At 54.4% G+C, this 57,671-nt stretch carries 46 protein-coding genes and 1 pseudogene (1 of these 47 running past the window's edge); 27 read left to right on the top strand and 20 right to left on the bottom strand.

The features are described from left to right. Positions 1-118: 118 nt before the first annotated feature. Positions 119-379, bottom strand: coding sequence for a type II toxin-antitoxin system RelE/ParE family toxin (locus tag ABJM11_RS00115; RefSeq protein ID WP_348296544.1), 261 nt, complete (start codon positions 377-379; stop codon positions 119-121). Between the two features lie 382 nt (positions 380-761). Between ABJM11_RS00115 and ABJM11_RS00120 the strand changes: the two genes are divergently transcribed. Then, complete coding sequence (locus ABJM11_RS00120) at positions 762-998, top strand: hypothetical protein (protein WP_348296545.1); 237 nt, start codon at positions 762-764, stop codon at positions 996-998. 115 nt (positions 999-1,113) lie between these two features. Here the strand turns inward: ABJM11_RS00120 and ABJM11_RS00125 are convergent, their stop codons facing one another. Beyond that, positions 1,114-1,731 carry a hypothetical protein gene (locus tag ABJM11_RS00125; RefSeq protein WP_348296546.1) on the bottom strand — a complete coding sequence of 206 codons (618 nt, stop codon included), beginning with the start codon at positions 1,729-1,731 and terminating at the stop codon, positions 1,114-1,116. A 17-nt stretch (positions 1,732-1,748) separates the two neighbouring features. Then, entirely contained in the window at positions 1,749-1,892 is a 144-nt protein-coding gene (locus tag ABJM11_RS00130) for a hypothetical protein (protein WP_348296547.1), read from the bottom strand. Positions 1,893-2,571: 679 nt separating this feature from the next. On the opposite strand from ABJM11_RS00130, the gene ABJM11_RS00135 reads away from it, so the two are divergent. The 11 genes from ABJM11_RS00135 (at position 2,572) to ABJM11_RS00185 (ending at position 17,199) form a co-directional block, all read left to right on the top strand. Continuing rightward, positions 2,572-2,970 (top strand): HNH endonuclease family protein, encoded by a 399-nt coding sequence (locus tag ABJM11_RS00135; protein WP_348296548.1) that lies wholly within the window; start codon positions 2,572-2,574, stop codon positions 2,968-2,970. Between the two features lie 46 nt (positions 2,971-3,016). After that, positions 3,017-4,210 (top strand): tyrosine-type recombinase/integrase, encoded by a 1,194-nt coding sequence (locus ABJM11_RS00140; RefSeq protein WP_348296549.1) that lies wholly within the window; start codon positions 3,017-3,019, stop codon positions 4,208-4,210. Next, a complete protein-coding gene (locus ABJM11_RS00145; protein WP_348296550.1) occupies positions 4,207-6,300 on the top strand; it encodes a hypothetical protein in 2,094 nt (697 codons plus the stop codon). The genes ABJM11_RS00140 and ABJM11_RS00145 overlap by 4 nt, the downstream gene beginning before the upstream one ends. After that, positions 6,297-8,984, top strand: coding sequence for a hypothetical protein (locus ABJM11_RS00150; RefSeq protein ID WP_348296551.1), 2,688 nt, complete (start codon positions 6,297-6,299; stop codon positions 8,982-8,984). Before ABJM11_RS00145 ends, ABJM11_RS00150 begins: the two co-directional genes overlap by 4 nt. Next, positions 8,984-9,496 (top strand): hypothetical protein, encoded by a 513-nt coding sequence (locus ABJM11_RS00155; protein ID WP_348296552.1) that lies wholly within the window; start codon positions 8,984-8,986, stop codon positions 9,494-9,496. The genes ABJM11_RS00150 and ABJM11_RS00155 overlap by 1 nt, the downstream gene beginning before the upstream one ends. A 251-nt stretch (positions 9,497-9,747) precedes the next feature. Then, on the top strand, positions 9,748-11,325 hold the full coding sequence (locus ABJM11_RS00160; RefSeq protein ID WP_348296553.1) for a methyl-accepting chemotaxis protein: 1,578 nt from the start codon (positions 9,748-9,750) through the stop codon (positions 11,323-11,325). Between the two features lie 189 nt (positions 11,326-11,514). Then, entirely contained in the window at positions 11,515-11,841 is a 327-nt protein-coding gene (locus ABJM11_RS00165; protein WP_348296611.1) for a DUF3135 domain-containing protein, read from the top strand. Between the two features lie 54 nt (positions 11,842-11,895). Continuing rightward, on the top strand, positions 11,896-13,695 hold the full coding sequence (locus ABJM11_RS00170; protein ID WP_348296554.1) for a sensor domain-containing phosphodiesterase: 1,800 nt from the start codon (positions 11,896-11,898) through the stop codon (positions 13,693-13,695). A gap of 29 nt (positions 13,696-13,724) precedes the next feature. Beyond that, positions 13,725-14,717 (top strand): chemotaxis protein, encoded by a 993-nt coding sequence (locus ABJM11_RS00175; RefSeq protein ID WP_348296555.1) that lies wholly within the window; start codon positions 13,725-13,727, stop codon positions 14,715-14,717. 437 nt (positions 14,718-15,154) lie between these two features. After that, a complete protein-coding gene (locus ABJM11_RS00180; RefSeq protein WP_348296556.1) occupies positions 15,155-16,585 on the top strand; it encodes a diguanylate cyclase domain-containing protein in 1,431 nt (476 codons plus the stop codon). A 392-nt stretch (positions 16,586-16,977) separates the two neighbouring features. Then, complete coding sequence (locus ABJM11_RS00185; RefSeq protein ID WP_348296557.1) at positions 16,978-17,199, top strand: hypothetical protein; 222 nt, start codon at positions 16,978-16,980, stop codon at positions 17,197-17,199. A 362-nt stretch (positions 17,200-17,561) separates the two neighbouring features. Here the strand turns inward: ABJM11_RS00185 and ABJM11_RS00190 are convergent, their stop codons facing one another. From ABJM11_RS00190 to ABJM11_RS00205, 4 genes are all read right to left on the bottom strand, one after another. After that, positions 17,562-17,780, bottom strand: a complete 219-nt coding sequence (locus tag ABJM11_RS00190; protein ID WP_348300449.1) for a hypothetical protein — start codon at positions 17,778-17,780, stop codon at positions 17,562-17,564. 293 nt (positions 17,781-18,073) lie between these two features. Then, positions 18,074-18,292: an MbcA/ParS/Xre antitoxin family protein gene (locus tag ABJM11_RS00195; protein ID WP_348296559.1), complete on the bottom strand. Its 219-nt coding sequence runs from the start codon at positions 18,290-18,292 to the stop codon at positions 18,074-18,076. A 51-nt stretch (positions 18,293-18,343) separates the two neighbouring features. After that, positions 18,344-19,741: a DEAD/DEAH box helicase family protein gene (locus tag ABJM11_RS00200; RefSeq protein ID WP_348296560.1), complete on the bottom strand. Its 1,398-nt coding sequence runs from the start codon at positions 19,739-19,741 to the stop codon at positions 18,344-18,346. Then, complete coding sequence (locus ABJM11_RS00205) at positions 19,738-20,289, bottom strand: hypothetical protein (RefSeq protein WP_348296561.1); 552 nt, start codon at positions 20,287-20,289, stop codon at positions 19,738-19,740. The genes ABJM11_RS00200 and ABJM11_RS00205 overlap by 4 nt, the downstream gene beginning before the upstream one ends. 117 nt (positions 20,290-20,406) lie before the next feature. Here ABJM11_RS00205 and ABJM11_RS00210 point away from each other — a divergent pair, with 117 nt between their 5' ends. Continuing rightward, positions 20,407-20,637 (top strand): helix-turn-helix transcriptional regulator, encoded by a 231-nt coding sequence (locus ABJM11_RS00210; RefSeq protein ID WP_348296562.1) that lies wholly within the window; start codon positions 20,407-20,409, stop codon positions 20,635-20,637. 36 nt (positions 20,638-20,673) lie between these two features. Here ABJM11_RS00210 and ABJM11_RS00215 read toward each other — a convergent pair whose 3' ends face one another. Next, complete coding sequence (locus ABJM11_RS00215) at positions 20,674-21,231, bottom strand: tyrosine-type recombinase/integrase (RefSeq protein ID WP_348296563.1); 558 nt, start codon at positions 21,229-21,231, stop codon at positions 20,674-20,676. Between the two features lie 266 nt (positions 21,232-21,497). Between ABJM11_RS00215 and ABJM11_RS00220 the strand changes: the two genes are divergently transcribed. Then, positions 21,498-22,660, top strand: a protein-coding gene (locus ABJM11_RS00220) for an IS3 family transposase (RefSeq protein WP_348296564.1) whose coding sequence is annotated in 2 segments (ribosomal slippage) — positions 21,498-21,753 and positions 21,753-22,660 — 1,164 coding nt in all. Because the reading frame shifts where the segments join, the coding sequence is not laid out codon by codon here. Between the two features lie 77 nt (positions 22,661-22,737). On the opposite strand, the gene ABJM11_RS00225 is transcribed toward ABJM11_RS00220, so the two are convergent. The 4 genes from ABJM11_RS00225 to ABJM11_RS00240 are packed head-to-tail and all read right to left on the bottom strand — an operon-like array spanning position 22,738 to position 29,159. Further along, positions 22,738-24,171 (bottom strand): tyrosine-type recombinase/integrase, encoded by a 1,434-nt coding sequence (locus ABJM11_RS00225; protein WP_348296565.1) that lies wholly within the window; start codon positions 24,169-24,171, stop codon positions 22,738-22,740. Further along, positions 24,168-24,770: a hypothetical protein gene (locus ABJM11_RS00230; RefSeq protein WP_348296566.1), complete on the bottom strand. Its 603-nt coding sequence runs from the start codon at positions 24,768-24,770 to the stop codon at positions 24,168-24,170. The genes ABJM11_RS00225 and ABJM11_RS00230 overlap by 4 nt, the downstream gene beginning before the upstream one ends. Positions 24,771-24,772: 2 nt before the next feature. Next, complete coding sequence (locus tag ABJM11_RS00235; RefSeq protein WP_348296567.1) at positions 24,773-26,857, bottom strand: integrase; 2,085 nt, start codon at positions 26,855-26,857, stop codon at positions 24,773-24,775. Next, positions 26,841-29,159 carry a hypothetical protein gene (locus ABJM11_RS00240; RefSeq protein WP_348296568.1) on the bottom strand — a complete coding sequence of 773 codons (2,319 nt, stop codon included), beginning with the start codon at positions 29,157-29,159 and terminating at the stop codon, positions 26,841-26,843. Before ABJM11_RS00240 ends, ABJM11_RS00235 begins: the two co-directional genes overlap by 17 nt. A gap of 88 nt (positions 29,160-29,247) precedes the next feature. On the opposite strand from ABJM11_RS00240, the pseudogene hrpB reads away from it, so the two are divergent. Then, positions 29,248-31,353: pseudogene (hrpB, locus tag ABJM11_RS00245) on the top strand (ATP-dependent helicase HrpB); the annotation flags it as partial. Here hrpB and ABJM11_RS00250 read toward each other — a convergent pair. Further along, a complete protein-coding gene (locus ABJM11_RS00250; protein WP_348296569.1) occupies positions 31,307-32,158 on the bottom strand; it encodes a translation initiation factor eIF-2B in 852 nt (283 codons plus the stop codon). The pseudogene hrpB and the gene ABJM11_RS00250 overlap by 47 nt on opposite strands. 63 nt (positions 32,159-32,221) lie before the next feature. Next, entirely contained in the window at positions 32,222-32,590 is a 369-nt protein-coding gene (locus tag ABJM11_RS00255; protein WP_348296570.1) for a DUF6746 family protein, read from the bottom strand. Between the two features lie 308 nt (positions 32,591-32,898). Here ABJM11_RS00255 and ABJM11_RS00260 point away from each other — a divergent pair, with 308 nt between their 5' ends. Together ABJM11_RS00260 and ABJM11_RS00265 are read left to right on the top strand one after the other, a co-directional pair. Continuing rightward, a complete protein-coding gene (locus ABJM11_RS00260; RefSeq protein ID WP_348296571.1) occupies positions 32,899-33,717 on the top strand; it encodes a hypothetical protein in 819 nt (272 codons plus the stop codon). A 163-nt stretch (positions 33,718-33,880) separates the two neighbouring features. Further along, positions 33,881-35,056, top strand: coding sequence for a type III PLP-dependent enzyme (locus ABJM11_RS00265; protein ID WP_348296572.1), 1,176 nt, complete (start codon positions 33,881-33,883; stop codon positions 35,054-35,056). A gap of 135 nt (positions 35,057-35,191) precedes the next feature. On the opposite strand, the gene ABJM11_RS00270 is transcribed toward ABJM11_RS00265, so the two are convergent. From ABJM11_RS00270 to ABJM11_RS00285, 4 genes are read right to left on the bottom strand one after another with little or no spacing between them, the layout of a single operon-like run. Beyond that, entirely contained in the window at positions 35,192-36,394 is a 1,203-nt protein-coding gene (locus tag ABJM11_RS00270; RefSeq protein WP_348296573.1) for an MFS transporter, read from the bottom strand. A gap of 11 nt (positions 36,395-36,405) precedes the next feature. Beyond that, entirely contained in the window at positions 36,406-36,801 is a 396-nt protein-coding gene (locus ABJM11_RS00275) for an ectoine synthase (RefSeq protein WP_150991352.1), read from the bottom strand. Between the two features lie 50 nt (positions 36,802-36,851). Beyond that, positions 36,852-38,282, bottom strand: a complete 1,431-nt coding sequence (locus tag ABJM11_RS00280; protein ID WP_348296612.1) for a GTPase/DUF3482 domain-containing protein — start codon at positions 38,280-38,282, stop codon at positions 36,852-36,854. Continuing rightward, positions 38,279-39,688, bottom strand: coding sequence for a DUF2868 domain-containing protein (locus tag ABJM11_RS00285; RefSeq protein WP_348296574.1), 1,410 nt, complete (start codon positions 39,686-39,688; stop codon positions 38,279-38,281). The genes ABJM11_RS00280 and ABJM11_RS00285 overlap by 4 nt, the downstream gene beginning before the upstream one ends. Positions 39,689-39,771: 83 nt before the next feature. Here ABJM11_RS00285 and ABJM11_RS00290 point away from each other — a divergent pair, with 83 nt between their 5' ends. Next, positions 39,772-40,131 carry a DUF6164 family protein gene (locus tag ABJM11_RS00290; protein ID WP_348296575.1) on the top strand — a complete coding sequence of 120 codons (360 nt, stop codon included), beginning with the start codon at positions 39,772-39,774 and terminating at the stop codon, positions 40,129-40,131. Positions 40,132-40,137: 6 nt separating this feature from the next. Here ABJM11_RS00290 and ABJM11_RS00295 read toward each other — a convergent pair whose 3' ends face one another. Further along, entirely contained in the window at positions 40,138-41,049 is a 912-nt protein-coding gene (locus ABJM11_RS00295; protein ID WP_348296576.1) for an alpha/beta hydrolase, read from the bottom strand. Positions 41,050-41,407: 358 nt separating this feature from the next. Between ABJM11_RS00295 and ABJM11_RS00300 the strand changes: the two genes are divergently transcribed. From ABJM11_RS00300 to ABJM11_RS00335, 8 genes are all read left to right on the top strand, one after another. Then, on the top strand, positions 41,408-43,516 hold the full coding sequence (locus tag ABJM11_RS00300) for a 3-hydroxybutyrate oligomer hydrolase family protein (RefSeq protein WP_348296577.1): 2,109 nt from the start codon (positions 41,408-41,410) through the stop codon (positions 43,514-43,516). A 147-nt stretch (positions 43,517-43,663) separates the two neighbouring features. Continuing rightward, positions 43,664-45,076, top strand: coding sequence for a sigma 54-interacting transcriptional regulator (locus ABJM11_RS00305; RefSeq protein ID WP_348296578.1), 1,413 nt, complete (start codon positions 43,664-43,666; stop codon positions 45,074-45,076). 328 nt (positions 45,077-45,404) lie between these two features. Further along, positions 45,405-46,457, top strand: coding sequence for a TRAP transporter substrate-binding protein (locus ABJM11_RS00310; protein ID WP_348296579.1), 1,053 nt, complete (start codon positions 45,405-45,407; stop codon positions 46,455-46,457). Positions 46,458-46,574: 117 nt separating this feature from the next. After that, positions 46,575-47,213 carry a TRAP transporter small permease subunit gene (locus ABJM11_RS00315; protein WP_348296580.1) on the top strand — a complete coding sequence of 213 codons (639 nt, stop codon included), beginning with the start codon at positions 46,575-46,577 and terminating at the stop codon, positions 47,211-47,213. Beyond that, entirely contained in the window at positions 47,213-48,577 is a 1,365-nt protein-coding gene (locus tag ABJM11_RS00320; RefSeq protein ID WP_348296581.1) for a TRAP transporter large permease subunit, read from the top strand. Before ABJM11_RS00315 ends, ABJM11_RS00320 begins: the two co-directional genes overlap by 1 nt. A gap of 13 nt (positions 48,578-48,590) precedes the next feature. Beyond that, entirely contained in the window at positions 48,591-49,370 is a 780-nt protein-coding gene (locus tag ABJM11_RS00325) for a 3-hydroxybutyrate dehydrogenase (RefSeq protein WP_348296582.1), read from the top strand. A gap of 16 nt (positions 49,371-49,386) precedes the next feature. Further along, positions 49,387-51,378: an acetoacetate--CoA ligase gene (locus tag ABJM11_RS00330; RefSeq protein ID WP_348296583.1), complete on the top strand. Its 1,992-nt coding sequence runs from the start codon at positions 49,387-49,389 to the stop codon at positions 51,376-51,378. A gap of 363 nt (positions 51,379-51,741) precedes the next feature. Further along, complete coding sequence (locus ABJM11_RS00335; RefSeq protein ID WP_348296584.1) at positions 51,742-53,985, top strand: NADP-dependent isocitrate dehydrogenase; 2,244 nt, start codon at positions 51,742-51,744, stop codon at positions 53,983-53,985. Positions 53,986-53,997: 12 nt separating this feature from the next. On the opposite strand, the gene ABJM11_RS00340 is transcribed toward ABJM11_RS00335, so the two are convergent. Continuing rightward, positions 53,998-56,154, bottom strand: a complete 2,157-nt coding sequence (locus tag ABJM11_RS00340) for an EAL domain-containing protein (RefSeq protein ID WP_348296585.1) — start codon at positions 56,152-56,154, stop codon at positions 53,998-54,000. Positions 56,155-56,398: 244 nt separating this feature from the next. Between ABJM11_RS00340 and ABJM11_RS00345 the strand changes: the two genes are divergently transcribed. After that, positions 56,399-57,671, top strand: partial view of a diguanylate cyclase gene (locus tag ABJM11_RS00345; RefSeq protein WP_348296586.1) — the 5' portion only. The gene runs 302 nt beyond the window's last position; the window shows 1,273 of its 1,575 coding nt (coding positions 1-1,273); the start codon lies at positions 56,399-56,401; its stop codon lies beyond the right edge, outside the window.

Here is a 57,671-nt window from a genome sequence, read left to right on the forward strand (position 1 = left end):
TCACAACCCACTCCTTCACTGACATGCCCCCGGCCATCGATAAAAGCCGGGGACAGTAGCTGGTTCTGTGGCCTGACGGCCACTCGGAGGTGGGTCAAAATTAATGGCCAGTAGTGGGTCATTTTAATTGGCCATTAACAGGTGTTTTCTTGTCTTTCTTCACAAAGACGTGAAGCACCATAATGGCTCCACCGTCTTGGTAGCAGAAAAACCCTCTCCCGATGCCTTCCTTTGCCTTTGCCCGGATCTCAAAAAGCCCGTTACCCATAGGCTTCGTGTGTGGCTCGCCCAGGTTGGCGCCATGCTTTTCAATCATTTCCAGGATTCGGATCATCCGGGCCTGGATCTTTTCCGGCATTTCTAGAATGTCGGCTTCCACATCTCCGTAAAAATTTATGTCCCATGCCATCGCTCAACTTCCCATCTCTTGAAGGTATCATATATGATAACAGAGGATTCTATAAATACCAAAAAAGCATAAGGACAGCCTTTTTTATGCGCATAAAAATTATGAATAACAACCCAGCTGCTGCCGGCAAGAACCTAAGCGGGCTTGCAATTTCCCTGCATTGTAGCGGTGATATCATCGCCGAAGTTGGTGACTGGTTTCATTGAACCACAACAGATAACTCGGGTGGCCACGAGCACCTGAGTAGCGGTTTTGATAGGTTGTCCAAAGCGGGCCCGCAGTTGGTTGTCTACACTGAAAACATAAAATTAATGCCAAGCTACGCAACGTCATATTACAAGGAAGCCCGCTCATGGATCACGAACCAGAGATTAGAAAACGGCAGTTTGGACGTCTAGATCCCGAAGTCGGCGGAGTTTTTTTCTGGCTTTTGTTCCCAGGCTTTTGGTTCGGATACGCTTATTCGATCAAGCTCGGTTTGATCATGTTCTTTGCCTCAATCTGCATGCTATGGATTCATTATCTGGTATCAGGCATTACCCAACGTCTTGATAGAATCATTGAGCACCTCCCTGATAAACGCCGCTAAGGCAACGAGTTGAGCATAGTTTGTCTAAGAGGATTTCCGGAACTTCTTGGAGTTTAGGCTGACTCTTCTCTCCAAGTATGTGCGATGCGCATAATCTGAGGTTATGGTGAACGCCTCAGTCCTCCATTATTGCTTTGACAGCATCCAGTACAGGCTCCGGATCCAGGCCACGAACCAGCCAGGCGCGAGGACTCAAACGTCCGGTATCGATGTCTAGATCAACGTGTGGTGTGACCATAAATCGCGCCAGGACAAAGGCGTTTACCTGCGGGGGAGCCGCGGCCAAGAGATCGGACATATGAGGAATGAGCCCGGACTCGCTGAATTGCCACTGCGGAAATTTCAACGTCCCCGGATGGACCTCGAACACAGCTAATGATGGTGGGACTTCGCGTGCTTTGTTCGCCACCTCTTCTGACGAAAGGCCGAGCCATGAGGCCACGGCAGCGGTATCGTAAGCCTCAGTAACGAACGCGCGACATTCTTTGATGAGCGCTTCCAAACTCTCGCGGAGACATTGCCGATCCTCGGGTGAATCATCCAGCCCACGAGCTCCGCCACGCCGGAGAATGGCAATCTCAGTGTCCGACAGGCCATGGCCGGTTGAGCGCGAAGCCCCAATCAAATGGTCAACCTGGCTTTCCAGGTGCTCTGGTAGGGCTTTCCGAATATACGCTTTGGAGATGCCCACCTGGACCAGAAGCTGGATATCCTCTGCGGTAATATCGACCATACGGTTTCCAGTTCGCATCATTCGCCCCGAAGCCGTTCATTGCCCAGTTTTCGTTTTGCCCAGCGCTCCAGGTCATCGGCAAAATAATATCCCACTCCCCCGATCACCAACATCGACACGAAGAACGCCGAATAACCGATGAAGCCTGCAAAAAGATTCATAACCGCCCTTCCTTTTTCAGCCGGTAGCCTCGCCGTCCACTTCATGATCCTACGCAGCTTTAAGATATTTCTCACATTGATTCTTCATCGACAATGATAACCTTTTCCCCGAGTCATTTGGTCAGGATGACCGGGACTCAACGCCGGCACGGATGCCAGGCAAACGCGACACCTGCCCAGTGGTGTGACGCGCCGGGGAGAGGCCTGGCACCAATCCTATCTCAGCCTGCCTTCTTTTCAGATGACTTTCCCCAGTTCGTCGAAGAATGTTTGGGTTGCGCCTACAAGTATCGATGAATAGACTTCACGGCCTTTCATCATAATCAAACAGAGTCAGAGCGCGGACCGGATAGTCATCTCTGTAATTTCCATGGATTGGCTTATCTTCTGTGGGGGTATATGGGTGCGAAGCTGATTGCAGATACGTTGGCGCTCTGTGGCATGTTTACACCTAAGGGGACATTTCTTCATTTTTGTTAGTGCTTTCAAATCCCTACCGATTTGCGTTTATGGATTGGCGGCTCTGTTCAGTATTTCGGCCAATGCTGTTGTCGTAAAGAAGTCCAACAGCGGCTTGTGCCACCCGCCCCGAAGCGGCTGGTACGAGCGGACCAAGAACTATACGGCTTTCGATACTCTTGAAGCTTGCCTGGAGTCAGGTGGGGAGTTGCCAAAGGGTGTGACCCAGACTTCACCGAATGGCTCTCAGGATCCGTCAGGAGGGTACAAACGTTCAGCGTTTGGGCATGGCTGGGATGACGCTGATGGTGATTGCCAGGACAGCCGTGCAGAGGCGTTGATTGCTCAATCTACCACCAAGGTTAGGTTTGCAGGCGAGAGTCGCTGCAGGGCCCTCACAGGCCGCTGGATCAGCCCCTTCACAGGAAAGGTTATCCAGAACAGCAGCGACATCGACATCGACCATGTCGTGCCACTGAAATGGGCTTGGGATCAGGGAGCCAGTGACTGGGCCAGGGAGAAGCGCGAGCAGTTCGCCAATGACCCGGTGAATCTGTGGCCAGTCGAGGCGGGCTTTTCGAAAGACCAACATCGAATAGGAAAAGCATTGCTTTTGTAGTCGGATCGGCAAAGTATGCAAAGACCATTCAAGTGCCGGTGGCAATGTGACAGTTTGCGTAGAGAAGCAAGTCGATTATCAGTTTAACGGTCACCGTTTTGAGCCCTTCTGGCTTATCCTCAATGAGCGGCGCAAACCACCGCTTCTCCCGCTTATGTTCACTACGTTTCTAGCTCGATTCAGCGCTGTTTTTGAAATCCGAGAATTATCCGACGGAACGTTGCATGGGCGCACTAGCAAGCTATATGAGTTGGTTGAACGAGAAGTGTCCGATGCGACGATACGAGCCTATGTCTACGTTTTGGCTCAGTTTCTGGGCTACCTGGAAGAATGTCGGCTGAATCATCAAACGGCGGGACTGCATGCCTCTTCGTCCTGTAGTGAGCGATTCGTGAATCATTACCTCAATGAGGTGCTTTCAAACCGTCTTAAATCGGCGCAATCCCTCCAGACCCATCTATCAGCACTCACCGCTTATTATAACTTTCTGCATTACATGGAATTTTCTCCACGCCTGGCGCTGCGCGTTTATCGACGGACCCGGCAAGCCATGGCGGAACGGAACACCAAACAACATTACATCCACTACGTTCCGAGACACGCGCGTCTCACATTGCTGAATCATTGTGAAACGCTGGCTGAAAAACTCATGATGAGAATGGGGTTCGAGGTGGGCCTCAGGACGGCGGAGTTACAGGGTCTGCGCACACCCGCCTTGAGTCCTCTATTCAAACAGTTGGACGACCGAGCATACGACCACGTCGAGCAGTTTGGCTACTGGCTGGAGGGTCGCTATGCCAAAAACAGCAAGAGTGGTTGGGTGTATTTTGACAGAGAGTTGCTTTCCGATATGAGGCGGTACTTTAGTACCGAACGCCAGTGGCTGATTGACGAAAGCGGAGGTGCGGATGAAAGCTTTTTTCTCAGAACGGATCCGCGATTTCTCGGTACGGGCATCAGCGAGTGGCACGCCTCCCGACGGTTTCGACAGAGGGCTGGTGAGGCTGGTTTGCACCCCAATCTGAGTTTTCACGATCTGCGCCATACCTTCGCAACTGAACTGTTTCATGAAGAACTCACGGGGCCTGACGGCCGGGAAACACGCTCGGAATCGGCAGCGCTTATTGTTGTTGCCCAGCGACTCCGGCACACCATCGGGCGAAACGGTCATGCCTCATCGGTCACAACTCGGTACATCCGCATGAGACTCCAAATGTTAGAACTGGAGGGTGGGAGGTGAGTGAAAAGTTGGACGGAGTGGCTGAGCTGGCGCATGCAGCGGACGATATGGCTAAAGCATTCGATCAAACGCTGCCGGAACAACCCACATATACATCGATTAAGCCCACTCGAATCACATACAACACCCAGGCTGGTACCACTCAGATCATAGCATTGGCCCGGGAAAACAAATTTCACGAAGCCATTTTCCAGGGGGCCTCCGCCACATTTCAATCAGACTGGTTTCATGGCCTTACAGAGACATCGCGACGAGCTTATTCGGACGCCATACGACGATTCATAGATTGGGTGAATGAAACGGGTTACGAAAGCAGGGATATCAATCGTTACGATTGCCTGAAGGCCTACGAAGCGTATTGCATGAATCAGCAGGGCCAGAAGCGCAGCCCGTTAGAATTCTTAACCGCAGTTATGAACAGGGCCCTGGCTAGCCCCGGCCTGACTGACGAGGATTTCGGCTATCTAAAGACACTACTGAAGGTGTCAAAGCCTTCAAAAGGAGGGGATGCTAAGCCATATACCCTTACGGACTGGTTCAATCTGCCCTGGCTGCGATCTGTTCTCGGTGAGCAAAAACACCTTCAACTGGAAAGCCCAAGCAGATTGTTTTTGAGCTTTCGGGTGACGATTGCCGAGACTCTACTTCATCTGCTGGACGTCCGGGCGGAATGGCAGCAACACCCCATCACAACGTTTGAAGAACCTGCTTGCGGGAAGAACTGGTTTCGTAAATGGAACTACAAGGTATTAAGGCGTTTTGGTTCGTTTGATTCCGCAGGGCAGCCGCGAGACGTATGGACAGAACTGCTGTGGCTGGATTTGGTCCGCCCCTCTGACCGAGGGTCTATCAAAACGCTGTTATCTCAGAGCGGCATTGAAAGCTTGGCCTCTATGCCTCGGGTCTGCGGCCAACGTATTCGGTCCTGGGCTCGGTCTCCCACCATTTATCATCCGGATTATCAACACGCTTACTCCCCTCTTGAGGAGCGCCTGATGGCTTGGCTGGTTGCCTGTGAAGCGGTGCAGCCAACCGATATTCCCAAACTGAAAACAACGGACTACGCACTCGAATTCAATCAATCCGGTCGCCTGATTGCGATGGAGTGTTGTTACTACAAGGGCCGCGCCAGCTCGACTCGGCAACCAGCGATTCTGATGGCGTCCGATTGCTGGACAAAAGCCCAATATCGCTACTTAACAGGTTTGCCGGTCTCTAGCCCTGTTTTCCAATTCAACGTTATGTCAGAAAAAGCGATGCCGGACATTAGAGAAGGTTTCGCGCAGAAAGGAGATATCTCTTTCTTGTGGCGAATCTGGCAATTGCCTCGCGTCCAGCGGCGGATTGACGCAGCTTTAAGGCGTGCCGGTGCCAGTTCGATTTTTCTGGACGCCGTGTTGGCGCTGAATCAGGGCAGCGAGCCCGTGGGCATTTTCGCAAAGATACCCGGAAATAATATAGGGACGTACCGTGAGTCGGTCGCGCGCCCGCTTCCTCAGCACATATTTTCTCTCACGCATGTGAAGACCACTGCCGTCCATGCGGGGTCGGATCGTTACCGTGACGGTGACCTGATCAACCACCACTCGCACACTTCGGCAACCGAAAAGCATGCTTATCTGACCGACGCCAATAAGGATTTCGTCAACCGTGCAGGTCGGGTCACCCGCCTGGTTCTGAACGATCTTCAGAATGTTGTCTACCAACCATCCGTCTCCGCGATGGCGGCAGCGGTGAACGATCTGGAGTTGAGCACTCGCGTGGTGGAGGCCACCGGTTCAGAGGACGTTCGAGTTCATTCGATAGATCAGTCGATCGAACGGGTCCAAAACGACGATGTCATCCTCGTTCCTGACACAGTGGAGCAGGCGCTGCTATTTATTCATACGATCGCCGAAGCCGAGGCTCGGCTACCGCAAATGCTCGCAGTCCGGCCCGATTGGGTCGAGCGCACGCTGTTGATCCGCGTTGAATGGATGACGCGCAATCTGGCCCGTATGCGTTCTGCTGCTGAGGCCCAGAAACAATATGCCAACCTCAAGCCCCATCTACCCAATTTGTTTGATTACCTCCTGGAGACTGTGGAATGACCGCAACGTTAGCACGTCGGCATCGGAACCCAGGGGATCTCAATGAATTGCAGGCACGTCTCAACGCTTTGCCTGGTAACCGGAGTAATCAATTCACTGAGAACGTATGGCAATTCATCAACCTGAGGGGAAAATGTTACACAGTCGACTTTGACACTGTTTTGGCACTGTCTGAGGTCTATCCAGACTGGGTGCGGGAACAGGGCATTGATCCCGTCTCGCTCTCCAAAGGGATCTGGCTGTCCCTCGCCGAATCGACGACCGTCAACAGCTACACAAGAAGACTGAAAGGACTGAGGCTATGGATGGTCGCCTTGGCGCGAAGAAACCTGGCCCGCCTCACCCGCGAAAACAGCCGAGAGGTGTTGGCCTTCATGCTAACGAACAATTGGAGAGGGGGACGCCCCTCGCCGCTGAAAGCCGTGCGCAGTCAAATGGACATGACGTTTCTCATGCCCCTTCAAGCGCTGAAAGACGCCACTTCGGAGTTGGGCCTCGACTGGATTTCTCGGGATGTGACGGAAACTCATGTCAGGAAGCAGTTCAAGGAGCTGATCCCTGAACTGACGGATAATGACCTGACCTACCAGGATTGGAAAAAAGGCCAATCCTTTAACCTGCTTACATTGGATCATGGAAGATACTATGTGGAGCACTGTCTCAATTTTTTTGAGGAGCACGCCGCGCTTGCCTGCGCCCTCAGTCAAACACTGCAAGACTTTGCGACGATTGCCACGGATCTGGGCGTGAGCCAGACATCTGTCAGGGCTCATATCTCCCGGGTCCTTGAGGGGCGACCGGTCACCGAGATATGGCCAAGTTCGCCAGCATTGGGGCAGCGGATGCAGACAGCTGTTGTGGATTACTTCTTGGAAGCTCACCGCCAGGCGCGTTTCGAACATCACGTCCTGAAAGAAAACGTGCTAGAGCAGGTTGCCGAGGCTTTCGGGCTTATGCCCTCACCGGAGACCGTAGACCGCCTGCGGGTTATCATCTGGGATTGGCTGCGCCGGGAGGATATCGAGGAAACGCAGTACCTTCTGGGGGAATGTCCGAGGCCGGTGCCTTGGCACTTGTTCCTGCAAAATCTCGATGCCATGAAACAACGCTGTGACCAAAGTGGCTCTTTTGTGCCCACGGTGGCATTTTTTAAATCCTTTGGCCTCGAAGGAACAGTATACGAGGGCGGAAAAAAGACGAAAGGCGGCTACAGTCTGCCTCGCCAATTCATTGAACTGGTCGCGTCGGCTGGCTTAGTCGGTGTGGTGGCGTTGACCGGATGGCGAGCAAGCGAGTTCGGGTTTTCCTATTCTGACATCCAGCGCAACCGAAACGTGGACAAGCTGGATCAGTATGCCTTCCCGCATCGCTATCAGGTAGATTGGTACGTTTATAAGACATCCGGACGAGTTCGACAGTTACGGGAAGTTACTTTCAGTGCAGTTGCTATCGCTGAGCGCCTGGGGCGTATGCATGGCTCTGACAATGACCGGCCATGTTTGTATGGAACATTCAATAAAAAAATCGCCTCTCAGTCTGAAGAGTCAGTGCTCAGAGCCGTCAGTGGCCTGTGGCCGCACTACGTCCAGCACTATACTGGTTTTGAACTGGTCGATAACTGGGAGTCGTGGCAAGATTTGGCGCAAGTTGAAGCATCCGGCGATTCGCTGACGATGGGTCAGTACCGGGAAAGGGAACGGCTTTTGGTATTGCGCTCCGCCGACGAATGGAACGAACTCACAATAGACGGGAATTTACGAGAGGCGCATCGCCGAACCCGTGAAGAATGGCCTCGGCTGGCTTTCTTTTTCCAGAAATCTGTCGGCGACAAGAAAGACTGGGTGAACCAATACCGTAACGGTACCCTGCGGCCAGACTGGCGGGCTTTGCTTGACACTCACCTGTCGGATGAAACACGGAATTGGCTTGCCTCGCTCAGTGACGTCGAGTGCCGATCGGGGGAAACATCCAAAAGGATCCACAGCGAAGCGCTGGGCGAAGCACTGTATCCAAGCCCCCACGCGTTCCGCCACATGTGGGCAGAGGCGATTTACCGACGGTTTGATGGTGATGCAGGCTGGATGATCCGCAGCCAGTTTAAACACATCAGTCGAACCATGTGGCTGGCTTACATCCGCGATAAAGACAACCGCGCAGGCCACCAACTGGTTAAGATCCGCGTCATTAACTCGTTTGTCCACAACTACATTAAAAATCACGGCAAAGGCTACGCCGGTGAAATGAACAAGTTACTGCGCCGCCTCCTCCGACAGACCCGCGTCCAGAGCCCGGAGCAACAGCTGGAATTGGCCGATCAACTGGCAACCATAGAGGTTGAAAACATCAAAGCGAATCCCTGGGGGTATTGTTTGCTGATGCGGCGGACCCGGTATAGGGCCAGATGTGCCGAACAGGGTGAACCGATGCGTCACAATGCGTCCCCGGAGTTGTGCCTGGGGTGCGTCCATAATCTGATGCAGACGACCAATGTTGAGTGGACGCTTTTTCAAATTGCGTCACATGTTGAGGTTCTGAACAACCCGGTCGTCCCGGACATTTTCAAACAGCCTTCGTTCGAGCTGGTGCGCAATGTCACACGTCACGTCCGGACGCTCAACGCCCGCCACGAGGCACTACCTGAGCTTGAATACGTGTTAACCAGTTACAAGTCGAGGGCTGTGTAATGGTGATGGAGTATCTAAGAAAGCGTGCGGAGGCAGGGGCCAACAAAGGGCTCGAAGATCGTCCAGACTGGGTGTCCGACAGAAACGCCAGTGCTGCCGCCTGGCAGTGTGTTGAGGATATGAAACGAGAGAAGGCCCTCTACATTCGGCGTCACCGCACGCCTACGGATTTTCTCGTGAAGAAAACTTATCAAATCAAGGGCTCAGAAGTCGCCGCGGCACTCGGCATGAATCGCGCAACGCTCATGAATACGTCGAGTTATTCACCCCATTTCAGGCAGTACCTCGATGCAATAAACGCAAATCTGGAGGACGCCAAAAGCGCGAAATTGAAGCAGGCTGAACATCCCACAGCCGCCGGAGTCAGAAAAAGCCGGAAGGATGACCTCCTTAACCTGGTCAGAGAGTTGCGCGCTGAAAACGAAACATTGAAGTCTTTGGCAGCAGAGCCGTTGGATGAAATCTACGCGGGATTGCCTCTGCCCATAAAAAAGAAGTTGGGGATCTCATGATCATTTATGGACCTCAGAAGTCGAAACTGAGGCCTTTTGTGGTAGTGGCTGACATGGGGTCGGCACGAGGGAAGTCCAAGACAAGCCCATTCGGTCATCACATCCAGCCATCAAACCCTCACATTGTCCATTTTATGGATTTCATTGACTACCAAGACAAATCCAGTTCAGGACAAAGTTCGTAAGTGCAAATAACTTTACGGTATACATCTAGTTTTTTTATTGCTACATAATTTAAGGACGCATGCCTCATGCCGCTAAAACACGTTTTCGGGAACCTTGCCGTTGGTAAAAAACTGGCAGGCAGCTTTGCTGTTCTCCTCATCCTGCTGGCCATCGTCTCTGCCGTCGGGATTCTGTCACTCAATGACTATAATCGCGGCGTTTTGATACTAAAGTACGCCAACGCCTCAGAAATTGCGTTGCTGGAGGCAGAGCGGGCCGAGAAGAACTTCACAATCACACAGGACACGAAATACATCCAGCGCGCGATCAAGTACCTCGATGAGGCTAAAGCGGCTGTGACACCCCTGATTGATATGCAAGACACTGGCAGCGAAGACAGGCAGCAGGCAGAACAGATCCTGGACGGTGTTCGGTCTTATGAGGAATTGCTCAAACAGTATGAAACCAGCATCTCCGGTCCGGCAGACATTGCCCGATCTCTGGAAAAGCAGACGTACTCTGTTGCAGGCAGTACCATCGACTCGATGGAGGATCTGAAACAGGGCGAGGAGACAGAATTACAGGACATATACGACCTTGCTGTTGCTGAAGTCATTATCGTGACAGTGATTGCCCTCCTCTTAGCGATCGTTCTTGCGTGGACCCTGACCCGATCCATTACCCGACCAATCAATGAGGCAGTCAGCATCGCCAACAAGGTAGCTTCGGGCGACCTGACGGTGAACGTTCAAAGTGAGCGAGGCGATGAATTCGGTCAGTTGCTCGCAGCCTTTGGCACGATGATCACCAACCTCAGAGAACTGATTCGTGAAATCGAAAGCGGTGCATCCGGCATAGCTTCATCCTCCGAAGAGCTTTCCACGGTAACCAACCAGACCAGCCAGGGTGTGGCAGAACAACAAGCCCAGACCGACCAGGTGGCCACTGCGATGAATGAGATGGTTGCGACGGTCAATGATGTGGCAAAAAGTGCGGAAGCGGCCTTTGAGGCCGCCAATCACGCCAGCGAGAAGTCCGGCAATGGTGAAAAGGCCGTCCGGGAAACCCTGGAACTGGTCGCAAACCTGAATACACAAAGCGCCAACGTGATGGAACAGCTCAACGGTCTGCAAACTGAAACCAACAACATTGCAACTGTGCTGGACGTGATCAAGTCGGTTGCCGACCAGACCAACCTGCTGGCACTGAACGCCGCTATAGAGGCCGCCCGTGCTGGCGAGCACGGGCGAGGTTTCTCGGTGGTGGCCGACGAGGTGCGGTCACTGGCTCAACGCACCCAAAGCTCCGCCGCCGAGATTGAAACCCTGATCAGCAACCTGGTTAGCAGTGCCGAAACGTCGGTTTCCAGTATGGAGACTGGCAATAAACTCGCGGAACAGACACTTGAGCGAGCGCAACTGGCCGGTACGGTCATTCAGGAAATGGCGCAAGCGGTTGAAGAGATCCGACAGTACAACAGTCAGATTGCAACGGCGGCTGAAGAGCAAAGCTCCGTGGCCGAAGAGATCAATCAGAATGTCGTCTCGATCCGCGATGTGGGTGATCAGTCTGCCGCTTCTACCGAGCAGGTTTCAGCTGCCAGTGAAGAGCTGGCGCGGCTTGCTGAGGGGCTGAATAGCCAGGTTGCCCGGTTTAAGGTGTGATCCAGAGGGAAAGTAACGCGGAGGTCCCGCTCTGCATCGGGCCGGGTCTTCGTGAGATGCACTTGAGTATTACTGCAAGGAAACTGGCTGTCACGGGTGTGCCCTTTTTGAGGTGACTTTCCAGAAAGTTTGGGGGCGGTTGGTGGCATCGATGCTGTTCAAACGCAAAGAGTGAGAAACGTTGTGGATATGCCCAACTTCGATGAACTCAAGGATCTGGCCCAGCGGGATCCGGAAGCCTTTGAGAAATTGCGTGAGGAGTTGATTGATGACTCGATTTGCAGCAGTTCGAAACGCCTCCAGCGCCGGCTGCGTGGGCTTCAGTTTACGATTGAGGCCCGTCGGCGGGTAGCGCGAAGCCCCATGAAGGCACTGCTGGACCTTCAGGGCATGATGTACGACTCGGTGCTCAGTCTCCAACAGGTGGTACGTCGCAAGAAAGAGCCCTCTGAGTCAACAGTTCGGAAAAACAACGGTGTTCTGCCTTTTCGGACCTCTAATTCCTCAAAGGATTAGAGGTTGGTGATTTTCGTGTGACATTAACAGCCCTGAAGCCTTAGGTCCGGAATTATGAAACCACTTGATGAAACCGCCCGTCTCAATGAGTTGTCGTCTCTCAACATTCTGGACACGCCCCCGGAAGAGCGGTTTGATCGCCATACACGCCTGGCCTCAGTCGTGTTCGATGTTCCCACCGCCTTCATTACGTTCATTGACCATGAGCGGGTATGGTTTAAATCCAAAATCGGAACCGACGTTCCTGAAGTAAAACGGACAGACAGCATATGTCAGTACACTCTTGGGCGGGGTTTTCTTGAGATTGAGGATACCTTTGAGGATGAGTTTTTCAGAAGTCATCCAGCGGCCAAGGGCTCACCGCCAATACGCTTTTACGCGGCCTCGGTTCTGCACGGCCCGAATGGTCAGCCCGTAGGAACCCTGTGCCTGGTGGACTACATACCCCGGTCTCTCAGTAAAAATCAACGAGACCAGCTTGAAGCGCTTGCTCGACTTGTGGAGTTGGAAATCGATCGCGACAGGGCGCTGAAGACCGACTGGCAGATTCTTCGGGATTCCACTTTGCGGGATTCGTTTACCGGCCTGCCTGGCGAAAGGCTACTGGAGGAAAATCTGGAAGGCTTCATAACAGCGGCGGAGGCTGAGCAGAGCCAGTTGGCCATCCTGCACTTGCATATAGAGAACTTTGAAGCAATCGCAAGCCTGAGCGGAGGTGATGGTTGGAATTACGTGGTGCAAGTGTTTGTCGATCGACTTGTAACGCACAAAGAAAGCATATTGGGGTCAGGAAGGGTGGCTCCTGACCGCCTTGCTCTGGTCGTGCCTTTCGACTCAAGACAATCGACGTCGACAATGGCACAGCGGATTATGGGCATAATGACCGAACCCGTTGAATTTGCCGGTCGCGATTTGCGCCCTGAAATCAGTATTGGTATCAGTGTTTATCCAGTTGACGGTAGGGAGGCTCGACTTCTGATAGATCGTGCGCAGCGAGCCTGTAAGTTATCCACCGCCCAGATTGATTTCTATGACCCCAGCGGGGAGGCCAGTGCAAGGCGCAGCCATCTGATCCGGAACCGCCTCGGTACAGCTTTGACAAATGGCCAGGTCACCCTGAACTACCAACCAATCTGGTCCGCGGATGGCACCCGTGTAATAAAGTTTGAAGCATTGGCTCGCTGGCAGGATGAGGAGTTGGGTGTCGTTAGCCCAGGCGAGTTTGTACCCATAGCCGAAAAGCATGTCAGGCTTTCCCACCAGTTAACTTACTACGTATTGCGGCTGGCCTGTCTGGAGGCACGGACGTGGAAAACAGATCCCCGGCACGAACCGATTCGCGTCGCGGTCAATATTCCTGCTGCGGGATTTTATCATCCAGAGTTCGCACAATCAGTCTTGAGTCTGCTCCGTGAGGTTGACCTGGCTCCCTCCCGCTTGACGTTGGAGTTGACCGAGGAAAGCTTGATCCAGAATATCGACCAAACCCTTCTTACGATGCGGGAATTATCGAGCCAAGGCGTAAGACTGGCGCTTGACGACTTCGGGACCGGGTATTCATCCATGAATCATCTTAGCCAATTGCCCGTGGATACCCTCAAAATCGATAAGAGCATCGTTGATGGACTGCCCGATAACAGGAAAAGCCTGGAAATTTTGTCCGGCTTCATTCGCATTGCTCATGCCATGGAACTAACGGTCGTTGCGGAAGGTGTGGAGCACGAAGTGCAGCGCCAGCTATTGGCCAAACTTGATTGCGATATGATTCAAGGCTATTTGCTAGGCCGGCCGATTACGGCATGCAAAGTGCCTGAATTACTGACCAGTACAATCACAGACCGGGGCCAAGCCTAGAAAATGAATTTAAAAAGGGGTGGAAATAAGTGAGCAATACAATGAGCAGTGTTGATCAACGGACCCAGTTGGCGGGCGAAAACCGCTTGGAACTCCTGATTTTCAAGCTTGGATTCAATGATCAGTTTTTTGGAATCAATGTATTCAAAGTTCGAGAGGTTATTCCCTGCCCGAAACTCACTGATGTCCCTCATGTAGGATCGCATGTCATTGGCATCATGAATGTACGTGGTGAAACCATCCCCGTCATCGACATGGAGACTGCCACTGGAGTAGCTGGTGGTTTGCGTCAGGCTGCCCTGGATATCCAGAACGATGCGGTCTCCGAGGATGCGACCAGACCGTTGCTCATTGTGAGCGAATACAATCAGAAAATTCAGGCCTTCCTGGTGAAGAGCGTCGATCGCATCGTGAATCGTAGCTGGACGGAGATAATCCCACCTCCTAACGGTCTTCCCGGTGGGCACTATCTGACCGCGACCACCCAGTTGGATGACACCATTGTGGGCATTCTTGATGTCGAAAGGGTATTGGCTGAGCTTGCGCCCGATATGGGCGGCAATCTATCTGAAACGGTATCCGAGAAAAGCCGACAGTGGACAAGCGAGGGTAAGGAGTTTTATCCGATACTGGTTGTTGATGACTCTTCAGTAGCACGCCGACAACTGACTCGTGTTCTTACCGACATGGGACTAAAAGTAGAAACCTTTAATGACGGTGAGCAGGCCTACCTTCATCTGGAGCAAATCATCGCTGAAGGGAAGTCGCTTGCGGATGTTTATCAGGCCATTATTTCAGACATTGAAATGCCAAGGATGGATGGTTACACGTTTGTCTCGAATGTGAAGGCTAATCCAGCCATGTCTGGTATCCCCGTTGTTTTGCACAGCTCGCTTACTGGTGTTTTCAACAAATCCCTGGTGGAAAAAGTCGGAGCCGATGGCTTCCTTGAGAAGTTTGATCCCGATAAGCTTGCGAACTTTGTGATGGAGACTGTTGGATCGACCAAAGCCATTGGGTGACGGTGTTCTGGTTCAGGGCGTGGACTACCATTGTTTTAAGACGCCCATAGGCGTGTCTGATGCTGCCGAGAGATCATCTTCTTTACAGAGCTGTACCTACACTGGTTATTAGGCTTGGTTGCGGTAATGGGCACTGAGCCTTTGGACGGGCAGTGCGTCTCCACTACAATTATCGGTTCGGTTTCGGGGATCAGTCTTTCCCGGTGGTATGGTTACCTGGCACGGGCATTTCTTGTTATCGACACTGTTTGCGCCAACTATGCACTGTCAATCGTATCTGCCTTCCTCCGCCGATGACAACACGACACGTTGGTTTTGCTGCGGCAACCGCTTCTTGGACACTTGCATTTCAGCCCTGTGGGGAAGAGCCGGAGATAGCTCCTTTGGCCTTTCTTCGTGACGTAGGGATGTACATACTGGAACAATTAGGATGATCATTGGAGCAAGCGATTTGCTCCAATGTGCGGGTATCAATCTTGCCAAACTACAATGAAAAATCCCTCAGCGATGATTATAGCCCTGTCTCTAACGTCACCGGCAGGACGTCAGAGTATGTGGGGCGGTTGCTCGTAGGTGACGATGAACCGTGGTTACTCAGCAGTTTGTGCTCGATATTGCGTGACAAGGGGTTTGAGGTCGACGGTGCCAAGGATGGCGACGCCGTCTGTCAGCAATTTCGAGAGAATGCCTACGATCTGATATTGCTGGATATCCGCATGCCTGGAAAGAGCGGTTTAGAGATCATGGCTTGGTTGAGAGAAACCGGCATTGACGCTCAGGTCATCATTATCAGCGGGCATTCCGACTACCGCATCGTCAGGCAAGCATTCAAGCTGGGTGCCTGCGATTATCTAAGAAAACCCTACGATGTGGATAAATTAATCCGGGTTGTCGTTGGCACGGTTTTGGAGCGACGGCAGGGACATTCACAGGCGGCTGGGGGGTGGACTAACCCGTTAACAGGCGAGTTTTTTAAGCACACACTTGATCATCTTCCGGAACTGGTTTTTTTACTGGATGAGCGCAAGCGCATCAACTACCTGAATCATTATGCCGAGAACCTCTTAGGATTGCCGGCGGAGGATCTGATTGGCCAATCGTTCTCTCAGCTCGTCCATGAGGGTGACATCTCAAAACTTACACAGTTATTTGGTAAGAACGAGGCAAGAGAGCCAATAACCCAAGAGATCCAGTTGAAAACAAATAATGGTGTTATTGGTTACCTTGACTGCGACGTTACTGTGGTACCTTCGCCTGAGGCGAGCATCGCGCTCACTTATTGGCAGCACCCCCCAGTGAGACCTCTTTTCTTAGGTATTGCGCGAGACATCACGGAACGCAAACGGACGCTGGCATTGATGGAGTTTCGTGCTTCTCACGATATTCTGACCGGGCTACCGAATCGGAGCCTATTTATGGACCGACTTACATTGGGTGTCAGTCAGGCAAAGCGGAATAGGCAGAAGCTTGCAGTGCTTTTTATTGACCTGAATGATTTCAAAGCGGTAAATGATACATACGGGCATGGGGTTGGCGATCAGCTGTTGCAAAAAGTCGCCGTCAGTCTGACACATTGTCTGCGAGAGGGGGATACTCTGGCCCGTTATGCCGGTGATGAGTTTACGGTTCTGTTACCCTCGCTCGCCGAAAAAAAGGACGCCGCAACGGTCGCACGCAAACTCCTGGACTCGCTCGAAGCCCCTTTTCAATTTGACGGGGCCGACCTGCGTGTATCCATGGGAACCAGCATCGGGATTGCAATCTTCCCCGATGACGGGACTGAGGCGGAAACGCTGGTAGAACGGGCGGACATGGCCATGTATTCCGTGAAACAGAGGAAAAAGAACGACTTTAATTTTTTCGGCTAGCGTACCTCCAAGTCCTCAATCAAGTCCGGAATAAGAGGGAATTTCTTGGGCTGCACACGCAGAAAACGTTGCCCGAAAAATATTGCTTGTAAGAAATTAAATTCTCAGATATTCAGACGTTTCCAGAAAGGATCGCAACAAATTTCAGTTATTCCTGCTTCGTATAACTAAGTTTGAATCGCAGCAAAGGCGCCAAGGGCCCGAAAGAATGGTTGCCACCGTCAGCCCAGTGCGGTTATGTGGCGAGATTTCTCCGCGTTGTGCAGCAGTACGGTCTCAAACCCTCGCCGCCGGAAGCCAGTTGGATTAAGTCTTTCCTGGATAGCTGCCGCAGCTGACCGCCTGCTAAAATGATACATGTGGTGTTGGCTACTGCGAGCTAAGAGGGTCTTATGAAAAAGAAAACGTTCACTGAGCAAGAACTGTTGGCAGGCCTTGATGCTGAGTCGGCCCATGCCGACGAACTAGCCACGATGCTACCGCAGGAACTGACCCCATTGGAGCGGCTGAAAGGCTCCGTCATACGCTATGAGCGGCCACTCGACCCCGTCTGGGATGAATATTTTGACTCAGACGAGGGTGTTTCCGAAGATTTCATGGAAGATCGAGAGTAGGCTCCGAAGGGGCGTGAGTAATAATGCCGGCAGCTATCAGATCTCGCTTCACGCATGGCTCTGGCTGCTCCGCAAGGTGTCTATTATCAGCCCGCTCGTGACGACGCATTTGCAGAAATCGTCACACGCTTTTCCGGTGATGAACATTGTAAAGATCACGATGAATTAAAAGGTTGGGCGCAAGCAGGTCAATCAACCTGACCCTCCTCCACGTAATGCTCTAAACCTATCGGTTCTGCTTGCTCCCATTCCAGCAACTCCGGGGGCATGGGCGAATCGGGGTGCATTGAGCAATTAATATTCTTGGAACCATAAGTTGGCCGCTTTCATTGGGAAAGCGGACCTTTTTACCGAGCGTTTACCTAATCCTGATTATCGTCCGCTGTGTCATCGGTTAGCACGGGATCGAGAATAATTTTGTTGTCTTCGAGTGATACATGTAGCTTTTGCCCAATTCCAATGCCCAGCGCCAGCAGTATGTCCTCTGGCACCTCAACCACTAGGTCCTCACCGTCTCTTAGAATTTTTGTTGTTGCCATCTTATCGATCTCATTTTTATCGACCCCTGTTAATTCAACCATAGTTTGGCAGAAGATGGTCTGAAAGGCTGCTTGGTTTCAGGAAACTGTTCGATACATTGGGGAGGCACCTTGACGACAGAGGAACAGTCCATTCATGAAGACATTCAGCCTCATTGGGAAAGCGGACCTTTTTACCGCGACATGAGCCATTGAGAACAGAGCGGCCAATTTATGGTAACAATCGGCGGCCACTTTATGGGTTCAATACCAACTAACTCGGCGAGCTTGTATGGAGGGTTACCCTTCGGACATGAAGCTCGCCTCTATCTCAAAGTTGAGAAGTCAGAGATACCTCAGCTAAAGTCGCCTGCGTCGATCTTGGCGAGAACCTGATAAACTCGCCTGCATCCTTCAGGTGTTCTAAGCAGCTCGCTGGGGATATCTCCGCCTAGCGCCTTTACCGGGCGTTCTAACCATTTCAGAGCGATCTCTCGATATTCAAACACAGCCTCGGCCATCTTTTGCACCGTTACCGCGGTAATCTCGGGCGTGTTGGCTTTTCTTTCAGACATACACCTAAACCTATCTCAAATGACTGCGTTGTTCGAGCACCTCCGGGAGTTTTACGTGCTATGGGCGAAAAGGGCGAGAACCTCATTCCAGTAATGGTTACTAATACGAAGATCAATCTCCTCTTCATCCGGAGTCTCTCTGGATCGACCAGAAACTTCAACTGACGTTTGCCCATCCAGATCCAGGGTGAGAGCAAAGTTGTCGTCCTGGTAGAACTTCATTGCTTTCGATTTTTTGGTACCCCGAGTCTCCGAATCCGGGACGAATGAAACAACTTTTTCCCCGGGAAGATCTTCTCCGATCCTGCGAGCAAATTCCGCTAAATTTGGTTCGGCCAACACGTAAAGCCAAGCACTTGTATCTGCCGGATCTGTTGGCTGTCGCCTGAGAATCCGGCCGAGAACCTGCCGAAAATGCAGTTCGGTTCGGATTCGACTGAGGTGACAGCAAACCTGAAGTCTCGGAATGTCAGTGCCTTCGCTGATCATCCCAACCGAGATGATCCAGCGATCAGACGACGTCTTGAAATTAGAGATAATGCGCTGCGCTTCGGGCGTCTGATAGGTGACGATGATTGGATGCTCCCCAGCCAACGCAAGTCGCCTCGCTATTTGTTCAGCGTGTGCCACAGATGCTGCGACAACAAGCCCCCCTGCCATGGGCGTATGTTCGCGTATGCTCGTCAATCTTGCTGATGCCTCAGAAAGAATCTGGTCAATGACTTCGTCTCTGAACAAGAAATCCGGATAGCTGATGTGCTCATTCTTGAGAGACTCGCTGATACTGGCGAACGTTTTACATCCGAACTCGGCCGACTTCAGGCTGATCTCGCGATTGTCTGTAAGAACGATCTTCGGTGCCCGGCATACGCCGTCCAAAACAGCCTGTCGCAGACCGTACTCATAGTCGCAGGAAATCTGTCCATTCGATTTTATATACTGAGAGAGAACGATTGGGCTGTCGTCAGTACGCCACGGAGTGCCCGAGAGAGCCATTGTGTAACGTGCTTTTCCCTGAATCCTATCCAAGATGGTTCGTCCCCAGCTATTGCCAATCGGTGAGCTCTCCCAAACGACGCCTGAGCAATGATGTATTTCGTCGAGAACCACCAGGACGCGATGTTCGCGCAATACCTGCCATAACTCTTCGGGCAGGGTGTCCATGGATTGGTAGGTATAAGATCCCCCTGCTGCTCCGATCTGACCATTGAAACTCCGTCCAAGAATTTGACTGAACGTTAAAGCCGCGCCATGGGCAACGGCACGAGATGGAGAGAAGCACACGACAAAATCGATCTTGTCGTGCTGGAAGAGGGCCTTGGCAACCGACGCCACCATCACCGTTTTACCAGCGGCCGGTGTTGCGTGACAAAGGAAATGCGACTGGTTCTGAAAGACTGACAGAGCTTTCTCACTGCATTCAACCTGCCATTTGCGGAGTCGGATCATGCATTGTGTCCAATATCTGCCAGCACTGTTTCCACTGCACGTAGCTGGCCCAGCGCCTTCGTACTTCGGTCGCGAGACTCAAGATATTGCGTCCTGACCGTTTTTTGAAGCGCCGGATATTTTTTGAGTAGGCGCTGATACTCCTCTGCCTCACCGATACTTGTCATCAGTTCTACCTTTCGCTTCGAAAGCTCTTCCTGCAACCCTTTAAGTGTCGCTGGGTCCATTGAGGATTCGTTTTCTTGCTCTGGTTGCGCAAAAGGGGAACGTTTGATCGTCAGAGCAATCCCGGGAGGCGCGCCTCGGTAGACGAACTTGCAGCCTCTTCCTGTTTCCCCTTTATGCCTCTCCAAGAGGCCGGCTTTCAGCAGGCGACGTAGTTCCCTGTCGATGCGTTTGCGAATCGAGTTGTGATCGAGATTATCCCGGTCGGATGACTGGGCAACGTAAAGGTCTCGAATCGAAGTGGTTGAAAAGGGATTATTCTCTGGCTCCTCCATGAGCGAAAGCAGGATGGGATCGACGCGAACTTGCTTTATTTCGTTCATGGGAGAGTCCTAATTTGGGCTGAGTGTCGATCGGGGCGATTTAATAAAATGGGTAGTATATGCCGTGGCTCCCTATGCCTCAAGAAAGCATAGTCTTGTCTTTTATGAGGACAAGAAATGCGATCGTTGGTTTGTAAGGCGTTTGGACAAAACCTTCGCTCAGTTCGCCAATTGAAAGGATTCTCTCAAGAGGGTCTGGCGCGTCTAGCCGAGATAGATAGAAGTTATTTAGGAAAAGTCGAAAGGGGGGAGGTCAATATCACCATTGAAAGAATTTACCTACTTGCAGAATGCCTACAGTGCTCGCCAAAATCGTTGGTACTCGATGTTGATCAGCTGGAGGAATAACTCTTCCCCTCTGACAGGATAGTTGGTACAACTTGTTTACAGCTCAAAATCAGTGTAATCATCGAGAACATCCTGTTTCGTCATCCCCAGATAGTGGAGGGTTGCAGTAGAGGATTTTTGGTTCATCAATTTTTTGATCGTTTCGATTGGCGCGCCTGCCTTATACATCTGGTAGACAAAGGTTTTTCTCATGCTATGAGGGCCAAGAGGAATATTAACCATTTCGCCAATTTCTTTGAACTTTCTGGCCACTACAGATCGGTTTATCGGTTTGTTGGTGGGTGCTCTATTGGACTGTGCTTGGAAGAGGTAAATGTCATCGGGGTAGGCTTGCTGGCGAGCTTTGACGACCTCCTGGGCTGGCCGGTTAAGAGAAACACGGTAGTGGCAATTGTGCCTTAATTTCAGGATCTTAACGGTGAGAGCGTCAGGTGTCAGATCGCCCGTCTTGATTGAAAGTAGGTCGGAAATCCGAAGCCCGGTATTCACCCCAAGGACCCAAATATCCCTGTATATTTCTCCGCCATGCTCTTTTAAAAGGTTGGTGATGGTCTTGATATCCTCTATGGATTTGACTATGCCTACTTCGTTCATCGCTTTTGCCTCTAGGTCACACAATTGTAATCTACTTACATTATGTGACCTAGAGACAGTAGTCAAGGTCGGATTTGTGAGTCAGGTTTTGGCATACTTTTGACTCCTCACTCTTTGCCCAATCCATGACCTGCTGTTCAAAATCGACTGCTGGCGCGTTTTTCCATTCTTGGGTGATGAGGCCAGCATACGTTCTGACTGTAGTGGTTCAATGATTCCGGACACCAACGTAGGTGGTAATATCGCCACCATAAACGAGGTGTCTGATGACCAGAAAGCGACGTTCTTTTTCTCCTGAGTTCAAACAGGAAGCAGCCAGCTTGGTGCTGGATCAAGGTTACACGATTCCCCAGGCGAGCGTGTCTCTGGGAATTGGTGAAAGTGCTATCCGGCGCTGGGTTAACCAATTGACCGAGGAGCGTGACGGTGTCACCCCGAAGGGCAAGGCGTTAACCCCGGAGCAGCGCCGTATTCAGGAGCTGGAAGCCCGCTGCAAGCGCCTTGAACAGGAGAAAGACATACTAAAAAAGGCTACCGCTCTCTTGATGTCGGACGACATGAATCGTACGCGCTGATAGACCAGTTGAGTGAGCGAATACCTGTTGAAATGGTCTGCAATGCGTTTGATATCAGTCGTTCTAGTTACTACGAATACCGCCAACGGCGGAACCGTGTGGATGTTGAGCGTCTGGCCCTGAAGGTCCAGGTAAACCGGCTGTTCACGAAGAGCCGCAGCTCTGCCGGCAGCCGGACAATAAAGGGCTTACTCAGCGAAGAAGGCATTGTCGTCGGGCGCTTCAAGGTTCGACGTCTGATGAGCGAGTTGGGGCTGATCTGTAAGCAGCCAGGCCCTCACGCTTACAAGCAGGCCACGGTCGAACGACCGGATATCCCGAACCACCTGGCCCGCGAGTTCACGGTAGACCGGCCCAATCAGGCTTGGTGTGGTGACATCACCTACGTCTGGAGCGGCCAGCGGTGGAGTTATCTGGCTGTCGTGCTGGATCTGTATGCTCGCCGCGTTGTTGGTTGGGCGTTGTCATCCAGTCCGGATGCAGATCTGGTCGTCAAAGCTCTGGACCACGCCTGGGAACTGCGCGGTCACCCAGAGAAAGTTATGTTCCATTCGGACCAGGGAAGCCAGTATGCAAGCCGTAAGTTCCGTCAGAGACTATGGCGCTATCGAATGACACAAAGCATGAGCCGACGTGGCAACTGCTGGGACAACGCACCGATGGAGAGGCTGTTCAGGAGCCTGAAATCTGAGTGGATACCGGCCTTGGGATATCGGAACCTGCCTGAGGCCAAAAAAGATGTTGGTGGCTATCTGATGGACTACTACAACCGGCAACGACCTCACACGTTCAACGGTGGTATTTCTCCCGTTGCCGCTGAGGAAAACCTTAAAATACTGTCCGGGATTAGTTGACCACTACAGACTACCAAAGTGGCACTATGATGCTGTAGCTAACCAGTTGCGGCAGACTGCACAGGTCTAATAGGAGGCTACGTTGTCGATCCTCGCCTCTCAGCTATCTTCATATCCTCCTTTCTCAGCGTGTGGAGGATAGTCAACTCTTCTCGATATTGATCAACCGACAACTCTCCATTAGTTAGACCCTCCAGAAGCGCCACTTCCTGCTTTGAGTAATATTCGAGGGTCATTATCATATTTGCAGAAGAAATCGTCTCTGAGTAATCCACAAGCCTTTGGTAGGCCAGATCGATGTAGGTTTTTAAGGTGTCGATGTTTTTGTGGCCAGTCCACTGCGCTACCTCAGCTTTGAATGCTTCAGTATTTAGTAATGCCTTAAACTGCTCTGGTTCGTTGAACTGGTGCCGCTGAATGAGAAGAACAAATAGGTTTGTACAGAAGGCATGTCGAAACATGTGGGCACACGCAGCTTCAGTTACACCGGCAGCCTTTCTTAGCTTGTATATCTCTGAGCCTAATGTGCCGGGATCAAGAGGCATTCCAGTTGTATCAGACACGAAAAAATAGTCATGATCATTATTAAGACCCAAACATCTCTTCACTTTAGGATTGCGGTGAATTCTTATATGCTTTTTTAGACTATTAAGAAGGCCTTTGCTCACTGGTACGGTTCTTTCAGCTCCCTCCTCACCCTTCAAAGTATCTAAGCGAAGCATCGGGTCTTGCATCTTAGAAGCCGCCATTATGTCTGATACTGTGAGCGTTGTAAGCTCTCCGCGCCTCGCACCAGTATTTTCGAGAAGATCAATAAGGCAGGTTCGTCTCTGCTGTAGAAAACGATCTCCAATGGCTTTGTTGGCTTCACGTAGCTTTAGAACAACGCTCGGATCAATTGGGTCGCGAGTACGTAGTGGCTCGCCTGACGAAATTGACGTGTGTGTCCATGTTACTTGGTAATTAACCTTATTTCTGCCACGTTTGTCATTATACCTAATCTCAACAATACGTTCTTCACCTCGAATAATTCCTTCAGGCGCAACAAAATCTTTAATTTTGTAAAATTTTCCAACATATGAAAGGAAGTCTAATGCACGGCGGCCAATTTCATTTGTCCTGTTCTCATTACGAACCTTGAATGTTGGGTTATCGAGGCGCACTTCCGTGCGTATGGCCGATACAAAGCTTGAGAAAATGTCGTCGTTAATATCAGTTAGATATATGTTCTTGTAAAAACAATACCGGATAAGTTGAGAGATATCCCTTGCAATGCCTCCAACTGTACCTCCGCTGGAATCTCTTCTGGAAAGGATACGATCTCCTCTCCCGGAGCGATCAGAGACCGCTATAATGTAGAGATTGCCAATTAGACAAGACTTACCATCAGGCCAGGTAACGAAAGAAAAATTGTCTCTATTCTTAGTGACAAGGTTGCCCAATGAGTAATAGCTAAACAAATCAAGCTCAGGTATCAATATTACCAATTGTTTTCGGTCTTTGAGCTTCATTTTAAATGATCTCTCAAAGGATTAATATTAACAACGTTGCTATTCTCTACATTGTTATAGGGTGGAGCGTTAAGTGAAATAATCGCTTTCAATCTTTCAATCGAATCAAAACAAAGCTTATCTCTCGCTTCAGGCTTTGAAGCTGACATAATGTTCCTAAGAGAATGCATAGCACTAGCTACACCTTGCAAAAGAATGAGGTTTATTTTTCGCTGCTCCTCCAATTGGTGTTCTAACTCGGAGACCTTTTTGTGTAACCCCGCCTTTGTTCTCTTATTGGGAGCATTCTCCTTCTCTAAGTGCAGATTAATAGCGTCCAACGCATTAATCCTTAACTTGTTGATTAAAGAAAATCCGCCATCGAGAACTTCGCTTGAATAGTTCTTTAAAGTATTGAGGCTCATCGGTGACGTTCGGCGAGACTTTTTGCCTTCAAAAAACTCAACTTCTAAGCCGGCAGTTCTCCTTTGGTCTTTGAGGTCTGACGCTAGATCTGTATTATCAGCATAGATGTGAGGGTTTGCCGACACATCGATGAGGAAATCTTTTAGTGCTATAACGCCATCAATAGACTTCTGCTTTCGAGAACTATTTGCCATTGCTATGCTGCGTCCAATATCTTCACAATGACGCGCATCTGCTCGCCATTTTCGTCTTCGAAAAATTCAGGCTCAATTTCGATATTGCCTTCTTCAAGGAGCGATGTGATGTAATCCTCAATTTCGTTGGAGTCAACCAAATGGAAGTCGTCGGTACCAAATTTGGCTTTTAACAAACAGGCGAGTTCTTTGTAGTTGTCGTCACCTTTATGGTACAGATACTCGGTAATATATTGGGCTTTAGCGCCTCGCAAAACTGGACCATCTGTTGTTTCGGTAATGTAGTGCCATACGTGCTTCCTGTCTGTATGGCCTAGCATCCATTGAAGGGTTTCTAACCCTCCAAAGCTTGAAGAGTAGAAGAAGAGCATTGAGAAAAAACGACGCAACTGATGTTGTCTTATATAATACCGTTGATTATCGTCGTTTAGTGGTGTTTCAAAGTAATCACAAAAGGCATCAAAATTACGATGATGCGTACATTGTCCGGAATATGATAATCGTATTTCGCCAGTCCCAGGAGGAACAGCAAATAAATTGGTGTGCTTTTCTAAAGCGCCTACAGCTATTAGATTTGACTGGAATTTTTCTATTGCCTCGATCATTTCAACCGCAATAGGCTCGATGGGGCGGGCTTCGGTTTGCCTTAGGCCAAACACACCTCTAGTGCTTTTTCTGTTTTGAAAAAGCAGCCATCCTTTCGATTCGTCTAGGCAATTACCAGCAATGAGATCGCATAATTCACCTTGACGCCTTGCCATCAAAGCGCCAACGACAGTTTGAACTGCACCGTAATAAACGGTGACAAGCTCTACCAAGCCTTGATTAGATCTCAGTGCATTGAAGTGTTCCTTATGGGCTAAACTTCTGGAGTCAGTTGGAAGCGTGCCAGGCGATCTAGCAGTCAGGCCAAGCTTCTTCACGCCTAGTTTTCTTAAGCCAGGGCTCACTAACTCGGCTATTTGTTCATGTTCAAGACGGGTGGCAGAGCTGTTAGATTGGATGCAATATCGAGCTACGTCGACATAGCTGTTAAGGATATCTTCACCATACTCAATATGAAACTCAATAGCCTTCCTAACCGCTGAAAACACTAGGTCAGATGGCAGCGTTTGGTATCTTCCAAGTTTTTTTACGTTGGGCTGATAATTGTATATTTCAATAAGACTGTCCACAGGCGGAGCAGGAATATTCAATGCATGAAGTTCGCCTATGGAATAGAGATTCTCTTTGAAGTAGCGGAAATGCGTACTACTCATCTGTGAGACGTCTTCTCTGGTCGAGCAAGGAACCATATTGAATTCCCTGTTGCCATGCCCCTCGCGAGGTATTTCGAGAAGATCAAAGCTATGTTTTGGCTCGGACTTGAGTCTGACGGTGTTCCTATAGATCTCCTTTGATAACAAAATCGAGTTAGGAACTAAGCCGCGTGACCTGGATTCGTATAATCCGTGGTGCATGATTGCAGCACGAATAATGGGGACATCCTTAAGATCAATGTCTAGCAACTGTTCCTCTTCCTGCTCTGGTGTTATCACACTGAGATTTGGGTCGGTTTTTAATAACTCATCAAGTATATTTCGATCCGTTGAGTTAACAAGATTGATCAAGTAGTTTGATAGATTTCCGGACCAGTCGAATAGCGACTCATTTGTAATCGAATGGGCGGCGATCCTATCAAGTATTAGTTTTAGATCGTCACTTGTTATTGCGGCGAGCCCTGTTTTAGACAGCTGGTAGTCATAAGAATTGTGCAGAAAATAGTCAACAAATCGTATTACTTGATTGAACGCCGATGCTTGTGTTTTTAAACTATTGGTAAGACTGCCATTACCCCGCTTAGCGGAGGTAGCGATAATCAACCAATGCTTAAAGCCCTCTAATAGATCGGCGTGTTCAGCCGACAGCAATTGTGACCCGTCATCAAGCTCTACATCCCAATTCAACTCCTTGTTATTTTTGTAATTAAAGCTATACACCCAAACGGGTTCGGGAAAATCACTCAGAAGCCAGTCCGCTTTGCTGTATTTGAGCTTGGGAGTTTCGAGAACATCTTCGAGAAACGATAGTTCAGCGGGAAGCCGCATGGATCATCCTCATCATTCGGTTAGGTTCAGCGTGCAGTAACGCAATATCAAGGTGTTCTAGAAGGAGCGGATCCTGGCCTTTGCTAATCTCGTTTGTTATAAGCTTGGAGACTTGGCTCCAGTATTTTGCAAGCCCGTTAACGTGGTTAGGGGTTGGTGATAATTCGACTGCTTTTTCTAAAGAAACAAGCGCTGTCAGAATGCCAGCGTCTACGCTTATAAGCACATGCCCGTTATTTTTATCAACCTCTGATCTCTGATTGGATGGATTTGAAAGATGTCTCGGTATCTCTTTCAATCTGTGGTTAGAAAGAAATTCATGCAAATCCTCCATCGTTTCAAAACTGGCGGCCCGTAATAGATGTGGACTGGACTTCATCACCTCACAGACAAATGCTTTTTGGAAGATTCGAATCCATCTGGTTTGGAAAAATGCCAAGATTGGCTCAGGTAGATAATGGGACAAAAGATCTGTGCTGTAATTTTTATGGCCAAGCGCTTTAGCCATTGCGTCCACACTTTGTGTCTCTAAGTAAATTTCCACCGCTCTTGATGCGCGTACTGCACTTAATGATACGCGCTTCATAAAGCGAACCGCATCTTCTTCGTCATGAGGTTTCTCAAAAACCCTCAATACGTCAATGAACTTATCTCTTGCGGCCCTGGCGCTGCGTTGACTCTCGATTGTGCTTGTAGACCATGATGGTGCTTTAGCAACTAATGGTTTGCCGAATCCCCGGCCACAGGTTAGAAATAGATATCGCCAGTTGTCGTCGTCAGTATTCTTGCAATATTCTCGTAAAGAAGAAGTAATTTCGATTACTTGCTTGACCAGATCGGCTGCCTTATCTGTAAGCGGAATCTTTTGTTGGGCTAGCTTTTTCCCTCTTCGTCGTTTATAGCCCATCAGCTGATAGCCGTCACCAGATTTAGTGAATCCGACTAACCTGCCAGCTTTGTCGTAGAGTGCAAATTGCGTAAGAAAGGTAGGAGTAATTTCCGGGCGCTCACAAGCTAGAAGAAGCATAAAAGGGTAAAGGGTGTTGACCGTAGGCAATCCCAAAAGTTGAGCAAGCGCATATTTCTCTTCATTGCCGAAAAGCCTCACCTGCCTGTTTTTCTGGTCTACAAGATCACGGTAGTCGGTGGCTTCAAATGTAGCGCAGAGGTTCTCTAAGCCGATTTCATAAAGAGATTTTTCACTGTTGCCGCCAGTTTGACAAACCCCAAATTTGCTAAGTTCTAACCGCCTAACGGATCTTTGATACAAATCCTTAGTAAAATGCTCGGCCCATGAGCGGACTACAGACATATCCTGTTTGACGTCGTGAAATAGTAGTCGTATTGCTTGCTCATCTGTGTACTGGAGTGGGACCTCTGTGATCAGCTTGGTTTGAACTTGACTGCCATCTTCGTTTATTTTTATTTTAGTTTGTACACCAGATACCCCTGATTTTATTGCGGGTTTTGGCAGAGAAAGAGAAAAAGGAGGTACCCAGAGGCCTGTATCAATAAAAGCCTGGTGAATGTTATTTATGAATGTTCCCCACTCCTTGACCTTAGAGTTAATATTTAAGCCTCGCTTATTGCAATCAATAAAATGGTCGCGCATGAACTCCTTAAAAAAATCCTCAATTCGTAAAGGATCAGAGAATGTGTCAACGGGCCATTTGCTAGGATTTGATGCAAGATAATTGATAAAAGTATTCGGGATTGTGAGCAATGGTCTGGCCTGCTTTTCGAAATGACGCTTGTATGCATCAAAAATCATACAGGCAAAGTCTTTTCCATGACTATTCCATAGTGATGGTATGCGCAGGTGTATCTCTTTGCCCTCCCTGCTTGTCGCCATCCAGCCTGACCAGTACAGGCATGTTTCTGCGTCTAGGAGTTTCTTTTTTGCTTCCCATCTGTGGGAAAACCTCTCAGGCAGGTCTGGGCTCCATTTATGAACCCAAAGAGACGGAATATCAGATTTGAGTGAGTCTAGGGTGAGCGCAAGAACTCTGATGAGTTGATATGTGCTATGGGTTGGTAGATCTACGAGCTCCCCTGAATTTAATGCCCCAATGAACCCCTCTACGATTATGGTGAACTTATTAGACGAGAGGTAGGCATACGAAATGTCTGTGTTTGTGATGTCACAGAAGCATTCAAGAAGAATTATCACGGAATTTATGCGGAGAGCTATTGATCCCTGGATATCGACGTCAGCATGCTTTAGAAGGGCGGCAACAACGTCCTTTTCCAGCCTCTTGAACGGATAGCTTTTAAGAGCAACACTTTTCGTGACAGGTGTCATCTACATGGGATCTCCAAATAGAGGCAGAAAAACAAGCAATATCAAGGAAGGTAACCATTAATGACAGGAAACTGCAAGAAGCAAAAATCACGAACGTTCGCTGCAGGCTGACCTTGGCCTGGCGCTGGTGAGGGAATCGCGGCAGGCATTGCGGGAAGACTTACGGGTGATCGTGATGTCGGCAACCCTGGATACCATGCCGATTGCCCGCCTGCTGGGCGACGTACCGGTATTAACCAGTGAAGGCCGGGTGTTTCCTGTGGATGTGGCCTATCGGCCCCTTCCCCGTAATGGCCGGGTAGTAGAGCAGGTAGTGGCGGTGATTCGCGAGGCACTGGAGGCCCAGACCGGGTCGCTTCTGGTCTTTCTTCCGGGTGCTGGTGAAATCCGACGGGCGGAAAGACAGCTTCAGGGCCTGGTGGATAGCAAGGTTATCGTGGCCCCGCTCTATGGCAACCTCAAAAACGACGAACAGGACCGTGCCATTGCGCCGGCGCCCGAGGGTTACCGCAAGGTGGTCCTGGCCACCGCCATCGCGGAATCCAGCCTGACTATCGAAGGCATACGGGTGGTTATCGACAGTGGCCAGCAACGTCGTGCGGTGTTCGACGCCAACAGTGGCATGACACGGCTGGTAACCGGCTGGGTTTCAAAGGCATCAGCGGAGCAGCGCAAAGGGCGGGCGGGCCGGGTTGAGCCTGGGGTCTGCTACCGATTGTGGACCGAGTCGGCCCAGTTCGGGCTGGCGGAATTCACCTCGCCGGAAATACACGAGGCCGACCTGGCGCCTTCGGTGCTGGAACTGGCCCAGTGGGGGGCACGGTCTGCGGACCAACTGGACTGGATCGACCCACCGCCCCCCGCCCATTGGCAGCAGGCGGTGGAGTTGCTGCAATGGCTGGATATGCTCGACCCCGAAGGCGCGATAACCGAACATGGCAAGACCTCGCGGGATATGGGGGTGCACCCGCGCCTGGCCCATATGATCATCCGCGGCCGTGCCATTGGCCACGGCTATCTCGCGGCGGAGCTAGCGGCTCTATTGGAGGAGCGGGACCTCGCCGGGCGGTCGGCGGGCGCAGACATGCAGGAGCGGGTGCGGATACTTCGTAACCCAGGGGGGCGTCACGGTGTTGATGCCGCGAGAGTGAAAGCCATTGGCCAATCAGTGTCGCGGCTGGCTGGTCAACTGGATCGCCCGAGTGAGACGCCGGCTGGTGACGAGATAGGTCGCCTGCTCGCTCTGGCTTATCCGGACCGGGTGGCTTGCAAGCGGCGGGGGGAAGCTCCCCGTTACCAGCTCAGTAACGGTCGTGGCGCGGTTTTGCGGGATGAGGACCCTCTTGCCCGACACCAGTGGCTGGCGACAGCCGAACTTGACGGCCAGGCCAGGGAAGCCACCATCTATCTTGCAGCACCGGTTGATCCGGCGCTTCTGGAGCAGGATCTGGCCACTCACATCCATGAACAGGACGAAGCGGTCTGGGACGATAGCCGTGGAACGGTGGTCGCCCGCCGTGTCAGAAAACTGGGCCAACTGGTACTGGACGAAAAAGCCCTGCCGGCGCCGTCTCTGGAACTGGTGCAACAGGGGCTGCTGGCGGCCGTCAGGAAGAAAGGGCTCAGAAGCCTGCCCTGGACCCCGGCGGCGGAGCAATGGCTTGCCCGGGTCGCACTCCTGGCCCGTTGCTTCCCCGGCGATTGGCCTGAGATTGGCGAGGACTGGCTCACCGCCAACCTGCAAACCTGGCTCGGGCCATTCCTTACCGGAGTAACCCGCTGGCGTGATCTGGAAAAACTCAATCTCCATCAGGCTCTTGCCAGTTTGCTGGACTACCAGCAACAAACGATGCTGGAGCAGCTGACGCCCACCCGCCTCACCGTACCCGCCGGACACCAGGTAACGCTGGACTATACCGCGGAAAACGGACCCGTCCTGGCGGCCAAGCTGCAGGCTCTGTTCGGCTGGACTGAGACCCCGACAGTGGCCCGCGGCCGGGTCCCAGTCGTTATCCACCTTCTTTCTCCGGCACAACGCCCCTTGGCCGTGACGGCAGACCTCACCAGCTTCTGGCGCAATGCCTACCCGGACGTACGCAAGGAGATGCGCGGGCGCTACCCCAAACACCCCTGGCCGGAAGATCCATTCACCGCCGAGGCGAGTCAGAGAACGAAAAAACGCCCTGTTCGCTGATTTTGCCGGTAACCAGAGACTCCGGAACGGGTTCGAAATAAAGATTTCGGGGCGTGATCCACTCGCCCGCCGGAGTATGTAATTCACTGGCCGGCATTTCTTCCAGAGTAACTTCATCGCTGGCCTGATCACTGACCCTGAAACTGTCCCCCAGCACCCAGAAAGGCGTGTGGTGCTCGTGGGCCGCCAGTGCGAGCAGGCGGGTTCCGCTTTTATTGATAAAATGCCCGTCCGCCAGCCAGGTATCGCAACCGGTAATTACGACATCCGCCCGGGGTACAAACAGGCCCATCTGGGCGTCGGTAATCAGCGTAACCGGTACACTCAGATCGTTCAGGTCCAGTGCCAACTGGTGTCCCTCCATGCCGGGACTGCTCTGGGTGCAGATGACGGAAAACCGGTGCTGCTCCTGGGCAAGCAAACGAAAAAGCCCCAGCACAACCGAGCTGGCGCTGTGGGTCATGATGACTGCATCGGCGGGGATCTGCTGGCGCGCATACTGCGCTATGGCTGAACTGGCGTTATCCAGTTCACTGATAACCTGGTGGACCGCAAGTTGTGGCGTACACCCGTCACTTAACAGCGACTCCACCTTGGTCATGGCGTTGCCGATTACAATCATACTGGGGCGGGCTTTGCGGAGTTCATCAAGCAGGGATCTCAGGGATGCCGGCTCAGGGTCTGTCGCCCCCACATACGAAGCCAGGTTCCTGAGGGTATTCAGCGCCAGCGCCGTGGCCCCGGACTGATAATCCTCCCGGAGCCCGTTCAGTAGCTCCTGTGCTCTGTCATCAAAACCGGCCATCGCTGCTACTCCCTGCCATTCAGAATCAAGGGTAGCAGCGCGACTAACGGTTGTCCGCGAGGTTTATTCAATCACCGTGCGGCTGGTTTCCAGATAGTCTTTGCCATTACTGGCGACACCTTTGGTATCAGCACTTTCTGAGGCGAGGTGGATTTCTTCCAGCGTCACCGCCAGTCCATCAAACTCTTCGTTAATCTTGCCGAGGGCGTTTTCCAGCGTGTAGGTAAGCTGATGGATTTCGTTCATGGCTTCCGGCGTCAGTTCTCCATCCAGGATTTTCTCGAGCTTTTCGTTGTACTCAGAGAAATTAGCCACGGCCTCTTTCAGAGTGGCAGATTTTTCACCTTCATAGTGTTCAACCTCGTCAGCAAGCGAAGCCACTGGAAAAGTCAGGGCAGCACAGGTGAGCAGTGCCAGGGTCTGTTTTCTCATATCGTTTTCTCCTTGTCGATATTAATAATGATAATAGTTCGCGTTCAAGATTAGGGTAAGTTTGTTCTGCTGGCAATGATTTCTGTCAGTTTTTGGCTTTTGGTAGGACTGACGGTTCTGGTGAGGATCGGGGTGGTGGGGGTATTTTTCCTTGAGAATGGAACTCGCTTCGCTCAGACACCCATTCCTGGCGGAAAAATACCCCCGTACCCCTCCCCCAACACCAGCAGTCCTACCAAGCGAATAAACATTGCACCCAACCAAAACCTGTATAAAATGCGACCAACTCAACCACACACCCAACCCACATGAAACTGGTTTCCTTCGATATATTCCGCACCCTGGGCTTCCCGGGCACCACCATCCTCAAACCCGAACAATTCCTGGCCCACAAGGCCCTGCTTCGAGAGGCAGACTGGGTTCTGTTTCCGGAATACTGGCAGTTGAACGCCCTGACTTATGGCTTGAAATGCCGGGTCTTTCCCAGTGTTGCCAGCTATCACATCGGCCATGACAAGGTCGAGATGACCCGTGCTTTCCAGACGGTTGCCCCGGAGCATACGCCCTGGACACTGATAGAGGCCAACGGCCCCGACGAACAGCAGGCGGTGTGGGATGCCATGGTGCTGCCGTTTGTGGCCAAACTACCAAAGGCCAGTATGGGCGAGGGAGTGTGGCTGATAGAGAATCGGGCAGACTGGCGGCGGTACTGCGAGCAGACCAGCGTGTTGTATGCCCAGGAATACCTGCCGATCGACAGGGACGCACGGGTGGTGATTGTCGGGGACAGGGTTGTGTCTGCCTACTGGCGGACCCAGGCCGACCAGGGGTTCTATAACAACGTTTCGCGCGGTGGGCGTATCGATAACGGCACTGTCCCCTCCGTGGTAACGGATCTTGCGTTACGCCTTGCGCGTGGGTTGGGCGTAGACCATGCCGGTTTCGATATTGCCCTGGTGGAAGGGCATCCCTACGTACTCGAGTTCAACCGGTTATTCGGAAACCAGGGGTTGGGAAAGGGAAGCGAGCTGAAGACCGCGATACTGGAATATCTGCAACAGCACGCCGAGCCCGAGGACCCTGACGGCCCCGCAGGCCCCACGCCATTCTGGCCTGTTGCCGTCTGATTTCGAACCGGGCTTTCGGGCCGTTCGGGCGGCAGCCCCTATGGGTAGATATGCTCATATCCGGGCGCCCGAAAAAGCCCGATGATCGCGCCAATAACGGGTGCTGCAGAGTTGCTGTGGTGCCTTTTTTTGCCTGTTTGCCCCCTGGAGGGAAACACCATCCATGACTGACTCTGCCAACGCTATCATTGCTGATTACTACACCGCTGAGACCTTTGCGCGTATCAAGGCGTTTGCCGATACCAAGGACACGCCCTGCGTCGTCATCGATACCGTCACCATTGACCGTCAGTACGACGAACTGGTGGAAGGCTTTCCGTATGCCAACGTCTACTATGCGGTAAAGGCCAACCCGGCTCCGCAGGTTCTGACCATGCTCAGGGACAAGGGTGCCAGCTTTGATATCGCGTCTGTGTATGAACTCGAAAAAGTCATGGATCTGGGTGTAACCGGAGAGCGCATCAGTTACGGCAACACCATCAAGAAAGCGAAAGACATTCGCACCTTCTACGAAAAAGGCGTGCGCCTGTTCGCCACTGACTCCGAAGCGGACCTGCGCAACATCGCCAAGGCAGCCCCTGGCTCCAAGGTGTATGTACGCATCCTGACCGAAGGCACCCTGACCGCCGACTGGCCCCTGTCACGCAAATTTGGCTGTCAGACCGACATGGCCATGGACCTGCTGATCCTGGCCCGCGATCTGGGCCTGGTGCCTTATGGTGTTTCTTTCCACGTGGGTTCCCAGCAACGGGAAATCGGCGCGTGGGACGCGGCCCTGGGCAAGGTGAAGGTGATTTTCGAGCGCCTGAAGGAAGAAGACGGCATCGAGCTGAAGATGATCAACATGGGCGGTGGCTTCCCGGCCAACTACATTACCCGCACTAACGATCTGAAAACCTATGCTGAGGAGATCAAGCGCTTCCTTGATGAGGATTTTGGGAATGAACTACCCGAAATTATTATCGAGCCGGGCCGCTCGTTGATTTCCAACGCCGGTGTTCTGGTGAGTGAAGTGGTGCTGATTTCCCGAAAGTCACGCACAGCCCTGCACCGTTGGGTATTCACCGATGTAGGCAAATTCGGCGGCCTGATCGAAACCCTGGACGAATCCATCAAATTCCCGATCTACACCGAAAAATCCGGCGAAGGTGAGGACTGTGTGATTGCGGGCCCAACCTGCGACAGTGCCGACATTATGTATGAACACCACAAGTACCCGTTGCCACTGAACCTGGCCATTGGCGATAGGATGTATTGGTTGTCTACGGGTGCCTATACGACCACCTACAGCGCCATTGAATTCAACGGGTTTCCCCCGCTTAAAGATTATTACATCTGACATTGGGGCGGCCGCGGGGCGGGGGTACTGTTTTCCTTGGAAATGGAACTCGCTTCGCTCAGACACCCATTTCTGGCGGAAAACAGTACCCCCACCCCACGGCTAGCAAGTTGGGAGTGGGATTCCTTTTGAGGGTCAGCTTTTGGGTTGGCCCTTTTGTCGTTTCAGGTCCAGGGTAAATGTCAGGGGAAGGACCAGGATGCAGTAGGCGATGATGAAACCAACGGCGTATCGCGCGTCGTCGCCCCAGTCGGCTAATAAACCGCCGACCATGGGAACCGAGAACGCCAGGGTGTAACCGACGAGAAAGTTGCCAGCTGACAGGCGGCCCGTCTCCCTTGCTTCCACCAGTACGGGTGGTAATGCCACCAGCAGGATCAGCAGAATACCCGCCGTAAAGCTCATGAACGTTGCGCTCGCGATCGACCCCCAGCCGGTAAACGATATCGTGCCGACCGTGCCAACAACGCTACAGATTGCTGTCACGATAACCGGCAATTTCCGGCCCACCCAGTATCTGGCCATTTTCAGCATTACCAGTGAGGCGATCACCTGAGCGAAGTTGTACCAGAATAACGCATCAGCCAGCATTTCGAAGTTGCCCTGCTGCTCCAGCAGGTTTCCCATGTAGGCATTGAGGCCGAAGAACAGCGAGCCGGAGAGGCCGAGCAGGAGGCCTATTTTCAGGGTAAGGGGGTTTTTCCAGTCAGGTAACCAGGCGGGGTTTTTTACCGGCCGCGACATTTCTCTATTGGGCAGGAACAGGGCTGCGGCCACCAGTAAAGCCGGTAATGACCAGGCTAGCAGAGTCGCTCGCCAACTCTCGTCCATCAGCGGCATCAATACTGGCAAGGTGATGCCCGCGCCGATGAATTCGCCCATCAGCATACCGTTCATGTAGATGGCGGAGCCGATGGCCAGGTGGTGGGGTTCCAGCCATCGGGGCAGCAGCGCCGGCAAAGAGGGTTGCATCATGGCGATACCCAGGCCCATAACGGCGCTGGCCAGCATCAGGGTGACGGTGTCCGGTGACAGGCCGCGGCCGGCGGAGCCGATGACCATGATCACCATGGCCAGCGCCAGGGTGTTGCGGGGGCCTAGCCGTGCGATGGCGAGGGACCCGGGCATGGAGCCGACGGCCAGCATTAATATGGGTAAGGTGGTGAGAGCACCGGTCAGAGCCTGCGACAGGCCGAGTTCGTCGCTGATGAACGGGGCCAGCGGAGGCGCCACCAGTATCGGTATACGCAGGTATATACCGGACAGCCAAAGCAACACCGCCACCGGGAGCAGCTTTGCTGCCGGTGGCGGTACTGGGGTTCTAAAAGCGTCAGCCACTGGGGCCGGGCTTAAATGTCGCTGGTGTCCAGAGTGTAAGCGCCGTCCTCGTCGTGGACTTCGCGTCCGGTCACCGGCGGGTTAAAGGCACAGATCAGGCGCATGTCTTCGGTGCCCCCGCGGAGGGTATGGGGGTCGTTCTTGTCAAGCGCGTACAGGGTGCCGTCAGAAATCTCGTGGGTCTCGCCGGTTTCCTTGTCGAGGATGGTGCCGTTACCGGCGACGCAGTACACCGCCTCCAGATGGTTCTTGTACCAGAGGTTCAGCTCGGCCCCGGCAGGGATAATGGTCTCGTGGAACGAAAACCCCATGCCGTCTTTTTTGAGCAGCATGCGTCGGCTGGTCCAGCCCGGCCCTGTTACTTCGCGCTCAGTGCCAATGATGTCCTCAACTCGTACAATTTTCATACTTATCCCTCATTTTTTGATGGAGCAGCCTTACAGTATACACATCCTGGTCAGGTTCGGTTCAACCGCCAATCGTCGTAGGCGCCCATGGCCTGCTCAATGGCAGAAGCCAGTGACATCCGGGTTTTGTCGTCCAGGGCCCGCTGTTTACGGCAGCGTTCCAGGGCCCGGTGAATGACCTGGCGGTTGGCCCGGTCCAGGTGCTCCAGCCAGTGATTGTCTGCCGGCGCCAGGTCCAGCAGGTCACGACCTGCGTGATTGCGGTGGCTGATATGCCACCAGTGATTTATTGCCCTTCCTAATACAACATAGCCGAATTGGCTGTCCTGTACAGGGCCAAAAGTGGCAGTCCTGAGCCCGTTTGTCAGTACCCCGGTATTCAAAACCGGTAGCGTCAGGCGATCGCCGTAGAAATAGCTGCCGGCGGCGCCAATCAGTCCCCCCACCAACGCGCCAGCTCCCAGGGAGTGCCCAAGGGTCAGCGCATCCACGCCGGCGCCACCCACGGCGCCGGCGCCGAAGCCGGCTGTCGCCAGGTAACGACGGTTTACGCCCCAGGCCTTGCGGCTGTCCTCGCTGAACAGGTCGTGCTCACTGTGCCACTCCAGTTCGGCCTCCTGGCGTTCCACGCGGTGATGCTCATAAAGCTTCTCGATGGCAATTCGCAGGTGCTGTTCCCGTTTCCGCTGGTTGTCATACCAGCTGGTTCGCAACTGTCTGGCCAGCTCGTCATCCGACAGTTGACTGGTCTGGAGGGTGGTCAGGGTGCGCTTCTCCCGAAACGACATCATCTCCTCCAGGGTCCGCGCTATCATCGTAGCCGCTTCCGTCCGGCGTTGACGGCGCTGAGCCAGGAGAAAGGCGGTTGCCTGCGCCAGTGGCTGATCCCAGGCCGGCTCCAGCTGGCCAAATGCCCGCAAAAGGCTGATATGTTGCTCGAACGGGGCGGAAACCGCATCAAACTTGCGAACAACCTGGAAGAACTGACCAAGCGCTCGCGCCCAGGTGTCGCTGTAGTCATCCTCGCCAATACTGTTGATCAGCGCCAGGCTTGGCCGTCCGCTCCAGCGCAGGATGGTCATCTCGGCTTCGTGTTGTGCGCTGTAGGGCACCGAGCCGTCAACCACGTAAATAATGCCCGCGCCTTCGGTCAGCGGTGTCAGCAACTCACATTCATCGGTGAAACCGCCGTCGTCACGGTGCTGGATAATAAAGGCCTTCACGGTATCCGCCCGATCCGAGGCGGAGATGCTATGGGCTTCCAGCCATTCCATTACCCGCCGGGGGCGCTGGAAACCCGGGGTGTCTACCAGGGTATACAGGGTTTTGCCATCCACCGTCAGCGGGTATTCCTGGCGCTGGCGGGTGGTTCCCGGTTCCAGGGCGATGGCGATGGCATCGTTCTGGGACAGGGTGGCCACGATGCTGGATTTTCCCTTGTTGGGGTGGCCAACCACGGCAAAGACGGGGGCAGCCATTATTTGTGCTCGTCCTGCAGTGCGCGGTCAATACGGGCCTGCGGTGATGCCATGTCAGGCGCGCTGACGACAAGCCGGCTGTCTCCGGATCGGTCAGCAAACCTCAGCCACTGGTTTAGCTGATGGACCGGTGGTGGCTGATCCGGCTCAGCCGCCATGGGTACCAGGGCAATGAGCGTGTTTGCCGGCCAGGACTTGCGGGCCTGGCTCAGGAAGTCGGCCAGTTCCCCGGTGGGCGGTTCCCAGCTGCGGGTAACCACCAGGGCTGCAGGGCTGGAGGGAGTGCCGGCAAACGCGTTTCTGGCCTGTTCGATGATGCCATTGTCATGCTCAAGGGAGGCGTTGCCGCCTGCTGCAAGAATGTTCTGATAACCGGTCGACAGGGTGTCAGGGAGTTCGGGTTCGCCAGCGCCGGCCCAGCGGATGAGAACCTGTCCACCAGGCAGTTGATGCAGTTCCCCCCGGGTGTTGGTATCAGGCAAATCAGCGGCGTCGTTGTGGCGATTGCCGGTCTCCAGTGCCGGGGTTTCCATACGGTATTGCAAGGCGATCATACCCGGGTGCCTGGTCAGTTCCCTGCGCGCCCGGATACCGGGGTGGACGGCTGCCACGGCGAGCAGAACCAGCCGTGGCAGTACGACATAGGTGACCCAGAGCATGGCCACAAAGGGCCACCAGCGCCCCCACAGCGACGGGTCAGTGGTACCCTGGCTGTCGCTGCGGAAGAACCGGGTAGCCTCCACCAGCTCCCTGTCCGGTACGGCTGCGGGCCAGAGGTTGTTCCAGGGGGCGGCCAGGAACGCCAGCAGGTTGTAATAGCTGTCGGAGCCTGTGTCCAGAGTCGTACTCCAGCCAAAAGCGAGGTCCTGTATCACCACCAGTACCAGCAGGGTGACCAATCCCGCTATGCCGAACATCAACCCGCCGGTATGGGCGGCGCGAGCCATCAGCATGGGCTGCAGTGGCTGCAGTGCTGCAGACGGGGTTGTGGTGGAAAACTTACGTAACAGCCAGCGCCAGGGCTGCCAGCCGGCAAAGGCCTGAACTGTGGTAATCGCTGCCAGCAGGCACTGAAGCAGTACGAACGCCAGGATAACCGTGAGATTGATTCTCTGGCCACCGTCGTAGAACAGCAGGCCGAGCATTGCCATAACGCCGGTGATCAGGCCCACAAAGGCAAAGCCTGCCGTCAGGTGTCGCCAACGGCGCAACGGGTCGTCGGAGGGCATTGGCGGCCGCAGTTTGCGAACATGCTGGAGCCACTGGCCAGGGCCAGGGGCCAGGCCCTTGTCACGACAATCAAGGGCGAAACGGCGATCCCTCCGGTGCAGGAAGGCCGGGCTCTGGTCGCGGTCCCGCCGGACCTGCTCGTCAAATTCCAGTAATCGTTGAATAGCGCTGTCTGGCATTGATTATCCTGGTGAACTGGGCGGTGAGAACCTTCCCGTGATGCTAGGATAAGGGTATCCCATAACCCGGTGTCAGACATAACATGACTAACCACCTCATGAATCTGCGTCACGTTCCTGATGACGAGGCCGACGAAATCCGTGAGCTGTTTGAAGCCCACGATGTGCCCTATTACGAAACGCCGCCCAGCCGCTGGGGTATCAGCATGGGTGGTTTCTGGGTGCATGACAACGACGAGGCCCGGCGCGCAAGGGAGCTGCTGGAAAACTATCAGCGGGACCGTTTGCAGCGTCAGCGCGAGGCTTATGAGAATGATCTGGCGGAAGGGCGAACCGGCGGGTTCTGGCACCGGTTGCGCCATAAGCCGGTCACCACCTTCGCGGCCTGCATTGCCATTGTGGTGATTCTGGCGCTGACGGTGGCCCCTTTCGTGACCCTTTGAATGAACTCAGCCCCCGTCTTGCTCGTGGCTGACCGGTCGCGTGTTGCCCCTATGCCGGACCAGAAATTCCGCCGCTTTTTCAACGGCATTGCCGGCAGTCAGGAAACTGGTTACATGGCCTCGCAGATACATCAGGTAAAGCTCGCTCTCGACGCCATGGTCTGTCAGGCGGGCCCGGAACTCCTTTGCCTGGCTGACAGGTACCAGCATGTCCTGCGCGCCATGGAACAGAAAGAACGGCGGCGCCCCAGTTGAGATGTGGGTGATGGGGGAAGCGGCCTGGTAGATGCCGGGTATGTTTTCCTGTCCGCCCCCCAGAAACTGGCGGATCAGTTTGCCGGAGCCAAAGGCCCGAAGGTCGGCCGGCAGACCACCGGCAACAACGGCTACGGGTCTGGCATACCTGCCTCCGTAAGGCTGGTTTAACGGGTGTCGGGATTCGGCGACCAGTGCCATCAGGCTGACCAGATGGGCGCCGGAGGAAAACCCGAATGCACTGATGGCATCCCGGTCCAGGCGGTAGTTGTCAGCCTCGCGGCCAAGCCAGTTCATGGCAACCTGCAGATCGTACAGCTGGGCAGGGAAGGTGTGTTCCGGGGCAAAACGGTAGTCAATGTTCAACACCGCAAAACCCCGGCTGGCGAGGCTTTCAGCAATCCACGCCATATCGGCCCGCGAGCGCCGTTCCCAGCCGCCGCCGTGTACCAGCAGCACTGCCGGCCGGGGCTGGCTGCTTTCAGGCAGGTAAAGATCAGCCTGCAGAACCTGGGGCCAGTCAGCCGGCGAGAAAGTGATGTCTGTCTTGGTAATGAAGCGGGTTTCCGGCACTGGCACGGCCTGCTCCGGCGCATTCTGGTGTGACGCACAGGCACTCAGAAGAATACTGACAAGCAGGGCCAGCAGGCGTGAAGGGCGCATCAGTTCTCCATGATTCGTTCGGGTTGCAGGAACTGATACGGCCGAACCCCTCCGGCGGATGTCCTTTCGTATTCAGGCAGGAAAGATGTCCGGAAAACGGGACAGCGTCCGGATTTCGCGACACTCGCCCTGAATGCGGCACTGAGCGAACCAGAAACCTCTTTCTCGCCTTCTGGCAGACCTCCCACTGTCCGGTTATCCGGAAACCTCCATCACGGATTTTCGAGTTTCCCTTATAATGTCCTAAATATCAAAGGCTTGGTTTATTGGCACAGGATACGCATGGCTACGCAGGTGGTGCCTGGCTTCTCTCTTGTGCGCCCGGCTCCGGTGTCTAACAAAAACAACAGGGAACATTATGAAAACACTACTGCAATGCACGTTAATCGGTGCGGTCGCGTTAAGCGTGTCCGCCTGCAAAGAAGGCAACTCCCCTTTCAACCAGCTCCCTGACTTCATTCAGGGTGATATTCAGTCGAGCCAGTACGATGGTACCACCAATGACCTGCTGACCGGTGGGCTTGGTGCCAGTGGCCTTGCCAGTGGTACGGCGCCGACTTTTGACGATCCGCTCAACCCGACTCCGGAGGAGCTGCGAACGCTGGCCATCTACAATAATTATCGCGCTCTCGTGGACACGGTACCGGGCGGTGGATATGGCGAGTTTTTCGGGCCCCAGGTAGGCAATGGGGGTGAAGGCCTGATTGCTGGAGAAGAGCACCTTGCGTACATGTCTGTCGAGGGCAGTGAGGTACCCGTAACCGTCATGGTGCAGGTGCCGGACACTTTCGACCCTGACCAGGCCTGCATGATCACGGCGCCTTCCTCGGGCTCCCGGGGTATCTATGGAGCCATCGGTACGGCTGGGGAGTGGGGGCTGAAGAAAGGTTGTGCGGTGGTCTACACCGACAAGGGCACCGGTACCGGTTCCCACAACCTGACCACCAATGCGGCCCAGCGCATTGATGGCACCCTGACCCAGGCCGATGAGCCGGTGCAGTTCCGGGCTGACCTGAGCGACCAGGAGCGTGCTGATTTCAATGCCGCCTGGCCGGACCGGTTTGCCTACAAGCACGCCCATTCGCAGGTCAATCCCGAAGCGGATTGGGGCCGTCATGTGCTCCAGTCCATCGAATTTGGCTTCTATGTGCTTAACGAGAAATTCGGACAGGAAACCGGCAATGATCGCAAAGTGAAAAAGGTGCTGCCGAAGAACACCCTGGTGATTGCATCCAGTGTGTCCAATGGTGGTGGTGCCTCCGTCCGTGCTGCGGAGCAGGACGATCGCGGGCTGATCGACGGCGTGGCGGTGTCGGAACCCAACGTCAATCCCCGGGTGGACACCAGTTTCACCATTCGTCAGGGCAGCGGTCCGGAGATTACTGAACACAGTCGCAGTCTGCTGGATTACACCACAGCGCTGGCGGTGTATCAGGGCTGTGCCAATATCGCACCGGAAATTCGTGATGTAGCGCCCCTGAACGCCACGTTCAACAACTTCACGGTTGCGGAAAACATCTGTAACTCTCTTGCCAACAAGGGGCTGGTGACCGGCGCTACGACGGACGACCGGGCGGCCGACGCGTTGCGCATCCTGGAAGAGGAGGTGGGCATTCAGCCCGAGCAGAACCTGTTGGCACCCGTCCATTTCGGGCTGGCGGTGGCCCAGAGTATTTCCATGACCTACGCCAACGCTTACGCTCAAGCGGGTGTGGAAGACAGGCTCTGTGACGTCAGCCTGGCCGCCACCGATGCTGCAGGCGCAGTGACGCCCCTCAGCGGTGCCCAGGAGGCGGCGCTGTTCTCGGCGAGCAACGGGATCCCGCCCAGCGCTGGCGTTAACCTGGTGTATGACAACGCCGAAGGCCAGCCCACCAACCTTGCCGCCAGTGCCTCGCCCAGCTCCAGCCAACCGGATTATGGTCTGGATGCATTGCTATGCCTGAGAAGTCTTGCGGTGGGAACCGATGTTACCTCCGGTGCGGCGCTTTCAGGCACTGCAGCTGAGATGACAGACCGTATTGCCGATGGCATTGAACAGGTTCGAGCCTCAGGGAACCTGCAAGGCAAGCCGGCCGTTTTCGTTACTGGCCGTGCCGACGCCATCCTGCCGATCAATCACACGTCGAGGCCCTATTTCGGTCTCAATCAGCGGGTTGAAGGCAGTGGTAGCAAGTTGCGTTACTACGAAATTCTCAACGCCCATCATCTGGATGTTCTCAATGGATTCCCGGGCATTGCGGATCGTTACGTGCCCCTGCACCACTACTACTTCCAGGCGCTTGATCTGGTGTGGGCCAACCTTGCCGACAAGCAGGCATTGCCTCCCAGCCAGGTGGTCAGAACAGTGCCGCGAGGCGATATTGCGACACCTCTGTCCGCTGCTAATCTGACGCCCATTGCGGCTAATCCCGATGCCGGTGATCTCATCCTGTTCAGCGATGACCAGGTGCAGATCCCGGACTGACGCACCGTTTGGCCGGCCCCTCGGGATTCCGGGCCGGCATTGTTTGCCCCCGTTCCGGGGGCGCCATATACTTCCGTCACTGCACCCGGTTCGCCGGGTGCCATGGGTATTGCCATGAATATTATCCAACCCGGTGGTACAGGGTACATGACTGAGCTGTTTACTGATAACAACAAGAGCGGGCTCACCAGGGATCTGATCGAGGCCCTGTTTCCCATGTTCGAGGAAGCCAGCGCCGGCGCCATTGCCGTTGATCACGAGAGCCGCATTACGTGGATCAACAGTAGCTACTCTCACCTGCTGGGGCTGGGAGATCCCAAGGCGGCCATTGGCAAACTGGTCCGCCAGGTGATTCCCCATACCCGGATGCCGGAGGTGGTGGAGACCGGCAAACCTTTGCTGCTCGACATAATGGAGCACAACCAGCAACAGCTGGTCGTTACCCGCTTGCCTTTTTACGACGACGATGGGCGAATCATGGGGGCCGTGGCGTTTGTGCTGTATGACGACCTGCAACCGTTGACGCCGCTGGTCGCCAAGTACCGTCGTCTGCATCAGGACCTGGCGGCTGCCCGCAAGGCACTGGCCAAAAAGACCCGTGGCACACGCTATAATCTTGCTGATTTTGTCGGCGCCAGCCCGGCCGCGCTGGAGGTAAAACGGCGGGCCCGGCTGGCAGCTGGCCGCGACATGCCGGTGCTTCTGCTGGGTGAAACCGGCACCGGCAAGGAGGTTCTGGCCCAGGCGATTCATTCCGTCTCCCCCCGTGCGGAAAAACCGTTCGTGGGCGTGAACGTGGCTGCTATTCCGGACAACCTTCTGGAAGCCGAATTTTTCGGGGTGGCGCCCGGTGCCTACACGGGCGCCGATCGCCGTACCCGTGACGGCAAGTTCCAACTGGCCAACGGTGGCACGCTGTTCCTGGACGAGGTCGGCGATATGCCGCTGCCCCTGCAGGCGAAGTTGCTGCGGGCGTTGCAGGAAGGTGAGATAGAGCCGCTGGGTTCCAACAAGGTGGCGTCGGTGGACGTGCGTGTCATTGCCGCAACCAGCCGTAATCTGGAGGCCATGATTGCTGAGGGTGAATTTCGTTCGGACCTGTATTACCGGCTGAATGTGCTGGAGATCCCCATACCCCCGCTTCGGGATCGCCTGGCGGATCTGGGGGTGCTGTGTGAGGCCCTGCTGGGAGAGATCTGCGATGGCCTTGAGATGCGGGGTGAAATCACCGATGCGGGGGTCGCCGCCCTGGGTGGTTATGACTGGCCTGGCAATATACGTGAGCTGCGTAACGTACTGGAACGGGCGCTGACCATGGGTGAGGACGGCGGTCTGCTGGATGCCGATGCGATTTTCAAGGTGTTACCCCGCAGCGGAAACCGGCCGGCCTCCTCCTTGTTGCCGCAGCCGGTGCGCCCCCTTGCCAAAACCCTGGCCGATGCAGAGGCCCAGGCAATCGAAGAAGCCCTGGTTGCAAGCCGCGGCAACCGCACCCGTGCGGCCAAGTTGTTGGGTATCTCCCGCTCAGTGCTGTATGAAAAGCTGGCAAAGATGTCCTGAAATCAGGACGCTTGTCCTGCCATCCGTACAAACACCTACGACTGATGGCTATACATGTCCGGAGTTCCGGACTATCTGCAGCATCCTGACCTAAACGAAATTTCTATCTTTCTGATAAATATAACAAAAAAATGATTGGCATAGTGTCTGCTATATCCTGTCTGCAGGACGTCAGAACAACGCGGAAAACAAGACTGGCGCTTTCGTTGGACCCGAAAAAAATCATTCGTCCGTCCCGTGTTCTGCGATGTCTGACTACACTTGGATAAGGCCTGTCGGGAAACGTCCTGTTTGGCCGAATACAACAACAATGCTAGGAGACTTGCCAATGAAACTCTTCAAGGCCCTTACCGGTATCGCCGGTGCGATCGCCCTGACCACGGGATCGGCTTTCGCGGATGACCTGCGCTGGAAAATGCCGGTTGCCTTCGCCACCAATCTCCCCGGCCTGGGTTCCCCCGGCGCCTGGGTTGCCGAAAATCTGACCACCGCTTCCGGTGGCAGCATTCAGGTTCGCGTCTACGAGCCCGGTAAACTGGTACCTCCGTTTGATATCCTGCAGTCCGTTTCCGATGGCAAAGTTGAAGCCGGCTATACCTGGATCGGGTACGACCAGGGCAAGGTACCGGCGATTCCCCTGTTTGCAGCGGTACCCTTCGGTATGAAGCCCTGGGCCTACACAGCCTGGTATTACTACGGTGGCGGCCACGAGATGCTGCAGGAAGTCTACGCCAACAAGGGCTTCGACGTGCACGCACAACTGTGCGGTATTATCGGGCCTGAAACAGCCGGCTGGTATTCACAGCCCATAGAAACGCTGGACGATTACGAAGGCCTGAAGATTCGCTTTGCCGGTCTGGGCGGTAAGGTTCTGGAAGAGCTGGGCGCCTCGGTCACCATGATGCCCGGTGGCGAGCTCTACCAGGCCCTGGAGAAAGGCACCATTGATGCTACCGAATTCTCCATGCCCGCCATCGACCAGCTTCTCGGCTTCGACCAGGTGGTCAAGTACAACCTGTTCCCGGGCTGGCACCAGCAGTTTACCGCCCAGTACATGCTGATCAACAAGGACCAGTGGAACAAAACCACTGACGCCCAGAAGGCACTGGTTGAAGCTTCCTGTACTGCAGCAACCACCCTTGGCCTGGCCGAAGGCGAGTACAAGAACGGCGCAGTGCTGGCTGGCTTCCAGGAGAAAGGTGTTCAGGCTGACCAGATTCCCCGCGAGGTTCTTGAGGAGTTGAAGGCGGTTACTGACAAGGTTCTGAAGCAGGAAGCGGCTAAAGACGCTGACTTCAAGCGGGTCTATGAAAGCCAGAACGAGTTCCTTGAAACCTACAAGGTCTGGGACGAGCGTGCCTACGTTCCGTCCGACCTCTAGGGTCCGGGGCCGATCCTGAGGCGCCGGGCAGAGCCCCGGTGTTCTCCAACCAAGTCTGGATGGCCCTTCGGGGCCATCCTTTTTTCGCCATCGGCTTTTTGAGCGAGGAACCGTTGTATGACGGTGTCAGATAAAGGCTCACCGCAGAGTGAGCGGGCATCGGTTTCCGACGCCCAGGAATTTCTTCATCATCACACGGAGTTGCCTACCACCCGGATCAGTCGGGGTATGGACCTTGTTATTTCCGGGATTGGCAAAACGGCCTCCTGGATGTGGCTGATCGTCACTGGTGTGATCATTTATGCGGTGGTTGGCCGCTATGCTTTTGGTATCGGTTCGGTAACGCTGGAAGAAGTCCAGTGGCACCTGGCCGGCGCAGGCTGGCTGCTGGGGCTGGGCTATACGCTGGTCACGGATGGCCATGTACGGGTGGACGTGATCCATGAACGTTTGTCTCTCCGGGGTCAGGCCTGGATCGAGCTTTTCGGCCTGTTGCTTCTGCTGCTGCCCTTTCTGGGGCTGGCGGTGTACGAAATGATTCCTTATGCCTATAGCTCCTGGCAGCAGGGAGAGACCAGCCAGGCACCGGCAGGCCTGCCACATCGCTGGGTCCTCAAGGCAGTACTGGCATTATCGTTTGTGCTTCTTATTGTGGCTGCACTATCCCGCCTGCTGAAAGTAACCGCACTGCTTTTCGGTTTTCCGAGGCCAATCCGGGTCGAGTCCGGCAATAACAAGAAAGAGGATGCGTCCTGATGGAGCTTGAAACCCTGTTTGTAATCGGCATGTTCCTGACGTTCGGAGTGCTGCTGATGACCGGCTATCCCGTTGCCTGGGTGCTGGGTGGTACCGCCGTCATCTGGACGGTGATTGGTGTCATTGCCGTCGATAATTTTGGTGCTAATCTCTGGTTCGATTATCCGTCATCCATGGGACTTGTTCCCGAGCGGATATGGGACGTTGTCAACAGCGAAACCCTTGTCGCCCTGCCCATGTTTATCTTCATGGGCATCATGCTTGACCAGTCCGGTGTTGCCGAAAAGCTGATGAACAGTATGGTAAAACTGTTCGGTGCGGTTCGCGGCGGCTATGCGGTAACGGTGGTTGTCATCGGCGTACTGCTGGCGGCCACTACCGGTATCATCGGCGCGTCCGTTGTGCTTCTGGGCATGCTCTCCCTGCCGGTAATGATGGAGAACAAGTACGATAAAGGGTTTGCCGTAGGTACTGCCTGCGCCACGGGCACCCTGGGGATCCTGATTCCCCCATCCATCATGCTGGTGCTGATGGCAGACCGGTTGGCAGTTCCCGAAGCGTCAGTGGGCGATCTGTTCATGGGCGCGTTTCTACCCGGGCTGCTTCTGGGGGCCATGTACGTTGCCTATGTGATGATCCGTCCCCTGCTGCAGCCACATATTGCGCCGGTGCCGGAAGGTACAGTGAAAGTCACCTGGGGCATTGTCTGGGAAGTGGCCAAGGCAGTGGTGCCGACGGCTGCTCTGATTCTGGGTGTGTTGGGCTCCATCTTTGCCGGGATAGCAACACCCACGGAGGCCTCCGGTGTTGGTGCCCTTGGCGCTCTGTTGCTGGCCCTGATGTCGCGGCGTCTGAACCTGAAAGTGCTGAACTCCTCGATGCAGCAGACTACCCGCACAGCGGCTTTCATCTTTGCCATTTTCCTCGGTGCAACGGCGTTCTCCGTTGTATTGCGCGGTCTGGGTGGTGACCAGGTCATCGAAGACGCGCTGTTGGGGCTGCCATTCGGTCCCTATGGCGTGGTACTGACCATTCTGTTCGCGGTATTTCTGCTTGGATTCTTCCTGGACTGGGTTGAGATCACCCTGATCATCCTGCCGCTGGTGGCACCGGTGGTGCAGACTCTCGGGTTTGACCTGGTGTGGTTCACCATCCTGTTTGCCATGTGCCTGCAGACATCGTTCCTGACGCCGCCGGTAGGTTTCGCGCTTTTCTACATAAAAGGTGTTGCGCCGCCGGAAATCGACGTAATGGACATCTACAGGGGTGTCATACCTTTCATCATTATTCAGCTGGTAGCACTGGCCATCGTGTTCCTGGTCCCCGAAATCGCGACCTGGCTGCCCAGCGTGGCTTACGACTAAGGAGAGAACGCTAATGCGTCTAGAAAACAGGATAGCCCTGATTACCGGGGCGGGGCGGGGCATCGGCCGTGCCATTGCAGAGCATTATGGCCGTGAAGGCGCCCGGGTCGCTGTCGCCGATCTTACACTGGAAAGCGCTGGTGAGACCGTCGACGCCATCGAACGCGCGGGTGGAACGGCAATGGCGCTGGCTATGGATGTAACGGACGAACACGCAGTTGACCGTGGCGTAGCCGCTGTTGTGGAGAAATGGGGTGGGCTTGATATCGCCCTGGCCAACGCGGGTGTCCAGCATATCGACCCTGTGCACAAACTGGCGTTTTCCGACTGGAGCAAGGTCATGAGTGTGCACCTGGACGGTGCTTTCCTTGTCACCCGTGCCGCACTGAAGCAGATGTATGCCAGTGGTGGCGGCACCATGCTCTACATGGGGTCGGTTCACTCCCTTGAGGCCTCCCCATTGAAGGCGCCCTACGTGGCGGCCAAACACGGGATGCTGGGGTTATGCCGGGCGGTCGCCAAAGAAGGCGCGGAACACGGTGTTCGCAGTAACATCATTTGCCCCGGCTTCGTCCGCACACCGCTGGTGGACAAGCAGATCCCCGAGCAGGCAAAGGAGCTGGGTATTTCCGAGGAGGAAGTGATCAGCAAGGTCATGCTGAAAAACACGGTGGACGGACAATTCACCACGCTGGAAGATGTCTCCGAGCTGGCGGTGCATCTGGCGGCCTTCCCCTCGGCGGCCATGACTGGCCAATCCATCGTGGTCAGCCACGGCTGGCATATGCAGTAAGTAACAGGAGAGACGGATGAGTAATACAGAACAATCCCCGGTGGTCTGGTCTCCCTCGCAAGACACACTGAACAACTGTCAGATGGGCCGTTTCCAGGGTTGGCTCGAGCAACAGGGCTTCGGCCCGTTTGCCGATTACCACGCCCTTCACCAGTGGTCGATTGATAACCTTGAGACCTTCTGGCAAAAGGTTTGGGACTACTGCGGCCTGGTGTGCGACACCCCGGCGGACAAGGTGCTTGGCAACCGTGAAATGCCTGGCGCGGAATGGTTTCCTGGCATGAAGCTCAACTTTGCTGCCAACCTGTTGCGACTGGCGGAAGGAGAGCATGCCGACCGCGAAGCCGTGGTGGCATACTGCGAAACCCGCCCGGTACTGCGCCGGACCTATGCGCAACTGAAAGCTGATACCGGTGCCCTGGAAACGTTCCTGCGCAATAAAGGTATCCGGCAGGGCGACCGCGTCGCCGGTGTAGTCACCAACGGCTACGAGGCGTTGGTAGGAATGCTGGCAGCCACCAGCCTTGGCGCTATCTGGAGTTCTGCGTCGCCGGATTTCGGCGTTGGGGCGATTCTGGACCGCTTCGGCCAGATCGAGCCGGCAGCGCTGATTGTCGTGAATGGCTACGGCTACGGCGGCAAGGTGTTCAAACGCCAGGAGGACTTTTCCGGCCTGATTGATGGTCTGCCGACCCTGCGCTGCGTGGTCAGCATTGAGCAACTGCCGGGCGAGCCTGCCATACCCGGTGACAAGGTCACCCACTGGAACGATGCCCTTGCTGAAGGACAGGGCCAGGCGCCTTCGTTTACTCCGCTGCCGCCGGAACATCCGGTGTATATCCTCTACTCCTCCGGCACCACCGGAAAGCCCAAGTGCATTGTTCACGGCAATGCCGGCCTGCTGGTCAATCACGCCAAGGAGCTGATGCTGCACGGTGACGTGGGGCCGGATGACCGCTTCCTCTATTTCACCACCTGTGGCTGGATGATGTGGAACTGGCAGGCTTCTGCCCTGCTCACCGGCGCTGCCGTAATCACCGTTGACGGATCCCCTGGCTACCCGGACCTGAACTACCTGTGGCAGGTGGTGGCTGATGAGAAGGTTACCCACTACGGCACCAGCGCCCGCTTCATTGCAGGCTGCCGCAAGGCCGAACTGGCGCCGGCCAAAACACTCGACCTGAGTGCACTGAGGGTGGTCTTCTCCACTGGCTCGCCGCTGTTGCCGGAAGACTATGACTGGGTCTACAGCGACGGCGCTCCCGAGGTGCTGTTGGGCTCCATTGCCGGTGGCACTGACATCTGTGGCTGTTTCGTGGGCTCCACCCCCCTGCTGCCAGTGCGCCGGGGTGAAATCCAGTGCCGCTTCCTGGGTGTTGATGCTGTTGCCTATGGCGATGATGGCAAACCTGTCAGTTCCGGCCGTGGCGAACTCGTCTGCCGCCAACCGCTGCCGTCCATGCCCGTCAGTTTCTGGGACGACCCCAACGACGAGCGCTACAAAGACGCCTACTTCAGCACTTTTCCGGGCGTATGGGCCCATGGTGACTTCATCGAATTCACCGAACACGGAGGCGCCATCATCTACGGCCGCTCCGACGCCACCCTCAACCCCGGCGGCGTCAGAATCGGCACCGCCGAAATCTACCGCCAGGTGGAAACCATTGCTGAAGTCAAAGACAGCCTGGTTGTCGGCCGCCAGATCGACGGCGACGTGGAAGTGGTCCTGCTGGTGGTGCCGACTGAAGGTGGAGCCCTCACCGATGACCTCCAGAAAAACCTCAAAACCCGCATCCGCCAGGGCGCAAGCCCCCGCCATGTGCCAAAGCACATTATCGAGGTGCCGGATATTCCCTATACGCGCAGTGGCAAGAAGGTTGAGCTGGCGGTTGCCCGTTTGATCAACGGCTCATCCAAGGCCGATAACCGGGACGCGTTGGCGAATCCGGAGGCGTTGGACCGGATTGGTGAATGCCTGGAGGGGGCGGGGTTGTTGCCGAAGGGGTGAGTTTGCCGTTGGGTTGGTTGTCGGATTACGCCTCCGGCTAATCCGACCTACGGTTAGGGCAAGCCCGCAGAGGGTATGTCGAGTGGTGGGGAGACAGTCTCCTCACCACGATCCCCCATGGCCAGAAATCCTCAAAATGTCCGAAAGTTTCGTAAAATCCTGCCTTTTCATCGTCCTGTAACGGGTTTTAGCGCATTTTTAGTCGGTTCTTATACTAAGATCGTAACCAGAATCGTCAAAAAAATGCTATCTTAGTAGGCCTATCAAAAGTTCCCGAATCAGTCATTGCTCAGGTCGGGCGTTCACAAGACACCTGACCCTGCCATGACCGTCCTGAACTCACCCATTAGCCTGAGGACGAAAATGACATCATCCAAAGCCAAGATCATCTACACACTGACCGACGAGGCACCCGCTCTCGCCACGCGGTCTCTGCTTCCTATCCTGGAAACCTATGCCAAGCCGGCCGGCATCGAATTTGAAACCAGCGATATTTCCCTGGCGGCGCGTATCCTGGCGTTGTTTCCCGATTACCTCGAGGAAGGCCAGCGGGTTCCGGACGACCTGAAAGAACTGGGTGATTACACCAAGGACCCGGAAGCGAACATTATCAAGCTTCCCAATATCAGCGCCTCCATCCCCCAGCTGAGGGCTGCCATCAAGGAGCTTAACGAGCAGGGCTACAAGGTTCCCGAGTACAAGGAACATCCCGAGACTGACGAGGAAAAGGAAATTCAGGCCCGCTACTCCAAAGTACTGGGTAGCGCCGTTAACCCGGTACTGCGGGAAGGCAACTCCGACCGTCGCGCACCGACGGCCGTCAAGGCCTTTGCCCGCAAGCACCCCCACACCATGGGCGAGTGGAGCCCGGCGTCACGCACCCACGTGGCCCACATGCGTGGTGGTGACTTCTATTCCAACGAGCAGTCACTGACCCTGGACAAGGCCACCAACGCCCGCATCGTCTTTGAAAACGCCAAGGGCGAGCAGACGGTACTGAAAAGCGAATTGCCACTGCAGGAAGGTGAAGTGCTGGACGGCATGTTCATGAGCTGCAAGGCCCTGCGCAAGTTCTTTGAAGACTGCATTGAAGACTGCGAGAAAACCGGTGTGATGTTCTCACTCCACGTCAAAGCTACCATGATGAAGATCTCCCACCCCATCGTGTTTGGCCACGCGGTGAAGATTTTCTACAAGGAGCTGTTCGACAAATACGGCGAGCTGTTCGACGAACTGGGCGTGAACCCCAACAACGGCCTGTCCAGCGTTACGGAGAAGATCAAGCAGCTGCCCGAATCCAAGCAGGAGCAGATCCTAGAAGACCTGCATGCCTGCTACGAGCACCGCCCGGAAATCGCCATGGTGGACTCGGTAAAGGGCATCACCAACCTGCACGTGCCCAGTGACGTCATCGTTGACGCTTCCATGCCAGCGATGATCCGCAACTCCGGTAAGATGTGGGCGCGGGACAACAAGCTCAAGGACACCAAGGCGGTGATGCCGGAGAGCACCTACGCCACCATCTATCAGGAAGTGATCAACTTCTGCAAGACCCACGGTGCCTTTGACCCCACCACCATGGGTACCGTGCCGAATGTTGGCCTGATGGCGCAGAAGGCCGAGGAATACGGCTCCCACGACAAGACCTTTGAAATCAAGGAAGACGGTATTGTTCGGGTGATTGCTGAAGACGGCACCGTACTGACTGAGCACAAGGTTGAGAAGGGTGATATCTGGCGTGCCTGCCAGACCAAGGATCTGCCGATCCGTGACTGGGTCAAGCTGGCGGTGAACCGTGCCAGAGCTACCGGCATGCCTGCTCTGTTCTGGCTCGACGATGAGCGTCCACACGATGCCCAGCTCATCAAGAAAGTGGAGATGTACCTGAAGGAGCACGACACCGAAGGCCTGGAAATTCTCATCAAGTCCCCGGTACGCGCCATCCGCTGGACCATGGAGCGCCTGATCCGCGGCCTGGACACCATCTCCGTCACCGGCAACGTACTGCGAGACTACCTCACCGACCTGTTCCCGATCCTGGAGCTGGGCACCAGCGCCAAGATGCTGTCCATCGTACCACTGCTTAATGGTGGTGGCCTGTATGAGACCGGCGCCGGTGGTTCCGCCCCGAAGCACGTTCAGCAACTGTTGCAGGAAAACCACCTGCGCTGGGACTCGCTGGGCGAATTCCTGGCAACGGCGGTTTCCCTGGAGGAACTGGGCGAGAAACAGAGCAACGAGCGTGCCCGCCTGCTGGGTCTGACCCTGGACAAGGCCACCGAACGCCTGCTGGAGAACAACCAGTCCCCGTCGCGTAACACCGGCGAACTGGACAACCGCGGCAGCCACTTCCATCTGGCCCGTTACTGGGCGGAAGAGCTGTCGAAACAGGACGAAGACAGGGATCTGAAAGCCTTCTTCGAGAAGCTGTCAAAGCAACTTGAGGAAAACAAGGACAAGATCCTGGAAGAAATGAGCGTGATCCAGGGCCACCCGGCGGATATTGGTGGTTACTACCATCCGCCTGCGGAAAAGGTCTGCAAGATCATGCAGCCAAGCGATACCTTCAATAAGATCCTGGCCGATGCCCAGGCATCCGTGAAGTGATCCAGAGTCAGGTCAGCCGGGGATGAACCCGGTTGCCTGAACCGAAAAAACCGGACAGTCTGCGAGGGCTCTCCGGTTTTTCTGGCTCTGGTGCCAGCACTGGTTCTCCGGGGCCGTCGTTACCAGGGCGCCGGAAAAGGTTCGAAGGTCTGCCAGTGGCAGTGCACGCGAATACCAGAAGCCCTGGTAGCCGGTGCATCCGTATTGCTGTAATAACCTGAACTGTTCTTCGGTTTCCACTCCTTCAGCCACCACGCTCATTTCCAGTTCCCTGGCCATGGACAGGGTTCCGCGGGTGATAGCCGCATCGCGGGTGTTGGAAGTAATGCCATTAACAAAGGTACGGTCGATCTTGATCTTGTTAACGGGCATGTCGCGCATGTAACTGAGACTTGAGAAGCCGGTGCCGAAGTCGTCGATCGCCACTTCAATACCCAGGTCCCGGATTTCACGCAACTGCCGGATGACGTCCTTCGGGTCGTTGAGAAACACATTCTCGGTGATTTCAACACAGAGCTGCCCTGGCGCCAACTGGTAGTGGACATTCAGCCGTGCGAGCCGTTCTACCAGATTGTGGCGATGGAACTGCAGGGGCGAGAGGTTGATGGAGATGGCGGGTACGCCCATGTCAGCCAGTTCCGCTGCCCTGGCAAAGGCCTCCTGCATGACCCACTCACTGATAGGCAGTATCTGGCCCGTGCGTTCCGCCAGCGGTATGTACTCCGCAGGGGAGATGTAGCCGCGGTCCGGGTGATTCCAGCGAATCAGGGCTTCGACCCCGATAATGGCGAGCTCATTGTTGAACAGCGGCTGATAGAAAAGCTCGAACTGGTTGGTGGCCAGCGCCTGCTGAAGTTGCTGGCGCAGCGCGACTTCGTGCTGCACACGCCGGTCCAGGGTCTGGTTGAACCATTGCCAGGTGTTACCGCCGAGTTTTTTGGCTTCGTACATTGCCATGTCGGATTGCTGTACTAACAGCATGGAGTTATCAAGCGCGCCATTGCCAGTGGCAATGCCAATGGCTGCAGAGAGAGTGATCTCGACATCCTCGTTCAGAAATGGCCGGGAGAACTGTTCGAGGATAAGCTCAGCAATCCGGTTAATGGTCTGGCGCTCCTCAGGAGCGGAGACAAGTGCGACAAATTCGTCACCGCCGAACCTTACCAGAGTGGAATCTGCAGGGAGGGCTGCCTCGATCCGCCTGGCCGTCTGGCTCAGTATTTCGTCGCCGAAAGCGTGCCCCAGGCTGTCGTTGATGGGTTTGAAACCGTCCAGGTCGATGAACAGGGCATGGGGCGCCAGTTTCCGGGCCTGGGCGTGGCGACATATGCCTTGCAGATGGGATTCCAGGTAGATGCGGTTGGGTAGTCCGGTCAGGGAGTCATGGCTGGCCTGGTAGGTCAGAACCTCCTCCTGCCGGACTCGATCGCTGATGTCCGTCTGTATACCGATGAAATGCGTAACTTCGTCCGCGCCATTGCGAACCGGAGCGATGTAGAGATCGTTCCAGAAACTGCTGCCGTCCTTGCGATAATTGAGCAAAGCCGTGTGGACTTCGCGCATGGCGGCCAGTCCTGAGCGAATGCTCGCGATAGCCGCCTGGCTGGTGTCTGGCCCCTGGAGAATGCTGCAATTTGAGCCAATCATGTCATCAGCGCGGTAGCCCGTCATTCGTTCAAAGGCCGGATTTACATAAATCAGCGGGAATCCGGGCACCCCGGCATCAGCTATGGTCACCCCACTTGAGGACGCCTCTACGCTGCGCTCGAGTATGCGCAGCCGGGCCTCGGTCCGCCGCTCTCGGGTGCGGTCTCTTGCCTGCCCGTGCACACCGGTAACCTGGCCATTCACGATGATGGGAATATTGAGAATATCCAGTTGCAGGATCTCGCCCTGCATGTTCCTGATCCGGATTTCGTAGCGTTGATGGTTACCGGCCAGGGCTGCTTCGAAATGGCGGCGGGTGCGCTCCCTGTCTTCTTCCACGACCAGCATTTCGTAGTGCTTGCCAAGGATCTCGCCTTCTTCCGCCTCAATGAGATCGCACCCCGCCTGGTTAATCTGCACAAACTCCCCGGCGGGATTCAACGTGAAAACCGGATCAGGGTTATAAGTGAACAACGAACGGTAATGCTGTTCGTTGTATTCGTGCGAATACGGGTCGGGCACCGCTTACCTCTCGGATTGGTGTCGGATGAACCTGACGGGATGTCCCGTCTACCCCTACACTAGGTCAGATAACCACAAATAGCATCCTCTCACTGTTCCGCTTCGTTGCGCGAACGTAATCAATTGCAAATGGCTCTCGACGCCCCGGTGCTCAGTGACTAACTTCAAGGCATACCGTCATACTTTGTGTTCCTTCGATGGGTGCGCTATCGGGGCACTATTGGCCTACGGAGAAAGGGTCTGAATGGACAAACTTGAAGGCCGCCATGCGCCACTGCGCCGCTCCTTGTGGGTAGTGAGCCTCTACCTGCTGGCGGGAGGGTTATGGATAACCTTTTCCGATTATGTGGCGCAACAGTGGTTTCCGGACCCTGAAGCGCTGAGTCGCGTGCAGACCTACAAGGGAATCCTGTTTGTTCTGGTGACGGCACTGGTGCTGTTTCTGGCTTTGATGCGGCAGTTCAGTAGCGACCGGACCCTGTTGTCCCTGCATCACCACCAGCGCGAGGAAATACGAAATCTGAATCAGTTTCGTGAAAGCGTGATTGAGCGGGCGAATGTCTGGATCAATGTGTTCGATCCGATGGGGCGGGTCGTGCTCTGGAACAAGGCAGCTGAGGAAATCAGTGGTTATCGGCGGGAGGAGGTACTGGGCTCGGATCAAATCTGGCCATGGCTCTACCCGGACGAGCATGAGCGCACAAGAATCCGTGCCCGCGCCGAGGAAATTCTTCGGGATGACGGCGAAGTGGTCGGTTACGAGACCCGTATCACCACCCGAGGGGGCAAACGGAGACTGATCTCCTGGAATTCCCGCAGTCTCCAGAATGATGAGGGCGAAATCGTCGGTACTATTGCTATCGGCCAGGACATTACCGATATAAGCGAGGCACAAACCAGCATTCGGCAGCGTGAGCGCCAGTTATCGACGCTTATGGACAACCTGCCTGGCATGGCTTACCGCTGTCGTTACGATGAGCACTGGACCATGGTGTTCGTGTCCAGCGGATGTCGGGAATTGACTGGCTACGAGCCGGATGAGCTGATGAACAACAAGCGGGTCAGTTTTGCCGAGCTGATCGCTGATGACGACGATGAAAGTAATCTCAGAGCAGTCGAGTCAGCCATTGGTAATGCCGAACCCTATTCGCTTGAGTATGCCATCGTCCGCAAGGACGGTCAGCGTATATGGGTCTGGGAGCGGGGCCGAGCCGTAGAGGACAACGGAGATCTGGTGCTCGAAGGCATAATCCTGGATATATCCGACCGTAAGGCACTGGAAGATGAGTTGTCCGAGCTGGCCACCCGCGACCCGCTTACCGGCCTGTTCAATCGCCGAGAGATGACCCGCTTGCTGGAAGAGGAAATAGTTCGGGCCAATCGCTATGGCCGTGCTCTTTCACTGTTGTGGATTGATTTTGACCATTTCAAGGACATCAACGATGACTACGGCCATGCGGCCGGGGATTCGGTACTGAAGTCGACCAGCAAGCTATTGGCAGACAGTGTGCGCAGTG

The sequence above is a fragment of the Marinobacter sp. genome (assembly GCF_039977835.1).
Taxonomy (GTDB): Bacteria; Pseudomonadota; Gammaproteobacteria; order Pseudomonadales; family Oleiphilaceae; genus Marinobacter.

What these genes read in the sequence shown, in the direction of transcription:
- ABJM11_RS00120 (WP_348296545.1), top strand. Translation starts at nt 762, where the DNA reads ATGGATCACGAACCAGAGATTAGAAAACGGCAGTTTGGACGTCTAGAT.
- ABJM11_RS00125 (WP_348296546.1), bottom strand. Translation starts at nt 1,731, where the DNA reads ATGGTCGATATTACCGCAGAGGATATCCAGCTTCTGGTCCAGGTGGGC.
- ABJM11_RS00130 (WP_348296547.1), bottom strand. Translation starts at nt 1,892, where the DNA reads ATGAATCTTTTTGCAGGCTTCATCGGTTATTCGGCGTTCTTCGTGTCG.
- ABJM11_RS00150 (WP_348296551.1), top strand. Translation starts at nt 6,297, where the DNA reads ATGACCGCAACGTTAGCACGTCGGCATCGGAACCCAGGGGATCTCAAT.
- ABJM11_RS00155 (WP_348296552.1), top strand. Translation starts at nt 8,984, where the DNA reads ATGGTGATGGAGTATCTAAGAAAGCGTGCGGAGGCAGGGGCCAACAAA.
- ABJM11_RS00160 (WP_348296553.1), top strand. Translation starts at nt 9,748, where the DNA reads ATGCCGCTAAAACACGTTTTCGGGAACCTTGCCGTTGGTAAAAAACTG.
- ABJM11_RS00165 (WP_348296611.1), top strand. Translation starts at nt 11,515, where the DNA reads ATGCCCAACTTCGATGAACTCAAGGATCTGGCCCAGCGGGATCCGGAA.
- ABJM11_RS00170 (WP_348296554.1), top strand. Translation starts at nt 11,896, where the DNA reads ATGAAACCACTTGATGAAACCGCCCGTCTCAATGAGTTGTCGTCTCTC.
- ABJM11_RS00185 (WP_348296557.1), top strand. Translation starts at nt 16,978, where the DNA reads ATGAAAAAGAAAACGTTCACTGAGCAAGAACTGTTGGCAGGCCTTGAT.
- ABJM11_RS00190 (WP_348300449.1), bottom strand. Translation starts at nt 17,780, where the DNA reads ATGGTTGAATTAACAGGGGTCGATAAAAATGAGATCGATAAGATGGCA.
- ABJM11_RS00195 (WP_348296559.1), bottom strand. Translation starts at nt 18,292, where the DNA reads ATGTCTGAAAGAAAAGCCAACACGCCCGAGATTACCGCGGTAACGGTG.
- ABJM11_RS00200 (WP_348296560.1), bottom strand. Translation starts at nt 19,741, where the DNA reads ATGATCCGACTCCGCAAATGGCAGGTTGAATGCAGTGAGAAAGCTCTG.
- ABJM11_RS00205 (WP_348296561.1), bottom strand. Translation starts at nt 20,289, where the DNA reads ATGAACGAAATAAAGCAAGTTCGCGTCGATCCCATCCTGCTTTCGCTC.
- ABJM11_RS00210 (WP_348296562.1), top strand. Translation starts at nt 20,407, where the DNA reads ATGCGATCGTTGGTTTGTAAGGCGTTTGGACAAAACCTTCGCTCAGTT.
- ABJM11_RS00215 (WP_348296563.1), bottom strand. Translation starts at nt 21,231, where the DNA reads ATGAACGAAGTAGGCATAGTCAAATCCATAGAGGATATCAAGACCATC.
- ABJM11_RS00225 (WP_348296565.1), bottom strand. Translation starts at nt 24,171, where the DNA reads ATGAAGCTCAAAGACCGAAAACAATTGGTAATATTGATACCTGAGCTT.
- ABJM11_RS00230 (WP_348296566.1), bottom strand. Translation starts at nt 24,770, where the DNA reads ATGGCAAATAGTTCTCGAAAGCAGAAGTCTATTGATGGCGTTATAGCA.
- ABJM11_RS00235 (WP_348296567.1), bottom strand. Translation starts at nt 26,857, where the DNA reads ATGCGGCTTCCCGCTGAACTATCGTTTCTCGAAGATGTTCTCGAAACT.
- ABJM11_RS00240 (WP_348296568.1), bottom strand. Translation starts at nt 29,159, where the DNA reads ATGACACCTGTCACGAAAAGTGTTGCTCTTAAAAGCTATCCGTTCAAG.
- ABJM11_RS00250 (WP_348296569.1), bottom strand. Translation starts at nt 32,158, where the DNA reads ATGGCCGGTTTTGATGACAGAGCACAGGAGCTACTGAACGGGCTCCGG.
- ABJM11_RS00255 (WP_348296570.1), bottom strand. Translation starts at nt 32,590, where the DNA reads ATGAGAAAACAGACCCTGGCACTGCTCACCTGTGCTGCCCTGACTTTT.
- ABJM11_RS00260 (WP_348296571.1), top strand. Translation starts at nt 32,899, where the DNA reads ATGAAACTGGTTTCCTTCGATATATTCCGCACCCTGGGCTTCCCGGGC.
- ABJM11_RS00265 (WP_348296572.1), top strand. Translation starts at nt 33,881, where the DNA reads ATGACTGACTCTGCCAACGCTATCATTGCTGATTACTACACCGCTGAG.
- ABJM11_RS00275 (WP_150991352.1), bottom strand. Translation starts at nt 36,801, where the DNA reads ATGAAAATTGTACGAGTTGAGGACATCATTGGCACTGAGCGCGAAGTA.
- ABJM11_RS00285 (WP_348296574.1), bottom strand. Translation starts at nt 39,688, where the DNA reads ATGCCAGACAGCGCTATTCAACGATTACTGGAATTTGACGAGCAGGTC.
- ABJM11_RS00290 (WP_348296575.1), top strand. Translation starts at nt 39,772, where the DNA reads ATGACTAACCACCTCATGAATCTGCGTCACGTTCCTGATGACGAGGCC.
- ABJM11_RS00295 (WP_348296576.1), bottom strand. Translation starts at nt 41,049, where the DNA reads ATGCGCCCTTCACGCCTGCTGGCCCTGCTTGTCAGTATTCTTCTGAGT.
- ABJM11_RS00300 (WP_348296577.1), top strand. Translation starts at nt 41,408, where the DNA reads ATGAAAACACTACTGCAATGCACGTTAATCGGTGCGGTCGCGTTAAGC.
- ABJM11_RS00305 (WP_348296578.1), top strand. Translation starts at nt 43,664, where the DNA reads ATGACTGAGCTGTTTACTGATAACAACAAGAGCGGGCTCACCAGGGAT.
- ABJM11_RS00310 (WP_348296579.1), top strand. Translation starts at nt 45,405, where the DNA reads ATGAAACTCTTCAAGGCCCTTACCGGTATCGCCGGTGCGATCGCCCTG.
- ABJM11_RS00315 (WP_348296580.1), top strand. Translation starts at nt 46,575, where the DNA reads ATGACGGTGTCAGATAAAGGCTCACCGCAGAGTGAGCGGGCATCGGTT.
- ABJM11_RS00320 (WP_348296581.1), top strand. Translation starts at nt 47,213, where the DNA reads ATGGAGCTTGAAACCCTGTTTGTAATCGGCATGTTCCTGACGTTCGGA.
- ABJM11_RS00325 (WP_348296582.1), top strand. Translation starts at nt 48,591, where the DNA reads ATGCGTCTAGAAAACAGGATAGCCCTGATTACCGGGGCGGGGCGGGGC.
- ABJM11_RS00330 (WP_348296583.1), top strand. Translation starts at nt 49,387, where the DNA reads ATGAGTAATACAGAACAATCCCCGGTGGTCTGGTCTCCCTCGCAAGAC.
- ABJM11_RS00335 (WP_348296584.1), top strand. Translation starts at nt 51,742, where the DNA reads ATGACATCATCCAAAGCCAAGATCATCTACACACTGACCGACGAGGCA.